Source organism: Mycobacterium sp. 94-17, from assembly GCF_035617725.1.
Taxonomy (GTDB): Bacteria; Actinomycetota; Actinomycetes; order Mycobacteriales; family Mycobacteriaceae; genus Mycobacterium.
On the sequence record NZ_JAPIYN010000006.1, the window covers coordinates 1 to 57,671 of the forward strand.

Consider the following 57,671-nt stretch of genomic DNA (forward strand, 5'->3'; position numbering starts at 1 on the left):
TCCCGGACCTACTACAACCGCAAGAGAACCGAAGGCAAAACCCACACCCAAGCCATCCTCGCCCTGGCCCGCCGACGCCTCAACGTCCTGTGGGCCGTGCTCCGCGACCACGCCGTCTACCAACCCGGGACCAAACCCGCGGCCGCTTGACAACGTCATTGAGAATCCTCCTCATCATCTGCAAACGCGCTCGAGACAGTCTCGCAAATACTTCGCTCTGATAGTTGAACAGCTAATCCAATGGCGAGCAATCACGACGGCCGCGCGCCGGCGAGTCAGCTGCGGCCCACATACGCCGCTCATCACCGCATCCTTCGCGTCACGTCGCTTTGGGCTGACTCCCACGCCGGATCGTCGCTTCCCGTCGCCAAACCTACGGTCGCGAGGTTTGCGCGGTCATTCCATCTGTCTCAGTCTGCGCAGCACATGCGGTGAGTTTGTATGCGACACAAAGCTTTTGGTGGCCTACAGACACTTCGGCGGCCTACAGACACTTCGGCGGCGCTGTAGGTGAGCTCCCTACTCGCGCCCACGTGATCGCCGGCCACATCCGTGACGGTTGCCCTACCGGCGGTCCAACTGCGGCCCCGCACCCGGATATGAAGGTGGGTCCTGCATCACGGGCGTTCGTTACACATCCCGCGTGGAAGGACCGGCACTCGGTCGCAGCGCTTCCAGTTCGGTGGCGTTGTCGTTGTCCATGTTGGTGAACCCGGTGGCCGCATGGTGTGCTTTGGTGCCGACGCCCGTGAGCGCTTCACTGTGATCCCGCAGGGTTTGCACGTGCTGCCCGTGCGCCGTCGACACCGCACCGTGAAAGGCGTCGGCCGCAGCGAAGTCTCCGAACATCCCCGAGGCCACGGTCCCTCCCGCGAGGTGATCAGCCCCCTCCTGGGCGTGTCCGCCCGCGCGGTGGGACTGGTTTCCGCCGGAGTGCAATAGCCCGGTGTCGACGAACATCAGCGCTCCTTTCGAGCGTCAACCAATGCTGAGCAGGCTAAATGCCGACCCGCGACGCGGTCAATTCACCCCAGCCCGCGCCTCAAAACCCATGGCCATCGGTGATCGAACGCGCCGGGCGATCCCATTCCGGATCGACGGTGACGGGCAGCTGGACGCCGATTTGCGGCAACGAGACCGTCCCCCATGGGGTGCGCAACTGGAGAGGCAGGGCGATGCGCGCGGCGGCGCGGTCGGGGGCCAGCATGCCTTCTCCGGCCAGACGATCACCATGCCCGGTGACGATCTCGGTCATGTTGTGTAGCGATTCGCTGCCCACGTCGTAGTAGTGCGAGTGGTCGGTGAACCACGGCATGACGCTGTGCGAACCGGCGACTTCGGCGTGGAACCGCAGCGCGCCAAAGCCCGCGTGGGCGGGATCGCTGCCCAGCCCGGCCACTGGACCCAGCGGTTGGTCCAGTGCCGCGTTCAGGCCGTTCGGGAGGACGCTGCCCGAGTCCCCGATCCAGCTGATCGCATCGGTTGAAGCCGCACCCACATACAGCCTGCCGCCGTCGAGATGGAAGTCTGCGGCGCTGCACGCCAAGTCGGTTCCCGGGCAACCGGTTAGCACGGCATCGTTGGCGCGCATGCCACTGTTGGCGAAGGCGTCGGCGACGGTCGTGGACCCATAGGAATGCCCGAGGACGGTCACGTGCATCTGCATCGACGGATCATGTGTGGCGCCAAGGCCGTTGACGTCGGCGGCCAGCAGCGCACCGGCCTGTCGCGCCCGCCAGGGGGTGCCGACCTGTTCCAGCGTGGCCGGGTCGGTGACAGCCTGCTGCCAGTGCGGGGAATCGAATTCGGGCGCGTCATAACCCATCCAGGCCACCACCGAGGTCGAGTGGCGGGGGTCGGCCTTCATCGCCTGCCCGTAGAGGTTGATCGCATCGTCCGGCCCGTCGGACATCCACCCGCCCCGCACACTGCTGTTGGTGCCGGGCACGATGACCGCCGTGTTGCGGGATCTGTCCGGATTGCCGATCGCGATGGCTGCCCTGCCTTTGCCGTTGAAGGCCAACGGTTCGTAGGCCCACAGCATGACGGGGAGCCCGTCGGATACGTCGGGCCCTTTGTCGCGCTCGAGGAAGTCGTTGGTCTTCACCGCGTTCTGGTATCGAACGATGTCGGTGGCGCACAGCCCGTAATCGCCCGGGTTGGTGAACACATCCGCATCTCGATTGTTGAAGGCGCTTTGCCGAAGCGCCGCGGGATCCAGCCCGCGCCGGCGGGCGGCATCCTCGACCCTGCGCAGGTCGGATTTCATCGCTGCCTGATTCACCGAATCACGCGTGTCGGCCGGTACGCCGTTGAGGTTGCCCAACTCGTTTGGGTGCTGGTCGATCAGCATACGTTTTTGGTTGGTGCCCAACGAATCCCACCACCGCTTGACGTCTCGTGGGCCGCTGTCATCCCGCGGAATCGACAACTCGTCGACGCCTTGGATCTCCGCCGGGTCCGCCCCATCCACGCGCAGGTTCCCTGACGCGGCCGCAAGCATCGCCGAATAACGGTCGCGGATCTGTCGCACTACGAAGACGATTGCGTTCGTTTCGCTAACCGCGTCCCCGCGCAGATCGGCGATCGCGCAGGGGTCGTTATCGGCAAGGGCATCGCAAAGCTCGTCGTCAATATCCTCGAGGTCGTACTCCAGCGCGGACAGATACCAGGCGGAGGCCCGTTGTGCCTCGGCCAACGCGGCGGCGATGTTCTCCAAATCGATTGCGATCTTGGGCAATTGCTCGGCCTGCAGGCCCAGCGACAAGGTCACGCGCCGCACCTCGCCGGCGTCGTTGATCGGATGTTCGCCGTGCTGGTGATTCCACGAGGCCTCGAACCGGCGGCGGGCAGCTTCGAACGCGACGCCGGCCTCCAGCGTGCTCGCCCCGGCATCACGAAAGGCCTGCGCCAGAGCTGAGATCTGCGCCGGGCGACCCGCTTGCAGGCTGGCGTCGGCCGCCCAGGGATCACCACCGGCCTCGGCGACGAGGAACGGAATGCTCAGATGGCGCAGTTGCATCGCGTCGCGTCCGCGGCCCAATGCGCGTTACGTCAGCGGGCCCTCGTCACAGCGCGCTCGCGCCATCGGCGAGACCGTCGCCGTCGGAGTCGCTCAGCCGGACGTTCCACTTGCCGTCACCGTCGGTGTCGACGTAACCGGTTACGCCGTTGTCGTCAGATCGCACGACGCGGTCGGCCAGCCCGTTGCCATCGGTATCGACGAGGCGGGCGTCGGCGCGCCCGTGACCGTCGAAGTCGACCAGCGGGCCGCCGGTGTGCTCGACACCATCGAGACCGAACCAACGCAGTTGACCACCGCGATCCATCGCCACCGCCCACGTCCCGGATCCGTCGTCGGTGAAGTACGCCTCGGGGTGGCCGTCGTTGTCGAGGTCAAGCACGGCGTGATCGACGAGGCCATCGCCGTCTAAGTCCGCGAGCGCGTCGTCACGCAAACCGTCGTGGTCGAAATCCAGCCCGATCGATTCGAAGCGACCGTCGCCGTCCAAGTCGAGGTCGGGTTGCCCGTGCCAAAAGGCGGTCGCGCCGTCATCGCCGGCCATGCAGTAGTCCATGCGTATTCGGACGCGTGGACACCGCTAGCCGTTCCCCCGAGATTGCCACCACGCCAACAGTTCCGCGGTCGCCTCGTCATCGCTGAGCGGTCCGCGCTCCAGCCGCAGCTCCTTCAAAAACCGCCACGCCTCGCCCACTTGCGGGCCGGCCGGAATGCCAAGCAACTCCATGATCTGGTTGCCGTCCAAATCGGGTCGCACCCGTGCCAAATCCTCTTGGGCGGCCAGCTCGGCGATCCGCGTCTCGAGCCGGTCATAACTGGCCTGCAATCGCGCGGCCCGGCGCTTGTTGCGCGTCGTGCAGTCGGCCCGCACCAGTTTGTGCAACCTGGGCAGCAGCGGGCCGGCGTCGGTGACGTAACGGCGCACCGCCGAATCGGTCCATTTACCGTCGCCGTAGCCGTGAAAGCGTAGATGCAGAAACACCAATTGCGAGATGTCCTCAACCATCTGCTTGGAATACTTCAGCGCCCGCAACCGCTTTCGCACCATCTTGGCACCGACGACCTCGTGGTGGTGAAAACTCACACCGCCGTTGGCCTCGTGGCGCCGAGTCGCGGGCTTGCCGATGTCATGCAGCAGTGCGGCCCAACGCAACACCAGGTCCGGGCTGTTGTCCTCCAAGGCGATCGCCTGGCGCAGCACGGTCAGTGAGTGCTGGTAGACGTCCTTGTGTTGGTGGTGTTCGTCGATGGCCATCTGCATGCCACCGATCTCGGGCAGCACCACCTCGCCCATGCCGGTCTGCACCAGCAGATCGATGCCTGCGGTCGGGTCGTCGCCGAGCACGAGCTTGTCCAGTTCGGCGGCCACCCGTTCGGCGCTGATCCGAGACAGCTGCGGCGCCATCTGCGCTATCGCCTCCCGCACGCGCGGCGCGACGGTGAAACCCAGTTGGGAGACGAACCTCGCCGCGCGCAGCATCCGCAATGGATCGTCTCCGAACGAAACCTCTGGCGCGGCAGGGGTGTCCAACACGCAATCACGCAGCGCCGCCAAACCGCCCAGCGGATCGAGAAATTCGCCCGGCCCCTCCGAGGTGATGCGGACGGCCATCGCGTTGACCGTGAAATCGCGCCGCACCAGATCGTCCTCCAGGCGATCGCCGAAGCGCACCTCCGGATTTCGTGACACCTGGTCATAGCTGTCGGCGCGAAAAGTGGTGATCTCCAGACGATGTTCGCCCTTGCCGATGCCGACGGTCCCGAATGCGATCCCGGTGTCCCACAGGTTGTCTGCCCACCGCCGCAGGATTTGCTGAACCTGCTCGGGGCGTGCGTCGGTGGTGAAATCCAGGTCGGGACTCAACCTGCCCAACGACGCATCCCGGACCGACCCGCCGACGAGGTACAACTCGTGGCCCGCGGCGTCGAACGCGGAGCCCAGTTCGGCCAGCATGGGCGCATGCCGATTCAGAGCGACCGCGGCGGCGGTCAGCAGGTCGGCATCCTGGGCGGCATCGGGCACGTTCGATCAGCCTAGTCGGCCGAGGTCGAAAAGCCCGTGTGAGGAGGCTCGCACGTCATCCAAGGTGAATTGACCGCGGGCCACACGCCAGTAGCGTTGCGCGCGACAGGGAGGGTGAACGGCCGGGTGCAGCTCCAATACATCAGCAAGGCGGCGCTGATCATGCTCGCGGGTGGCGACCCGTGGAAGATCAACGACACCGTGCAGCGTGGCTGCCCTGCCCAGATCTCGAACCTCGCGAAAGCGTTTCATGACGCGGGACGCTCTACGGGGGAAGCGGAAGCCGCTTTCACCCGGGCACGGATCCGCTTCGAGAAGGCCTGGGCCCATGAGGACAGCGACAATCCGATCAACGACTCGGCCGAGGTGCGGCGGGCCACCACCTCGCTCGGTGTGCAAGCCGCACAGTTGCCCAAGATCGGGGCCGACCTGGAGACCATCGCGGCGGCACTGGCCGAGGCGCGGCGCTTCGGCAGAGGCGAGATCGCCAAGCTGGAGGGACAGCTGCAAGCCCTCGACGATCAAATCGGTGAGGCCGTCAAGCTGGAGAAAGACCCTCAGCTCACCGCGTTGGAACGGCTGCTGCTCGACCAGTACATCGACGGGCTCGAGAAGCATGCGCTCGATGACACCAAGGCGTCGGTCAAAACGCTGGACCGAATTCGTGATCTGTACTCAAGGCAGCTGCAAGCTTCGATGGCTAACCTGCGCAAGGAGGACGGGTACGCACCCGCAATCCAAGCCTTCGAGGGCGACCTTCCAGAAGCTCGCCTGCCGAGCGATGAGCAGCGCCTGCACAACCAGATCGAGGTATTCAGACAGGCCTTCGGTCGCGAACCGACGTCTGCAGCCGATTGGGACACTGCGGCAGCTCTGGATCCACAGACCTACGACCCCAAGTTCAACGGCGCCAAATCGCAGGTCCGAGTCGTAAATATTCGTCCAGTGCCCGGGCAGGGAGTGGTCCGCGTCTCGCAGTGGATCGAACAACGTGATGTGACCAGCTTCCCACCCTGGAAGCGAGACCTCGGGAACAACCGGACAGCCAATCTCAATTTCGACCCGGAAGACACCAAGGTCACCACGTACATCGACTACGAAAATGGAATCGTCATCTTAAGGCAGAATCCTTCTGTCGAGGAGAACTCGAGAGGCGGACCAGGCCAGGTGAAGGTAGGAATTCCTAAGGGCAACGTCACTCAACTTGCCGACGGATCGGTCCGGATCAAGTACGACGCCGGCAATCCTTTCGCACCAGGCATAACGGGCGATCCCCATGGCCCGTTTTCAGGTCATACAGTGACGGTCAATGGCGACCTTGTTTTCACGCCCGGGCAAGGAGGTGTGCAAGTTAACGGAACGCGCACCGACTACCCGTCCTTGGAGGTGTATCAGGATTTGCCAAACGGCAGCACTCGCACAGTGCTCATCGACCCCGCCCAGTCGGGTCGATCTTGGGGGCCAGCATTCAACTTGCCCGGCCACCATGATGTAGGTCCCCTGGGGGGCAGAGGCTTCGCGCCGTTTGACACGGGTGGGTGGAGCCCTAAGTACGACGTGCCGGTTCCTCTGCCCGCCACCGACTTTGGCCCCGTTACCGCGATGCCTACCGTGCCCTCCTTGCCCACGAGTAGTGCAGTTCCAGCATGATGCCGAACAATCGAGAGCGGCGGCAGATGCGGGCATATCTTCGGTTTCCTAACTTGGACGAACGCGCTTGGCGCACCGCGACGTGGTCCGCGCCGTTCGTCGTGCAGATTGTCCTTGGGTTGCTGCTCATTACGATGTGGCTGCTGGGCAAGGCCTTCACGACGGAGAGCGGGTCCTCAGAACGCACCTGGATGCTCACCGCCACTGCAATCACCACGCTGGTGTCTCTTACGTTCGGCGCCGAACTTATGCAGTCACCGTCGCCGCGCAATCGCGGTCTGGGCCTGAGCGTCGCGGCATCATCCGCTGTCGTCCTCGCCGGCGCCGGCATTTTCGCCTACCTGAATTTGCGCTGAAAGGTCTTGTGGTGACTGGCGAACCAACGCTCAACGGATCAAAACCCCTCTACGGCCCGATCACTTTTCTGGTCGCCGTACTGCATCTATTCGTCGTTGAGGTCGCCACATGGCTCCTCATGCCGTACTCGATCGTGGTTGTGCTTCCGGTAGTCCTCGTCTACATGGCGATCTCGGCGCTTGTTCTACGGGCTCCGGGCAGATGGGGCCAGGTCGGGCGCGGAATGATGATCGGCAGCCTGTCCGGGCCGCTCTCTTTCCTGATCTTCATTCCCGCTTTTATCGTCGCCCAGGCCATCGGCCCCATCTGACGGTGCGCATTCCTGCGTGACGTTGCGGGCTCACCCGGCGGCGAGCATCTCTAGGAGAACAAGCGGTGCCAGCTACTATCGCTTGGGTGTCGGACGGCGAACAAGGCAAACCACGTCGGCGCCGGGGCCGGCGCCGGGGCCGGGGCGCCGCGAAGTCGTCCGAGAAACAGGCCACACACCAACCGACCGGCGACTCGAAAGCCACCAGATCGCGCCGATCGGGTGCGTCTCGCCACGAGTCTGATCAGCTGCGGACTGTCCACGAAACCTCGGCCGGCGGGCTGGTCATCGACGGTCTCGACGGGCCACGCGAGTCGCAGGTCGCCGCGTTGATCGGGCGCACCGACCGCCGCGGCCGCATGTTGTGGTCGCTGCCCAAGGGACACATCGAACTGGGTGAGACCGCCGAGCAGACCGCTATTAGAGAGGTGGCCGAGGAGACCGGCGTCCGCGGCAGTGTGCTGGCCGCGCTGGGCCGCATCGACTATTGGTTCGTCACCGACGGCCGGCGCGTGCACAAGACCGTGCACCACTATCTAATGCGTTTCTCCGGCGGCGAGTTGTCCGACGAGGATCTCGAAGTCACTGAGGTGGCCTGGGTGCCGATGGGCGAATTGCCGTCCCGGCTGGCCTACGCCGACGAACGCCGGCTGGCCCGCGTGGCCGACGAGCTGATCGACAGGCTGCAGAGCGACGGCCCGGCCTCGCTTCCCCCGCTGCCGCCCAGTTCGCCGCGGCGCCGTCCGCAGACCCATTCGCGGACCCGACATGCTGAGAAACCGGCCACCGGTCGGAAGAACGGCCACGGACCGGGGCCGTGACAGCCGTGCGTGTGCGTCGGGCCGGCCTGGTGCGTGTCGCCGCCGTGCTCGCCATCGTGGCCGGACTCGCGCTGCTCACCGGCCCGGTGATGCCGCGCGCGGCGGCGGGCGAGCCCGGGGTGACGCCGTTTGTCCGGGTCCGCATCGATCAAGTCACTCCGGACGTGGTCACCACGACCAGTCCGCCCGTCGTGACCGTCAGCGGCATGGTGAGCAACATCGGCGACCGTCCGGTCCGCGACGTCATGGTCCGCCTCGAGCACGCCGGCGCGGTCATCGCTTCCGCGGGTTTGCGCACCACCCTCGACGGCGACACCGATGGTTATCAGGCCGCCGCGGATTTCCTCACGGTGGCGCCCGAACTGCAGCGGGGACAAGAAGTCAGCTTCACGCTGTCGGCCCCACTGCGCGCATTGACCAAGCCGTCGCTGGGAGTGGAGAAGCCCGGCATCTACCCCGTCCTGGTCAACGTCAACGGCACACCGGACTACGGCGCACCCGCCCGGCTGGACAACGCGCGGTTCCTGCTGCCTGTGGTGGGCGTGCCGCCCGACCGCGCCGACGACATCGGATCCACCGTCGCACCCGACACCTCCAAACCGGTGTCGATCACCATGCTCTGGCCCCTGGCCGACCGGCCCAGGCTGGCGCCCGGCGTGCCGGGGGGAACCATCCCGGTGCGCCTGGTCGACGACGACCTGGCAACCTCCTTGGCCGGCGGCGGCCGGCTCGACATCCTGCTGGCCTCGGCCGAAGTCGCCACCAGTCACGACGTCGACCCCGACGGCGCCATCAGCCGCGCGCTCTGTCTGGCGATCGACCCGGACCTCCTGGTCACCGTCAACGCGATGACCGCCGGTTACGTCGTGTCCAACTCGCCCGACGGCCCCGCGCAACTGCCCGGCACCCCCACCCACCCCGGCGGCGGACAGGCCGCCGCGACCGGGTGGCTGAACCGTCTGCGCGCCCTGGCGCACCGCACCTGCGTAGCCCCCCTCCCTTACGCCCAAGCCGACCTCGATGCGGTGCAGCGCGTCAACGATCCCGGCCTGAGCGCCATCGCCACCACGAGCGCCAACGGGATCATCGACAAGATCCTGGACGTCTCCTCCGTCCGCGGCGCCACGCTGCTGCCCGACGGTCCGCTGACCGACCGCACGGTCAAGCTGCTCAGCGCGAACGACAACACGGTCGCGGTCGCCGCCGCCGACCTCTCGGCCGGCGAGGCGCAGGGATCCTCCGAGGCCGGGGTCGACACCGCCCCCCGGCGGCTGTCGCCCCAGGTCATGGTCGCGCCCTTCGATCCCGCCGTCGGCGCCGCGCTGGCCGGAGCCGGTGCCTCCCCCGAGGCGCCGACGTACCTGGACCCCTCCCTGACGGTCCGGCTGGGACACGATTCGGTGACCGCGCGCCGGCAGGACGCCCTGGGCTCGATCTTCTGGCATGCGCTCCGCACCGACGAGCCACGCACCCAGATCCTCGTCCCGCCGTCGACGTGGGACCTGCAGGCCGACGACGCCCAAGTCATCCTGACCGCGCTGAGCACCACCATCCGCTCGGGTCTGGCGGTGCCGCGCCCGCTGCCGGTCGTGGTCGCCGACGCCAACCAGGCCGGACAGGCCCGCACCGAACCGGCGGAAGAGGTCGGCGACTACAGCTCCGCACGCGGCCAGTTCAGCGACGACGTCGCCGCCGGCATCGCCGGGCAGGTCGGCCGGCTGTGGGGGCTGACGTCGTCGCTGATGACCGACGACCGCACCGGGCTGACCGGCGTCCAGTACACCGCCCCCCTGCGCGAGGACATGCTGCGCGCGCTGAGCCAGTCCGAACCGCCCGACACCCGCAACGGGCTGGCCCAGCTGCGCCTGGCGGTGGTCGGCAAGACGGTCAACGATTTGTTCGGCGCCGTGACGATCGTCAACCCGGGCGGCTCTTACACGCTGGCCACCGAGCACAGCCCGCTGCCGCTGGCCCTGCACAACGGCCTGTCCGTGCCGATTCGCGTGCGGCTGCATTTCGACGCCCCGCCCGGGATGAATGTCACCGACATCGGTCAGATCGAACTGCCGCCGGGCTACCTGCCGCTGCGCATCCCGGTCGAAGTGAACTTCACCCAGCGCGTCGCCGTCGACGCGACGCTGCGGACCCCGGACGGTCTGCGGCTGGGCGACCCGGTGCGGTTATCGGTGCATTCCAACGCCTACGGCAAGGTCCTGTTCGCCATCACGCTGTCCGCCGCGGCGGTCCTGTTCCTGCTGGCGGGCCGGCGGCTGTGGCACCGGTTCCGAGGCCAGCCCGACCGCGCCGACCTGGACCGCCCCGACCCACCCGGCGCCCGGCACACCGTCGATGCCGATGACCGGGTCGAACAAAAGCACGTCGAGCAAAAGCACCGAGTATGAGCCCCGCCTACCGGCAGGCCCAACCACACCACCGCCTGCCCGAGCCGCGGCAGTCACAGGCGCCCGGCTCACCGCCGACCGGCCCGCTGCCGCCCGTGGCCGCCGAGATCGATCGCCGGCGCCCCGAGCTGTCCGACTCCGCGCTGGTATCGCGGTCGTGGGCGATGGCCTTCGCCACGTTGGTCAGCCGCCTCACCGGCTTCGCCCGGATCGTGCTGCTCGCCGCGATTTTGGGCGCCGCGCTGTCCAGCGCGTTCTCGGTGGCCAACCAGCTGCCCAACCTGGTGGCCGCGCTGGTGCTGGAGGCGACGTTCACCGCGATCTTCGTGCCGGTGCTGGCGCGCGCCGAGCAGAGTGACCCCGACGGCGGCACGGCCTTCGTGCGGCGCCTGGTCACGCTGACCACCGCACTGTTGATCGTCGCCACCGTGCTGTCGGTCGCGGCCGCCCCGCTGCTGGTGCGCCTGATGCTGGGCCGCAGCCCGCAAGTCAACGAGCCGTTGACCATCGCCTTCGCCTACCTGCTACTCCCCCAGGTCCTGGCCTACGGCCTGACGTCGGTGTTCATGGCGATCCTGAACACCCGCAACGTGTTCGGGCCCACGGCGTGGGCGCCGGTGGTCAACAACGTCGTCGCGCTCGTCACGCTGGCGGTCTACGCGCTGGTGCCCGGCGAGCTGTCGGTCGATCCGGTCCGGATGGGCAACGCCAAGCTGCTGGTACTCGCCGTCGGCACCACGCTGGGCGTGTTCGCCCAGACCGGGCTGCTGCTGGTGGCATTGCGTCGCCAGCACGTCGACCTGCGCCCCCTATGGGGAATCGACCAGCGCCTCAAGCGCTTCGGCACCATGGCCGCCGCCATGGTGCTCTACGTGCTGATCAGCCAGCTCGGCCTGGTGGTCGGCAACCAGATCGCCAGCACCGCGGCGGCGTCGGGCCCAGCGATCTACAACTACACCTGGCTGGTCCTGATGCTGCCGTTCGGCATGATCGGCGTGACCGTGCTGACCGTGGTGATGCCCCGCCTGAGCCGCAACGCGGCCGCCGACGACACCGCGGCCGTGCTCGGGGACCTGTCGCTGGCCACCCGGCTGACGTTGATCACGCTGATCCCGATCGTGGCGTTCATGACCGTCGGCGGTCCCGCGATGGGCAGCGCCCTGTTCGCCTACGGCCATTTCGGAAACGTCGACGCCGGATACCTCGGCGCCGCGATCACCCTGTCGGCCTTCACGCTGATCCCCTACGGGCTGGTGCTCTTGCAACTGCGGGTGTTCTACGCACGCGAACAGCCGTGGACGCCGATCGTCATCATCCTGGTGATCACCGCGGTCAAGATCCTCGGCTCCGTGCTGGCGCCACACCTGACCGACGACCCCAAGCTGGTGGCGGGCTTTCTGGGGCTCGCGAACGGCGTGGGCTTTCTCGCTGGCGCCGTCATCGGCTACGTCCTGCTGCGCCGCACGCTGCTGCCGGCCGGCGGCCACCTGATCGGCGTCGGCGAGGTCCGCACGATCCTGGTGACGCTCACCGCATCCATGCTGGCCGGATTGATCGCCCACGTGGCCGACCGGCTGCTCGGGCTGGACGGGCTTACCGAGCACGGCGCGCCCGGTTCGCTGCTCCGCCTGCTCGTGTTGGGGCTGATCATGCTGCCGATCACGGCCGCGGTCATGCTGCGCGCGCAGGTCCCCGAGGCGCGCGCGGCGCTGGAGGCCCTCCGGTACCGCGTCACAGGTCGCGGACCGCGTCCGCGCAAACCGAGTCCACCCGATCGATCGTCTCGGCGGCACCCGTTCACGTACCCTGAGCAGAGGAATTCGGCCCCGCCTGGGGTAAATGCGGTCCAGGAGCCGATCCGGCGCAAGCCACCGGAGCGGGCAAACCGAGCCCGGCTAGTGAAAGGACCGGAGGTGACCGACCGCCCCATGGAGAGCCCAGCCCCCAGCGCTGGGCCTGGCGCGGGCTCCGATGCTGCGCGGCCGGTCGCCGACGACTTTCAGCCTGACATCCCCGCCGAGGAACCGAAGCGCCCCGCCCAGCATGCGTCCGACCAGGCGAATGGCGATGTCCGCGGCGATTCCCGGCACGCTCACACCCCGTTCGACGCGCCGCGCGACCGGTCGGCGAATGCCGCCGGAGACGACGTGCACCTTGTCCCCGGCGCGCGCATCGCCGGCGGCCGGTACCGCCTGCTGGTGTTCCACGGCGGCGCTCCGCCCCTGCAGTTCTGGCAGGCGCTGGACACCGCCCTGGACCGGCAGGTGGCGCTGACCTTCGTCGACCCGGACGGCGCCCTGCCCGACGAGGTCCTCCAGGAGATTCTGTCCCGCACCCTGCGGCTCAGCCGCATCGACAAACCCGGCATCGCCCGGGTGCTCGACGTGGTGCACACCGGCTCCGGCGGCCTGGTGGTCTCGGAGTGGATCCGCGGCGGCTCGCTGCAGGAGGTGGCCGACACCGCACCCTCACCGGTGGGCGCCGTGCGGGCCATGCAGTCGCTGGCTGCCGCCGCCGACGCGGCCCACCGCGCCGGCGTCGCCCTGTCGATCGACCACCCCAGCCGGGTGCGGGTCAGCATCGAGGGTGACGTCGTGCTGGCCTACCCGGCGACCATGCCCGACGCCGGCCCGCACGACGACATCCGCGGCATCGGCGCCGCGCTCTACGCCTTGCTGGTCAACCGGTGGCCCATCGTGGAGAGCGGGGTGCGCAGCGGGCTCGCGCCGGCCGAACGCGACTCCGCGGGCAACCCCGTCGAACCCATGTCCGTCGACCGCGACATCCCCTTCCAGATCTCCGCGGTTGCCGTCCGAGCGGTCCAGGATGACGGCGGAATACGCAGTGCCTCAACGCTTTTGAACCTGCTCCAGCAGGCTACCGCGGTCGCCGACCGCACCGAGGTGCTCGGCCCGATCGACGATTCACCCGCCCGATCGACTGCCCTGATCTCGCCCGGGCAGGAGCAGGCGGCCTTCGCCCGGCGCCGACGCAACGTGCTGATCGGGGTGGGCGCCGGCCTCGCCGTCATCGTGGTGGCACTGCTGGTGCTGGCGTCGATCGTCAGCAAGATCTTCGGCGACGTCGGCGGGGGCCTCAACAAGGACGAGCTCGGACTGAACGGCCCCTCCTCGTCGTCGTCCGCGTCGGCGGCATCCAGCGCCCCACCCACGGCCGCGGGCAGCGTGGTCAAACCCACCAAGGCGACGGTCTTCTCCCCCGACGGCGACGCCGACAACCCGGGCACGGCGGGGCAGGCCATCGACGGCGATCCCTCGACGGCCTGGGCGACCGAGGTCTACACCGACGCCGTCCCCTTCCCCAGTTTCAAGCAGGGCGAGGGGCTGATCCTGCAGCTGCCGAGCCCCACCGTAGTCGGCCAAGTCGCCATCGACACCCCGAGCAGCGACACCAAAGTCGAGATCCGCGCGGCCTCCTCGGCGACGCCGTCCAGCCTCAGCGACACCACCGTGCTGGCCCCGGCTTTCACGCTGAAGCCCGGCCACAACGTGATCCCGGTCCGGTCCGGCGCGCCGACCTCGAATCTGCTGGTGTGGATCTCCACCTTGGGAACCACCAACGGCAAGAGCCAGGCCGGCTTCTCGGAGATCACGATCCAGGCCGCGTCCTGATCGCGGCCGATTTCGCGCACTCACACACCGCGTCCCAAGTGAAGTGCCGCGGCATACGCGATTGGTTAATGTCCCGGCCGTGGGCTTCGGGAGAAACGCCAGGCACGAGCGCAGCGACGCCGAGCTGCTGGCAGCCCACGTCGCCGGCGACCGGCATGCCTTCGGCGAGCTGTTCGGTCGTCACCGGCGGCACCTGCACCGGCTCGCCCGACTCACCACCCGCACCCCCGAGGATGCCGAAGACGCGCTGCAGGACGCCATGCTCTCCGCGCACCGCGGCGCCGGCGCGTTCCGGCACGACGCCGCCGTCGGCAGCTGGCTGCACCGCATCGTCGTCAACGCCTGCCTGGACCGCCTGCGCCGCACCAAAGCTCACCCGACGGTGCCGCTGGAAGACATCTATCCGGTGGCCGATCGCACGGCTCAGGTCGAGACCGCGTTGGCGGTGCAGCGCGCCCTGATGCGGCTTCCCGTCGAGCAGCGCGCCGCCGTGGTTGCCGTCGACATGCAGGGTTACTCAGTGGCCGACACCGCCCGACTTCTCGGCGTCGCCGAGGGGACGGTCAAGAGCCGCTGTGCGCGGGGCCGGGTCCGGCTCGCCCAGCTGCTGGGCTACCTCAACACCGGCGCGCACGCGCTGCCCGACGCCGCCGCCGGCCAGGCCTGACCCACCGACGCTCGGCCGCCCCACCGCGCCGTGCGTGGCCATCGGCGCGCGCATGACGGACACTGGGTCCGATGAATGCAGCGGACGACGACGCGGCGGGTGACCGCGGCGCGGGATCTGATCCGCCGCTGACCGTCGAACTGCTCGCGGACCTGCAGGCCGGCATCCTCGACGACGAGGCCGCCGCCCGCCTCCGCAGCCGAGTCCGCGGCGACCCGCAGGCTGCCGCCGTGCTGGGCGCGTTGAACCGGGTTCGCCGCGACGTCGCCGCCTCCGGCGCCGATCCGGACACCGCACCCGAACCGCCGTCTCAGGTGACGAACCGGATTTCCGCGGCGCTGCGCTCGGCGGACGCGGCCCCCGGCGATGGGGGCGGGCCGGCCGGGCACTCCGCCCGCCCGCGCATCGGCCGGGCCCGGGTCGTCGCGGCGGCCGCCGGCCTGTGCGCCGTGGTCTCCGCGATCGGTTTCGGCACCGTCGCGCTGTTGCACGCTCCCGAGCCCGTCCCGGACACCCCCGGCGACATCCAGCACATCACGGTGTCGACACCGCCGATGGAGATCCCGCTGTCGCCGCGCGAGATCCTCCGCCTGCTCGAGCGCAGCCCCGACTACGGGTCGCTGAGCGACCCCGGGCGGCGCGCCTCCTGCCTCACCGGGCTCGGCTACGCGGCGTCCACGCCGGTCCTGGGGGCGCGCCCGGTCGACATCAACGCCCGCCCCGGGATCGTTGTGGTGCTTCCCGGCGATGGTCCGCACACGCTGGCCGTCTACGCCGTCTCGCCGAATTGCTCGGCCGCCGATACCGGGTTGCTGGCCAACACGCAGGTCCCCCGCCCCTAATGTGGTGCCATGGGTGGTGCGACACACCCGGGAACAGCCATGCCTACGCTGGCGTTTACACAGATCCAGACGAATCGCTTGAAAGGTTTTCATGACCGCCCACACTGTGCATGACGTGATCGTTATCGGCTCGGGTCCTGCCGGGTATACCGCGGCGTTGTATGCGGCGCGGGCGCAGTTGGCGCCGGTGGTGTTTGAGGGGACGTCGTTTGGTGGGGCGTTGATGACGACGACCGAGGTGGAGAATTTCCCGGGCTTTCGTGACGGGATCACGGGTCCGGAGTTGATGGACGAGATGCGTGAGCAGGCCTTGCGCTTTGGTGCCGATCTGCGGATGGAGGATGTGGAGTCGGTGTCGCTGCAGGGTCGGGTCAAGACCGTGACCACGGCTGAAGGGCAGACGCTTTCCGCGCGCGCGGTGATCTTGGCGATGGGCGCTGCGGCGCGGTATCTGGGAGTGCCCGGCGAGCAGGAGTTGCTCGGTCGCGGGGTGTCGTCGTGTGCGACCTGTGACGGCTTCTTTTTCAAGGACCAGGACATCGCGGTGATCGGCGGTGGCGACTCGGCGATGGAGGAGGCCACGTTTTTGACGCGGTTCGCGCGCAGCGTGACCCTGGTGCATCGCCGGGCGGAGTTTCGCGCCTCGCGGATCATGCTGGACCGCGCCCGCGCCAACGACAAGATCACCATCCTGACCAACAAGGCTGTCGAGGCGGTCGAGGGTGAGGCCACGGTGACGGGGCTGCGGCTGCGCGACACGCGCAGCGGTCAGGTGACCACACTGCCGGTCACGGGGGTATTCGTGGCCATCGGCCATGACCCGCGCTCGGAGTTGGTGCGTGAGGTCCTCGACACCGATGCCGCGGGGTATGTCCTGGTGCGCGGGCGCACCACGGCCACCTCGATCGATGGGGTCTTCGCCGCCGGGGACTTGGTGGACCGCACCTATCGTCAGGCCATCACCGCCGCGGGCAGCGGCTGCTCGGCCGCCATCGACGCCGAACGCTGGCTCGCCGACCACGAGGAGTCCAGCACGGCCGCACAAGGCGACGCCACCGAATTTCCGGGCAGTAACGACACATTGATTGGAGCGCCAAAATGACCGACGCCGAAAAAGCCGGTGCCACAATAGAAGTCTCCGACGCGTCATTTTCCACCGACGTGCTGTCCAGCAATAAGCCTGTCCTGGTTGACTTTTGGGCTACCTGGTGCGGCCCCTGCAAGATGGTGGCGCCGGTGCTCGAGGAGATCGCCAGCGAGCGGGGCGAACAGCTGACGGTCGCCAAGCTCGACGTGGACGCCAACCCCGAAACCGCGCAGAACTTCCAGGTGGTCTCCATTCCCACCCTGATCCTGTTCAAAGACGGGCAGCCGGTGAAGCGCATCGTCGGCGCGAAGGGTAAGGCATCGTTGCTGCGTGAGCTCTCGGACGCCGTTCCGGGGCTTGGCTGATCCTCATTTGATTCGTCGCACCACGCCCCGCGCATAGCCTGGGGTTTTCCGGAATTTGCGAACCGTCTGCGACAATACGGTGAGCTGTTGCCCGATCTGAGCGTGTTAATTAGTCCCGGAGGGCCCTTGGTATGTCGAGTCCGCGCCGTGAATACGGCGACGCGCTGCGCTGTGGTGACCGCAGCGCAGCCGTGACCGAGATCCGGGCGACGCTGGCCACCCTGGGCCTGCTGGACAGCTCCGAGGACGATCTCAACACCGGGCAGCACGTCGCCCCCGATTTCTTCGATGCCGAACTCGACCAAGCGGTCCGCGCCTTTCAACAGCATCGCGGCTTGCTGGTGGACGGCATCGTCGGCGAGGCGACCTACCGGGCGCTCAAGGAGGCGTCGTACCGGCTCGGCGCCCGCACGCTCTATCACCAATTCGGGGCCCCGCTGTTCGGCGACGACGTCGCGACGCTGCAGGCCCGGCTGCAGGATCTCGGCTTCTATACCGGACTGGTCGACGGGTATTTCGGGTTGCAGACCCACAACGCGTTGATGTCGTACCAGCGCGAGTATGGGCTCTCCGCCGACGGTATCTGCGGCCCGGAAACGTTGCGCTCCTTCCATTTCCTGAGCTCACGGGTCAGCGGTGGATCGCCCCACGCGATCCGCGAGGAGGAGCTGGTCCGCTCGTCCGGTCCCAAATTGTCGGGCAAGCGGATCATCATCGATCCGGGCCGCGGCGGCGCGGACCACGGCGCGATCATGCAGGGCCCGTCGGGACCCGTCAGTGAAGCAGATGTGTTGTGGGACTTGGCCAGCCGCTTGGAAGGCCGGATGGCCGCGATCGGCATGGAGACCTTTCTGTCGCGACCGGTCAACCGCAGTCCGCTCGATGCCGAGCGCGCCGCCACAGCGAACAACGTCGGCGCCGACCTGATGATCAGCCTGCGCTGCGAGAGTCAGGTCAGTGCCGCCGCCAGCGGGGTGGCGTCCTTTCACTTCGGCAACTCGCACGGTTCGGTCTCCACCATCGGGCGCAATCTGGCCGACTTCATCCAGCGAGAAGTGGTGGCCCGCACCGGTTTACGGGATTGCCGCACACATGGACGGACGTGGGATCTGCTGCGCCTGACCCGGATGCCGACGGTCCAGGTGGACGTCGGCTACATCACCAACCCGCGGGACCGCTCGCTGCTGGTCTCGACGCAGACCCGCGACGCCGTCGCCGAAGGAATCCTCGCCGCGGTCAAGCGGCTTTATCTGTTGGGCAAGAACGACCGCCCAACGGGCACATTCACTTTCGCCGAGTTGCTGGCCCACGAACTGTCGGTGGAGCGCGCGAGCCACCTCGGCGGTCCCTAGCCGCCGCTAATCGCCCGGGGTGGTTGCCGGCACGTTCGCTGTCGTGGACCCGGCGCCCGCGGCCGTGGAGCCGGCGCCCACCGGCTGCTCCAGGTGTGCGTTCTCCAGCAGGCGCTCCAGCGCCGCCTCCACTTCCGCCTTCCACCCGAGGCCCTTGTCCAGTTCGAGCCGCAGCCTCGGGAAGTACGTATGTGGCGCTACCACAACGAATCCCGCGTCCTTCAAGAATTCGGCGTCCATGACACAGTGGTCCACCGAGCAGTCGCCGATGGCTTCCAGCACCGGTCGCACGTCCGGGCCGACCAGGCGCGGATCCTGCAATTCCGACGCCGCCGGGGTGCGGCCGAACGCTTCGAGCGCGCGCACACCGCGGCGCACCAGCTCGTCGATGACCCGGCCGATCAAGCCGCGGGGCAGGTCGTCGGCGGCCGGCCCGGGTTCGATGCCCATCGACGTCAGCAGCACCGCGTCCGCGGACACCGGACCAGTCGGGAACCGCTGCGCGCGCGGCACCGCCCGCGGCGGGGCATAGAACACGTAGCCCAGGCACGGGGGTTCGGCCTGGCTCCGCTCATCCGGGATCGCGGTCGCGACTTGCCCGCACGATCCCCACTCCAGCATCACCATCGACAGCCACGCCTCTTTTTCGAACTCGGGGTCGGCGAGGTGGTCCTGATTACCCAGGGTCGCCGGGTCGACCTCCCAGAAGACGCACCGGCGTGCGTGCTTGGGAAGCTGCTCGAATGCCTCGAGCCGTAGCGGCATGATTCGAGCGGACACTAGCCTCCTGGCTCCTGTGCGGTACTGCAGCCATCTGGACCGGCAACCCCTCCAGGATAGGAGAGGTGGTCGTGATCGGGCCAGCTTTGGCCGGGCCACGGCGATTGGCGCGCCCCTCCGGCCGGCGTCGTGCGGCCGGAGCCCGCGGCTTGGTGAAAGTTGTTGATGCGCATGCTCTTTCGGGTGCCGGGGGATTCGCTCATGCGGACTTGCCGTAAAAATCGGCCCCGGCGTCACAGTGACGTAATTACACGGTGTCCCTGTTCATGCCTTGGGCGGGGACATGACGTCGATGATCCGCTGTAAATCGTCCACCGAGCCGAACTCGACCACGATCTTGCCCTTGCGCTTGCCCAGGCTGACCGTGACACGGGTGTCGAAGGCGGTCGAGAGGCGGTCGGCCACGTCTTGCAGGCCCGGCATCTGGATCGGCTTGCGCCGCGGTGCGGTCGGGGTGGCCGCATCGCTCCGGTTGGCCAGCGTGACGGCTTCCTCGGTCGCCCGCACCGAGAGTCCCTCCGCGACGATCCGGGTTGCCAGCTCCTCCTGGGCCTCCGGGCCGGCCTCCAGCGACAGCAGGGCGCGGGCGTGGCCCGCGGAGAGCACTCCGGCGGCCACCCGCCGCTGCACTGCGATCGGCAGCTTGAGCAACCGGATCATGTTGGTGATCAACGGCCGCGACCGGCCGATGCGCGCCGCCAGTTCATCGTGGGTGACGCCGAACTCGTCGAGCAGCTGTTGGTAGGCGGCCGCTTCTTCCAACGGGTTCAGCTGCACCCGGTGGATGTTTTCCAACAGAGCGTCGCGCAGCAGGTCGTCGTCGCCGGTCTCGCGGACGATGGCCGGGATCGTCGCCAGTCCCGCCTCTTGAGCCGCGCGCCAGCGCCGCTCCCCCATCACGATTTGGTAGCGGGCGCCGCTGGTCGAATCCTTGACGGCGCGCACCACGATCGGCTGCAAGAGGCCGAACTCGCGGATGGAGTGCACCAGCTCCGACAGGGCTTCCTCGTCGAAGACCTGCCGGGGCTGGCGCGGGTTGCGTTCGATGTCGGCCGGCGCGATCTCGCGATAGACGGCTCCCATCGCGGCGGCGTCCTGTGGGGCGGGTCCTCCGATCAGGACGTCGGCGGCGGCGTCGCCCATCCGCGGGCCCAGCGTCGCAGGACCGGAGTCGCCCTCGGCGGGACCGGTCGGAATCAGGGAAGCCAGGCCCCGGCCGAGGCCACCCTTCTTACGTAACGGCTGCGTCATGGTCGTCCCTTCGCGGATGGTGGTCAATCGCGCTCGGCGAGTTCTCGGCTCGCGTCGAGATAGCTCATCGCCCCTCGTGACCCGGGGTCGTAATCGATGATGGTCATGCTGTAGCCCGGCGCCTCGGACACCTTGACGCTGCGCGGGATCACCGTGCGCAACACCTTGCTTCCGAAGTATCGGCGCACCTCTTCGGCGACCTGGTCCGCGAGTTTGGTGCGGCCGTCGTACATGGTCAGCACCACGGTCGTCACCTCGAGCTTCGGATTGAGGTGGGCCTTCACCATCTCGATGTTGCGCATCAGTTGCGACACACCCTCGAGGGCGTAGTACTCGCACTGGATCGGGATCATCACCTCCGGTGCGGCGACGAGCGCGTTGATGGTCAGCAGGCCGAGCGAGGGCGGGCAGTCGATGAAGACGCAGTCGAAGTCGAGGTTGTCGAGGTCGGCCAGCGCGGTGCGCAGCCGGTTCTCGCGCGCCACCATGCTGACCAATTCGATCTCGGCGCCCGCCAGGTCGATGGTCGCCGGGATGCAGAACAGGCGCTGGTTGTGTGGGCTCTGGCGGAGCGCGTCGTGCACGGCTACCTCGCCGAGCAGGACCTCGTACGACGAGGGTGTCCCCGACTGCCTGTCGGTGATCCCGAGCGCCGTGCTCGCATTGCCCTGCGGGTCGAGATCGATGACGAGCGTCCTGAGTCCCTGTAGCGCGAGGGCGGCCGCGAGGTTGACGGCGGTGGTTGTCTTGCCGACCCCACCCTTCTGGTTGGCGACGGTGAAGACCCGGCGATGGGACGGCCGGCGCAGCGGCGGGTAGGTCGTGTGCAGTACCCGCATCGCGCGTTCGGCCGCGGCGCCGATCGGGGTGTCGAATTCGTCCGTTGTTTCACGTGAAACATTCGCCGATGGACTCGACTCACCCGGCGCCGGGGCGACCGGCGGGGGCGCCGAACCGTCCCGATTTCCCGGAGCGGCGGCGGCCGCGCCGACCTGGTGGACGTCTGCCGGCGCTTGCGGAGCTACCGGCGAATCGCCTGAAGAAGTCATCGGGTTCCGGCCTTCCCGCTCCGTGCCTGCTTGTGGTGCGGCGAGTTTCCGCGTCGCGCTGAAACTACGGTTGCGGGGGGACGCAAATAGTTCGCGCCACATGTCACCACCCTGACATCAGCGGCGCCGGATGCTGCCATCACACGCCGGTATCGGTCAACTTCATCGGAGGCCCGCTCCCCCTTGATGGCGAGCATCCGCCCGGCGGGCCGCAGCAACGGCAAGCTCCACTTCGTCAGCTTGTCCAACGACGCAACCGCTCGCGACACCGCAGCATCCCTCTCCCCGAACCGGTTGCGCACCCCGGGTTCCTCCGCCCGGCCACGGACCACCTCGACGGCTAACCCTAGTTCGTTCACGACCTCGTTGAGAAATTCGCTGCGCCGCAACAGCGGCTCGAGCAGAACGACCTCGAGATCCGGCCGCGCGATCGCCAGCGGGATCCCGGGCAGGCCTGCTCCGCTGCCGATGTCGACGATGCGTTCGCCACGGTCGAGCAGTTCGGCCAGCGCCGCGCTATTGAGTATGTGACGGTTCCAGATGCGGTCCACCTCCCGCGGGCCGAGCAGTCCGCGCTCCACGCCGGCGGTCGCGAGAATTTGGGCATACCGCTCTGCCGCTTCGCGTCGATCGCCGAAGATGGCGACCACGGCCTCCACCGCACTATCGCCACCGGCGCCCTCTCTCGATGGACCCGGCGCGGCACCGGCGGGACCGACATGTTTCACGTGAAACATTCGCGGGTGGGAGCGCGCACTTTCAACCTTCGGGGGCCGGGAGGACGGGAACTACACCGCTGTAACTCGGTCAGTCGCGCAGGACAACGACGCGGCGCGCGGGCTCGACGCCCTCGCTCTCGCTGTGCACCCCGGGCACCGCGGCGACGGCATCGTGCACGATCTTGCGCTCGAACGGCGTCATCGGGGACAGCTCTTCGCGTTCACCGGATTCGAGCACCCGGCGCGCGACCTTGTCGCCCAGCGCCGCCAGCTCCTCCCGGCGCCGCCGGCGCCAGCTCGCGATGTCTAGCATCAACCGGCTACGCACCCCGGTCTTCTGGTGCACCGCGAGCCGGGTGAGTTCCTGCAGCGCGTCGAGCACCTCGCCGCCGCGTCCCACCAACTTGTTCAAGTCGTCGCTGCCATCGATGCTCACGATGGCGCGGCTGCCCTCGACGTCCAGGTCGATGTCACCGTCAAAGTCCAACAGGTCCAACAACTCTTCGAGGTAATCGCCGGCTATCTCGCCCTCGGCGACCAACCGGTCCTCCAGGTCATCGGTTTCCTCCGCACCGGATTCCGCACCGGATTCCGTGGCGTCCGATCGTGTGTCGAGCTCCGCGTCAACGTCGCGCTCGGTGGTCTCGGCGTCTGTCATGTCTTCTCTCCCTCGTTCCATGGGCCCCGGCCCAGTTGGGGTCGCCGTGTTGGGGGCGGCCCCCGATAGCTCTTGTGCCCGTATCAGCGCTTGCGCTTTTTCGGTCGCGCCCCGGGCCGCGGTGTGCGGTTCGTCGGGCCGTCGCCCGCCTCAGCCGCGGGGGCATCGTCAGCGCCGGAATCCGTCTCCGTATCGGAGGCATCCCCGTCCGGCGTCTCCGAACCGTTACTACCCGACGACGCCTTGGGGTTGCGCTTCGGCTTGGCTCCCGGCGCCGGCGCGTTCGCCGCCCGGCGCTGGATCGCTTCCTGCTTCTTGGCTTCGTCCTCTTTCTCGATCATCCCGAAGACGTAGTGCTGCTGCCCGAACGTCCAGATGTTGTTCGCGAACCAGTACAGGATGATCGCCAGCGGAAGGAACGGGCCCCCGACCACCACGCCGAGCGGGAACACGTAGAGCGCAAGCTTGTTCATCATCGCGGTCTGCGGGTTGGCCGCCGCCTCGGGGCTCTGTCGCGCCACCGATGCCCGGCTGTTGAAGTAGGTCGCGACGCCGGCCAGGACCATTACCGGCAACCCCACCGCAACCACCGCCGGGCGGCTGAAGAAGGTGAACGCATCCAACCCGGTGCGCTGCGTCATGAACGCGCCGATCGGCGCCCCGAACAGGTTCGCGTCGAGGAAGTGTCCGACGTCGGTCGGGGTGAAGATGTAGTTCCCGGTCAGGCGGTTCTGTGCCACCGACAAGTGCGGCTGCCCGAAGCCTCCGGTGGTCCGGTTGAACGAGCGCAGCACGTGATAGAGGCCGAGGAACACCGGGATCTGCGCCAGCATCGGCAGGCAGCCCAGGATCGGGTTGAAGCCGTGTTCGCGCTGCAGCTTCTGCATCTCGAGCGCCATGCGTTGGCGGTCCTTGCCGTACTTCTTCTGCAGCGCCTTGATCTGCGGCTGCAGTTCCTGCATCTGGCGCGTGGTACGGATCTGGCGCACGAAGGGCTTGTAGAGCAGCGCGCGCAGGCTGAAGACCAGGAACATCACCGACAGCGCCCAGGCGAAGAAATTCGACGGCCCCAGCAGGGAGGCGAACAGCTTGTACCAAACCCACATGATCCACGACACCGGGTAGTAGACGAAGTCGAGGCTGAAGAAATCAAACAAAAGATCCACTCTCCCCTCGCGCCGCTCGGACCTCCCGAGCGTCGCTCGCATCTTGGCAATTCACGTGGCTTTCCCGGCGGTCCGGGATCGGATCCCATCCGCCGTCATGCCATGGTCCGCACTTGGCCAGTCTGGCCGCCGCCAGCCAGCTCCCCCGAATCAGGCCGTACTCGTCGAGCGCGTCGACCGCGTACTGGCTGCAGGTCGGCACGAAGCGACACGTCGCCGGCCGGAGCGGCGACACCATGTGCCGGTACAGCTGGATCAGAGAAATCAGTCCGCGCGCGGCGGTCTTTCCGCCCGTACGGGTGGCCGCGCTCACCCGTGCCGCCGCTGTCACTCGGTCCTCCCCGCCGCCGACACGCGGCGCAAGCACCGGCGCAATTCCTGCTCGAGGCGGGCCGACGACGCGCCCCGGCTGCCGGGCAGCGCGCGGATCACCAGTTGATCGGAGTGGCCGAGATCGTCCAGCAGGGTGCGGGCCACATGGCGTAGCCGGCGGGCGACTTGGTGGCGGTCCACGGCGGATCCGACGGCCTTGCCCACCACCAGTCCGACGCGTGGCGCCCGGATCTCGTCGCCCTTCTCGCCACGGCGGAAGTGGACGACGAGATCGGGCTGCGCCATCCGGATCCCGTGCTTCACCGTCGCGTCAAAGTCAATTGAGCGCGTCATGCGGTTGCGCGCGGAAAGCACCGCCGAAAGACCTGACGTGGCGATCAGGCAGAGAGTGCGCGGCGGCCCTTGCGGCGCCGACCGGACACGATCGCGCGCCCGGCACGGGTGCGCATCCGCAGCCGGAAGCCATGAACTCGGGCTCGGCGCCGGTTATTCGGCTGGAAGGTCCGCTTGCCCTTGGCCACGACGTTCTCCTCGTTGTGTTGCCATCCGGCCGCTCAGACGTTGCGCATCGGACTCGTCCGCGGTTCGACCGGAGGTGGTCTTGGTGCTGCTGGCCGGCGCGGTCCCCGAGTGGTTCGGGTCGCAGCCGCATCGCCGACTTTCGGGCGACTGTTTGAGGGTACTGACGAGGCTTCGCCTGGTCAAACCTGGCTTCCCACAACGAAGCCGCGCCGCGGCGTCGCACAGATTCTGTGGTTCGATCACACTCACCGCGGACATGGCTGGCATAACGAGCCGAAGCAAGCCTCACGCACCCTAAACCGCCGGGTTGGAATGCAGCAGAACTGTTGGCAGCCGAACGGAAAACTGTTAGCTTCTGCGAAGTCGCTTTAGACTAAGCAGCGCTCGACAACGAAGCGAGGATGGTAGATCGACTAGCTGCCTAGACAACCTCTCGAGGTTCTCTACCAGCGCGGAGATCGCGAGCCGTCGCCGGTAGGTTGTGGCTCACCTACGATCATCCTGTCCACACCTGTGCATAACTATGTGGACAGTTGCTTTGTCGTCAAGCGGGTGTGGCTCGGGGCGGGATGTTCGAGAACCAGGGAGATGTGTCGTTGTCCGATGACCCCGGTTCCAGTTTCACCACCGTGTGGAATGCGGTCGTTTCCGAACTCAACGGGGAACACGCCGACGGCATGGCCGCCAACCGCACGGCTCTTGTCACACCGCTGACCCCACAGCAGCGAGCGTGGCTGAATCTGGTCCGGCCGCTGACCATCGTCGAGGGCTTCGCCTTGCTGTCGGTGCCGAGCAGTTTCGTCCAGAACGAAATCGAGCGCCACCTCCGGGCCCCCATCACCGACGCGCTCAGCCGCCGGCTCGGCCAGCAGATCCAGCTGGGGGTCCGCATCGCTCCCCCACCCGACGACGTCGATGACCCGCTGATCCCGTCGGCGGAATCGTTCCCAGGATCCGACCCCGGTCTCCCCGCCGACGATGCCGTCGTCGACATCGAGGAAGTTCTCGACAGCAACGGAACGGGCAACGACAACCAGCCGGACTGGCCCAACTACTTCACCGAGCGGCCGCACACGATCGACCCGGCCGTGGCCGCCGGCACAAGCCTCAACCGCCGCTACACGTTCGACACCTTCGTCATCGGCGCCTCCAACCGCTTCGCGCACGCGGCCGCGCTGGCAATCGCCGAAGCCCCGGCCCGGGCATACAACCCGTTGTTCATCTGGGGTGAGTCCGGGCTCGGCAAGACCCACCTGTTGCACGCCGCGGGGAACTACGCGCAGCGGCTCTTTCCGGGGATGCGGGTCAAGTACGTCTCCACCGAGGAATTCACCAACGACTTCATCAACTCGCTGCGCGACGACCGCAAGGTCGCGTTCAAGCGCAGCTACCGCGACGTCGACGTGCTGCTGGTCGACGACATCCAGTTCATCGAGGGCAAGGAAGGCATCCAGGAGGAGTTCTTCCACACCTTCAACACGCTGCACAACGCCAACAAGCAGATCGTCATCTCGTCGGACCGGCCGCCCAAACAGCTGGCCACCCTGGAAGACCGGCTCAGAACGCGGTTCGAGTGGGGCCTGATCACCGACGTGCAGCCCCCGGAGCTGGAAACCCGCATCGCCATCTTGCGTAAGAAGGCTCAGATGGACCGGCTGGCCGTGCCCGACGACGTGTTGGAACTCATCGCCAGCAGCATCGAACGCAACATCCGCGAGCTTGAGGGCGCGCTGATCCGGGTGACGGCGTTCGCCTCACTGAACAAGACGCCGATCGACAAGGCGCTCGCCGAGATCGTGTTGCGCGATCTGATCGCCGACGCCAGCACCATGCAGATCAGCGCGGCCACCATCATGGCCGCCACCGCGGAATACTTCGACACCACCGTGGAGGAACTCCGCGGTCCCGGCAAGACCCGGGCCCTGGCCCAGTCGCGCCAGATCGCGATGTACCTGTGCCGGGAACTCACCGATCTCTCACTGCCCAAGATCGGGCAGGCATTCGGCCGCGACCACACCACCGTCATGTATGCGCAACGCAAGATCTTGTCCGAGATGGCCGAGCGGCGTGAGGTTTTTGATCACGTCAAGGAGCTCACCACGCGCATCCGTCAGCGCTCCAAGCGCTGAATTCCGCTCTCCCCCAACGCCGCAAACCACGATTTCTGCCCTTTTGCCGGCCCCTGCCCGAAATTTTTTCGAGAAACTTGCTGCTCGTCCGTCACACCCGCCCCACCGAGGACATGTGTGCGGGGCTGTGCACAGCGCGCTGAGAACGCGGTGTATTGCCAGGGCTCGCGTGCACAACCGTGATCGGTCCCCACCCGCCCAACATGTCACCCACAGGCGTTCACACCCTGATGCACAACCCGATCGCGGCCCTAGCTGCGCCGAGACGGTGCTGTCCCCAGAATGCACAGGCCTTACTACTGTTACTGATATCCCTTCATCTCTTGATCTTTGAAATACAGGCTTGGGGAAGCACGGTGCACTCGGCCCGTCGTGGCCGTCATCGGCCCGGGTTGTCGGCCTTTGCGATTAGCTTTCAAGATGGCGTCGGAGGATCTACGGTTGTTCTTCGACTGCCATTGCGGTCGGCGGTGGTGTGACATGCCATCGGCGTTCGTGACGGAGCCCCGTGCTAGCGGGGGAGGCTAGCCAATGGATTCGACAACGCTGGGTAGGTGAAGGGACGCTATGGACGCGGCGACGACGACGGCTGGCCTCAGCGACTTGAAGTTTCGCTTGGTACGGGAGTCATTCGCGGACGCGGTGTCATGGGTGGCGAAGAACCTGCCGTCCAGACCCGCGGTGCCGGTGCTCTCCGGTGTGCTGCTGTCGGGCACCGACGAGGGCCTGACGATCTCCGGATTCGACTACGAGGTTTCCGCCGAGGCTCAGGTCGCGGCCGAAATAGCTTCTCCGGGAAGCGTTTTGGTATCCGGGCGGTTGCTCTCCGACATCGTCCGGGCATTGCCCAACAAGCCGATCGACTTCTACGTCGACGGCAACCGGGTGGCGCTGCACTGCGGAAACGCCAGGTTCTCGTTGCCGACGATGGCGGTGGAGGACTACCCGACGTTGCCTGCGCTGCCGGAAGAGACTGGGGCGCTGCCCGCCGATCTGTTCGCCGAGGCGATCGGCCAGGTGGCCATCGCCGCCGGCCGCGACGATACGTTGCCGATGCTGACCGGAATCAGGGTGGAGATTTCGGGTGACACGGTGGTATTGGCGGCCACCGACAGGTTCCGCCTCGCGGTACGCGAGCTGACCTGGTCGTCGGCCTCGCCTGATATCGAAGCCGCGGTCCTGGTGCCGGCCAAGACCCTGGCCGAAGCCGCCCGGACGGGCGCCGACGGCTCGGAGGTCCGGCTGTCCTTGGGGGCGGGGCCCGGCGTCGGCAAAGACGGGTTGCTCGGCATCAGCGGCAACGGAAAGCGGAGCACCACGCGCCTGCTCGATGCGGAATTCCCGAAATTCCGCCAGCTGCTGCCAGCCGAGCACACGGCGGTCGCGACCATCGACGTGGCGGAGCTGACCGAGGCCATCAAGCTGGTGGCGTTGGTGGCCGACCGGGGCGCGCAGGTGCGGATGGAATTCAGCGAAGGGTCCCTGCGGCTGTCCGCGGGCGCCGACGACGTCGGCCGGGCCGAGGAAGACTTGGCCGTTGATTTTGTCGGGGAGCCGTTGACCATCGCCTTCAACCCGACATATCTGACCGACGGGTTGGGGTCGGTCCATTCCGAACGGGTGTCGTTCGGTTTCACCACCCCGGGCAAGCCGGCGTTGCTGCGCCCGGCACTCAGTGATGACAGCCACCCGACCGGGTCGGGCCCGTACGGCGCGCTACCCACCGATTACGTCTACCTGTTGATGCCTGTCCGGTTGCCTGGCTAGGTGTACGTCCGGCATTTGGGACTGCGTGACTTCCGGTCCTGGGCACACGCTGACCTCGACTTGCAGCCTGGTCGGACGGTTTTCATCGGATCGAACGGGTTTGGGAAGACGAATCTTCTTGAGGCGCTGTGGTATTCGAGTACCTTGGGGTCGCACCGGGTGGGAACCGATGCGCCGCTGATCCGTGCCGGCGCCGAGCGCGCGGTGGTCTCCACGATCGTGGTCAACGAGGGCAGGGAGTGCGCGGTCGATGTGGAGATCGCATCCGGCCGGGCCAACAAGGCGCGATTCAATCGTTCACCCGTACGGAGCACGCGCGAGGTCATCGGGGTGTTGCGCGCGGTGTTGTTCGCGCCCGAAGACCTGTCGCTGGTCCGGGGCGACCCATCCGACCGCAGGCGCTACCTCGATGATTTGGCGACGGTGCGCCGCCCCGCGGTGGCCGCGGTGCGCGCCGACTACGACAAGGTCTTGCGGCAGCGCACGGCGCTGTTGAAGTCCCTTTCCGGTGCCCGTTATCGCGGTGATACGAGCGCATTGGACACCCTCGACGTCTGGGACAGCCGGCTCGCCGAGCACGGTGCCCAATTGATGGCCGCGCGTATCGATCTGGCGAACCAGTTGGCCCCGGAAGTCGAGAAGGCTTATCAGCTGTTGGCGCCCGGATCGCGGGCGGCCTCCATCGGCTATCGATCCAGCCTGGGAGCCGAAGCAGCCGCTGAGCTCGCCGGAGCCGACCGCGAATTCCTGGAAGCCGCCCTACTGGCCGCGCTCTCGGCGCGCCGCAATACGGAGCTGGAACGCGGCATGTGTCTGGTCGGTCCCCACCGCGACGACCTGGAATTGTGGCTCGGTGAGCAGCCCGCGAAAGGCTTTGCCAGCCATGGGGAATCGTGGTCGTTGGCGTTATCGCTGCGGCTGGCCGCTTACGAATTGCTGCGGGCCGAAGAAAGTGAACCCGTGTTGTTGCTCGACGACGTGTTCGCCGAGCTGGACGCGGCCCGGCGGCGGGCGCTGGCCGCGGTGGCCGAGTCGGCCGAACAGGTGTTGGTCACCGCGGCGGTGCCGGAAGACATTCCGGCAGGCTGGGAAGCCCGGCAGATCTATGTCGAGTTGCGTGACGGCGACGCCGGCCGGGTCTCGGAGATGCGTCCGTGACGGGCACGGATGACTTCCGTCCCGCCGAGCCGTCGGAGGCCCTCAGTGGCATCGACCTGGTCCGCCGCACCCTGGAAGAGGCCCGGGCCGCCGCTCGTGCTCAGGGCAAAGACGCCGGGCGCGGGCGGGCGGCGACGCCGCCGCGCCGGGTGGCCGGGCGGCGCCGCAGTTGGTCGGGACCCGGGCCCGATGCCCGCGATCCCCAGCCGCTGGGCCGTCTGACGCGTGATCTGGCGAAGAAGCGGGGGTGGTCCGCGCAGGTTGCCGAGGGCACGGTGCTGGGCAATTGGGCAGCCGTCGTCGGCCACCAGATCGCCGATCACGCGGCGCCGACCGCCCTGAACGACGGGGTGCTCAGCGTCGCCGCCGAGTCCACGGCCTGGGCCACCCAGTTGCGGATGATCCAGGCGCAGTTACTGGCCAAGATCGCCGCCGCCGTCGGCAACGGTGTGGTGACGTCGCTAAAGATCACCGGGCCGGCCGCGCCGTCCTGGCGCAAGGGGCCGCGTCATATCGCCGGACGGGGCCCGCGCGACACCTACGGCTAGCAAGCCTTGACGGCGGCCGCGGATCCCCAGACCGGAGTTCATCCACAGCCCCTGAAATCCGCCAGAAGCACCCGGAACCCCTCAACGCACGTCGGGACGCGGCGGGAATAAAGAAATCGTGCGCACGGCGCAGTTAGCTAGGTAGAAACGCGCCCAGAAAATCGGTGCGGACGGCCGATCAGGCTAGACTGGCATGGTGCGACTGTCGCGGTCATGAGGAACCGCCCGCATGAAACCCCAAGGAGAGCATTCCGACCGTGGCTGCCCAGAAGAAAAAGGCGCAAGACGAATACGGCGCTTCAGCGATCACTGTGCTCGAAGGTCTCGAGGCCGTCCGCAAACGCCCCGGTATGTATATCGGGTCCACCGGTGAGCGTGGTCTGCACCACCTCATCTGGGAGGTGGTCGACAACTCGGTCGACGAGGCGATGGCCGGCTACGCCGACAGGGTCGACGTCCGCATTCTCGACGACGCCAGCGTCGAGGTTTCGGACAACGGCCGCGGCATCCCGGTGGCCATGCACGCCACCGGCGCCCCCACCGTCGACGTCGTGATGACGCAACTGCACGCCGGCGGCAAGTTCGGCGGCGAGAACAGTGGCTACAACGTCAGCGGTGGCCTGCACGGCGTCGGCGTGTCGGTGGTCAACGCGCTCTCTACCCGCCTCGAGGTGGACATCGCCCGCGACGGGCACGAGTGGTCGCAGTACTACGACCGTGCCGTGCCCGGAACCCTCAAGCAGGGCGAGGCCACCAAGCGCACCGGCACCACGATCAGGTTCTGGGCCGATCGCGAGATCTTCGAGACCACCAACTACGACTTCGAGACCGTCGCGCGCCGGCTGCAGGAAATGGCGTTCCTCAACAAGGGTTTGACGATCAACCTCACCGACGAGCGGGTCGAGCAGGACGAGGTCGTCGACGAAGTGGTCAGCGACACCGCCGAAGCGCCCAAGTCGGCGCAGGAAAAGGCCGCGGAATCCACTGCGCCGCACAAGGTCAAGCACCGCACCTTCCACTACCCCGGCGGGCTCGTCGACTTCGTCAAGCACATCAACCGCACCAAGAGCCCCATCCAGCAGAGCATCATCGACTTCGACGGCAAGGGACCGGGCCACGAGGTCGAAATCGCGATGCAGTGGAACGGGGGCTACTCCGAGTCGGTGCACACCTTCGCCAACACCATCAACACCCACGAGGGCGGCACCCACGAAGAGGGCTTCCGCAGCGCGCTGACGACGGTGGTCAACAAGTACGCCAAAGACAAGAAGCTGCTCAAGGACAAGGACCCGAACCTCACCGGCGACGACATCCGCGAGGGCCTGGCCGCGGTGATCTCGGTCAAGGTCAGCGAACCGCAGTTCGAGGGCCAGACCAAGACCAAGCTGGGCAACACCGAGGTCAAGTCGTTTGTGCAGAAGGTCTGTAACGAACAGTTGACGCACTGGTTCGAGGCCAACCCGTCGGAGGCCAAAACCGTTGTCAACAAGGCGGTCTCGTCGGCGCAGGCCCGCATCGCCGCGCGTAAGGCGCGGGAGTTGGTGCGACGCAAGAGCGCGACCGACCTGGGCGGGCTGCCCGGCAAGCTCGCCGACTGCCGTTCCACGGATCCGCGCAAGTCGGAACTCTATGTGGTGGAGGGTGATTCGGCGGGTGGTTCGGCTAAGAGCGGCCGCGACTCGATGTTCCAGGCGATCCTGCCGTTGCGCGGCAAGATCATCAACGTTGAGAAGGCACGCATCGACCGGGTTTTGAAGAACACCGAAGTCCAGGCGATCATCACCGCGCTGGGCACCGGGATCCACGACGAGTTCGACATCGCCAAGCTGCGCTATCACAAGATCGTGTTGATGGCCGACGCAGACGTCGACGGCCAGCATATCTCGACGCTGTTGCTGACCCTGTTGTTCCGGTTCATGCGGCCGCTGATCGAGCACGGGCACGTGTTCCTCGCCCAGCCGCCGCTGTACAAGCTGAAGTGGCAGCGCAGCGACCCCGAGTTCGCCTACTCCGATCGCGAGCGCGACGGCCTGCTGGAGGCCGGCCAGAAGGCGGGCAAGAAGATCAACAAGGACGATGGCATCCAGCGCTACAAAGGTCTCGGTGAGATGGACGCGAAGGAATTGTGGGAAACCACAATGGATCCCACCGTCCGGGTGCTGCGCCAAGTCACGCTCGACGACGCCGCCGCCGCCGACGAACTGTTCTCCATCCTGATGGGCGAGGACGTCGACGCGCGCCGCAGCTTCATCACCCGTAATGCCAAGGACGTCCGCTTCCTGGACGTCTGACGGCGTCCGCCTGATTCCGCCAACCCGAGGAATACATGACTGACACCACGCTGCCGCCAGGCGACGACTCCGTCGACCGGATCCAGCCGGTCGACATTCAGCAGGAGATGCAGCGCAGCTACATCGATTACGCGATGAGCGTGATCGTCGGACGCGCGCTGCCCGAGGTGCGCGACGGCCTCAAGCCGGTGCACCGCCGGGTGCTCTATGCGATGTATGACTCCGGGTTCCGGCCGGACCGCAGCCACGCCAAGTCGGCGCGTTCGGTCGCCGAGACGATGGGCAACTACCACCCGCACGGTGATGCGTCGATCTACGACACGCTGGTCCGAATGGCCCAGCCGTGGTCGCTGCGCTATCCGCTGGTCGACGGCCAGGGCAACTTCGGTTCGCCGGGTAACGACCCGCCGGCCGCGATGCGCTACACCGAAGCACGGCTGACTCCGTTGGCGATGGAGATGCTGCGTGAAATCGACGAGGAGACAGTCGATTTCATTCCCAACTATGACGGCCGGGTGCAAGAGCCCACCGTGCTGCCCAGCCGGTTCCCCAACCTGCTGGCCAACGGGTCCGGCGGCATCGCGGTCGGCATGGCGACCAATATCCCGCCGCACAACCTGCGCGAGCTGGCCGAGGCCGTCTACTGGTGCCTGGACAACCACGAGGCCGACGAGGAGGCCACGCTGGCCGCGGTCTGCGAGCGGGTCAAGGGCCCGGACTTCCCCACCCACGGCCTGATCGTCGGATCGCAGGGCATCCACGACGCCTACACCACCGGCCGCGGATCGATCCGGATGCGCGGAGTCGTTGAGGTGGAAGAGGATTCGCGGGGCCGCACGTCGCTGGTGATCACCGAGCTGCCGTATCAGGTGAACCACGACAACTTCATCACCTCGATCGCCGAGCAGGTCCGCGACGGCAAGCTGGCCGGCATCTCCAACATCGAGGACCAGTCCAGCGACCGGGTGGGCCTGCGCATCGTCGTCGAGATCAAGCGCGACGCAGTGGCCAAGGTGGTGCTGAACAACCTCTACAAGCACACCCAGCTGCAGACGAGTTTCGGCGCCAACATGCTGTCCATCGTCGACGGGGTGCCCCGCACCCTGCGCCTGGACCAGATGATCCGCTACTACGTCGACCACCAGCTCGACGTGATCATCCGGCGCACCACCTACCGGCTGCGCAAGGCCAACGAGCGCGCGCACATCTTGCGCGGTTTGGTGAAAGCCCTTGACGCGCTTGACGAAGTGATCGCGTTGATCCGCGCGTCGGAGACCGTGGAGATCGCGCGGGCCGGCCTGATCGAGCTGCTGGACATCGACGAGATCCAGGCCCAGGCCATCCTGGACATGCAGTTGCGCCGGCTGGCCGCCCTGGAGCGCCAGCGCATCATCGACGACCTGGCCAAGATCGAGGCCGAGATCGCCGACCTGGAGGACATCCTGGCCAAGCCGGAGCGGCAGCGGCGGATCGTGCACGACGAGCTCGCCGAGATCGTCGACAAGCACGGCGACGACCGTCGCACCCGGATCATCGCGGCCGACGGCGACGTCAACGACGAAGACCTGATCGCCCGCGAGGACGTCGTCGTCACCATCACCGAGACCGGCTACGCGAAGCGCACCAAGACCGACCTGTACCGCAGCCAGAAGCGCGGCGGCAAGGGCGTGCAGGGCGCCGGGCTGAAGCAGGACGACATCGTGCGGCACTTCTTCGTATGCTCCACGCACGACTGGATCCTGTTCTTCACCACGCAGGGCCGGGTGTATCGGGCCAAGGCATACGAACTGCCCGAGGCCTCGCGGACCGCTCGCGGTCAGCACGTCGCCAACCTGCTGGCGTTCCAGCCCGAGGAACGCATCGCGCAGGTCATTCAGATCCGGGGCTACGAGGACGCCCCCTACCTGGTGCTGGCGACCCGCAACGGTCTGGTGAAGAAGACCAAGCTGACCGACTTCGACTCCAACCGATCGGGTGGGATCGTCGCGATCAACTTGCGCGGCGAAGACGAACTGGTCGGCGCGGTGCTGTGCTCCGCCGAGGACGATCTGCTGCTGGTCTCGGCCAACGGCCAGTCCATCCGCTTCTCGGCGACCGACGAAGCGTTGCGCCCGATGGGCCGCGCCACCTCCGGCGTGCAGGGCATGCGGTTCAACGCCGACGACAACCTGTTGTCGCTGAACGTCGTTCGCGAAGGCACCTACCTGCTGGTGGCGACGTCGGGCGGGTACGCCAAGCGCACGGCGATCGAGGAGTATCCGGTGCAGGGCCGCGGCGGCAAGGGAGTCCTGACGGTGATGTACGACCGCCGGCGTGGCAGGCTGGTGGGTGCGTTGATTGTCGATGACGACAGCGAGCTCTACGCCATCACCTCGGGAGGCGGCGTCATCCGCACTGCGGCAGGCCAGGTCCGCAAGGCGGGGCGGCAGACCAAGGGCGTGCGCCTGATGAACCTGGGCGAAGAGAACACGCTGTTGGCCATCGCCCGCAACGCCGAAGAAAACGCGGACGAAGTCGTCGAGGAAAGCCAGGGGTCCGCGGAGTCGGCCGGTTAGCCGATAATCGGGCAATTAGACTCGGCGCGACCAGACATAATGCGACTGCCACCGCGTGCGCGGCCAGGGTAGGAGACCTAAGGAGTCGGGGTGACCTCACCGAACGAGCCGGGCACCCCCAACACGGGGGATGGCCCCGGCGGGGATGGTTCGGCCGAGCGCGCGGGTGTGCGCCGCACGACGCCGCCCGCACAGGGCGGGCGCACCCAGGAGGGCGGAGAGGGACCACCGTGGCAGCGCGGTGGCGCCCGGCCCCAGGAGTCCGCGTCACGGCAGAGCGAGCCCTTCACCGAGAAGCGATCATCGGGCCAGGCCGGCGGCGTCGAGGCCCGGCTGAACCGCTTCATCTCCGGCACTTCGGCACCGGGGACCGGTGCTCCGGCCCACGCCAAGCAACCGGAGTCCGCATCGACCCGCAGTGAGAGCTCGCCGAGTGAGGCCTACGCCAGCGAGCTACCGGATCTGTCCGGCCCGGTGCCGCGCGGCCCGCAACGCAAGCCGGCCGCCGAGCGGCCCGCGGAGGCGCCGAGCGGATCGCGAGGCGCACGTCCGGCCACCGCCGACAGCCGGGAAGTCCGGGAGAACCGCGACAACCGGGTGCAGGTGTCGCGCCGGACGCGAGGCCCGGTGCGCGCCAGCATGCAGATCCGCCGCATCGATCCGTGGAGCACGCTGAAGGTGTCACTGCTGCTCTCGGTGGCGCTGTTCTTCGTCTGGATGATCGCCGTCGCGTTTCTCTACCTGGTGCTCGGCGGCATGGGCGTGTGGTCGAAGTTGAACAGCAATGTCGGCGACCTGCTCAACAACACCAGCGGCAGCAGCGGCGAACTGGTGTCCAGCGGCACGATTTTCGGCGGCGCCGTCCTGATCGGCCTGGTGAATGTCGTGCTGCTGACCGCGATGGCCACCATCGCCGCGTTCGTCTACAACTTGACGACCGATCTGATCGGCGGCGTCGAGGTCACGCTGGCGGACCGCGACTAGCGTGGGTGCTGCGCTTTTGGGAGTCGGGCGCGGATTGCGGTAATCTCGTCGCTCGGCCGTACGCGTGTACGGGCCTATAGCTCAGGCGGTTAGAGCGCTTCGCTGATAACGAAGAGGTCGGAGGTTCGAGTCCTCCTAGGCCCACAACCATGTGCCCGTCAAGACGTTGCGTAAGGCTCGCACTGCCGCTGGGACTCATCGCCGTATCGGCAGCGGTGGCGTGGTCACGACGTGGAGTCGAGGTCTGGCACGTGGCGGTGGATGACCAGGGTCAGCCACGCAGTCACGATCCGGGGCCTTAGCTCAGTTGGTAGAGCACCGCCTTTGCAAGGCGGGTGTCAGGGGTTCGATTCCCCTAGGCTCCACCCTTTTCCGGAAGCCCGTACGCCGAGTTGACTCGGGCACCATCCACTTTTTGCTCGCGGAAGCCGACGCGGCCCGACGGTGTCCGCTACCATCTGTTGCCTAAGCGCGTAACCTTCGAGCCACCACCGCTGCGAGGCGACTGACCTGCAGAAAGCTTCATCCTGACCACACACTCCCCAGATTGGCGCCGCAACATGCGGCCCGACGACCGGGAGGTTGCTACCCGGCGATAGGAGCGCCCACTGCGCATTTCCACCTTTGCTATCAGGAGGAAGCGGATTTGTCGGGGCTAGTCCGCAACGGGGTGGGGATTCGGGATCGGCGATGTCGACGGCCCGGGTAGACGCAGCGTCTCCCGGCCCCGTCGCCGTTATCGGCATGGCGTGCCGGTTACCCGGCGGCATCGTCTCTCCCGAACAGTTGTGGGAGGCGTTGCTGCGCGGCGACGACCTGGTCACCGAGATTCCGCCGGACCGGTGGGACGCCGACGAGTACTACGACCCGCAGGCCGGTGTGCCGGGACGCTCGGTGTGCAAGTGGGGCGCGTTCCTCGACGACATCGCGGGCTTTGATGCCGAGTTCTTCGGCATCACCGAAACAGAGGCCACCGCGATGGATCCGCAGCATCGCCTGCTGCTGGAAACCTCCTGGGAGGCTATCGAGCACGGCGGCCTGACCCCGCAGGCGCTGGCCGGATCGCAGACCGGCGTGTTCATGGGGTTGATGCATGGCGACTACCAACTCATGCATGCCGAGGCCGACGCGCTGGAGGGCCCCTACGGATACCTGGGCAACAGCTTCGCCATGGGTTCGGGGCGGATCGCCTACGCACTGGGACTGCGCGGCCCGGCGATGACGGTGGACACCGCATGCTCGTCCGGGCTCGCCGCGGTCCACATGGCCCTCCGAAGCCTGCGCGACGGCGAAAGCGACATCGCGTTGGCGGGGGGCGCATCGGTGTCGCTGGAACCCCGCAAATCGTGTTCGGGTTCTGCCATCGGCATGCTGTCGCCGACCGGACGCTGCCACGCGTTCGACGTCGCCGCCGACGGGTTCGTGGTGGGCGAGGGCTGCGTCGTCTTCTTGCTCAAGCGGTTACCCGACGCGATCGCCGCGGGCGATCGGATCCTGGCCGTGGTGCGCGGCAGCGCCGCCAATCAAGACGGCCACACCGTGAACATCGTGACGCCGTCGCGGGCGGCGCAAGTCGAGGCCTATCGAGCGGCACTGGCCGCGGCGGGCGTCGACGCGTCCACCGTCGGCATGGTGGAGGCACACGGTCCCGGCACCCCCGTCGGCGATCCCATCGAATACGCCGGCCTGGCCGAGGTCTATGGCCTCGACGGGCCCTGCGCGTTGGCATCGGTGAAGACCAATTTCGGTCACACCCAGTCGGCCGCGGGAGCGCTGGGCCTGATGAAGGCGATCCTCGCCGTGCGGCACGGCGTGATACCGCGCAACCTGCATTTCGCCCGCCTGCCCGACGAGATGGCCGAAATCGACACCAAACTCTTTGTGCCGCAAGCGACTATGCAATGGCCCGACGATGCGGACCGGGGTCCGCGGCGGGCGGCGGTGTCGTCGTACGGGTTCTCGGGCACCAACGTGCACGCGATCGTCGAGCAGGCTCCCGAGGCGACCGCACCGGGCGACGCGATCACGCCGGGGCACGCCGGCACGCGACTGTTTGCGCTGTCGGCGACGTCGGCGGACGGGCTGCGGCACACCGCCGGACGGCTCGCCGATTGGCTCGACGCACGCGAACAACGCGTTGCGGCGAGCGATCTCGCCTACACCCTGGCTCGTCGCCGCGCCCACCGCCCGGTGCGCACCGCCGTCATCGCGGACGGCCTGACCGACCTCACCGCCCGCCTGCGCGCGGTCGCCGCCGACGAATTTCCCTTTTTACCCGCGGCCGGCCAGGACGACCGGGGTCCGGTCTGGCTGTTCTCCGGGCAGGGCTCGCAGTGGGCCGCGATGGGAGCCGAACTCCTCGCCACCGAACCGGTGGTGGCCGCGACCATCGGCAAGCTGGAGCCGCTGATCGCCGCCGAGTCAGGTTTCTCTGTCACACAAGCGATTTCGATGCCGGATACGGTGACCGGGATCGATCGGATCCAGCCCTCGCTGTTCGCCATGCAGGTCGCGCTGGCGGACGCGATGAGGGCGTACGGGGTGCAGCCGGGGGCGGTGATCGGCCACTCGATGGGCGAGGCCGCGGCCGCGGTGGTCGCTGGGGCGCTCTCGCTCGAAGACGGGGTGCGGGTGATCTGCCGCCGCTCGCGACTGATGTCGACGATCGCCGGTTCCGGAGCGATGGCCTCGGTGGACCTGCCTGCCGAGCAAGTGCTGCTGGAACTGATGGCCCGCGGCGTCGATGACGTCGCGCTGGCGGTGGTGGCCTCACCCCATTCCACGGTGATCGGCGGTGCCGCGCAGCCGGTGCGCGACCTGGTGACCGCGTGGGAGCAGCGCGACGTGCTGGCCCGCGAGATCGCCGTCGACGTCGCCTCGCACTCCCCCCAGGTCGATCCGATCCTCGACGAGCTGTGCGATGCCCTGGCGGGGCTGGCACCCATGACTCCGCGGGTGCCCTTCTACACCGCGACCGCTTTCGATCCCCGCGAGCAGCCCGTGTGCGACGCCTGGTACTGGTCGGACAATCTGCGGCACATGGTGCGTTTCGCCGCGGCGGTGGAGGCCGCGCTGGAGGACGGCCACCGGGTCTTCGCCGAGTTGGCCCCGCACCCCCTGCTCACCCACGCCGTCGAGCAGACCGCAGGCAGCGCCGGCATGCCGGTGGCCGCGCTCGCCGCCATGCGCCGCGAGCAGGCGCTGCCGCACGGATTGCGCGGCTTTTTGGCCGACCTGTTCAGCGCCGGTGCGGCGATGGACTTTTCGGCGATCCACCCGGCCGGCCGGCTGGTGGACGCCCCACTGCCCACCTGGACCCACCGCCCGTTGCTGCTGACCCGCAAGGCTCCGGATCCGCGGGCACGCATCGGTTCGGTGCCGGCGCACCCGCTGCTGGGGGCGCACGTGCGATTGCACGAGGAGCCCGAGCGCCATGTCTGGCAGGGCGAGGCCGGTACGGCGGCACACCCGTGGCTGGGCGACCACCGGGTACACCTGGTGGCCGCCCTGCCGGGCGCGGCCTACTGCGAGATGGCGATGGCCGCGGCCCGCACGATTTTCGGCGAGAGCTCCGAAGCCCGCGACGTCCGCTTCGAGACGATGCTGTTGCTCGACGACGAGACGCCTGTCTCGGCGGTTGCCTCGGTGACCGCAACGGGCGCAGTCGATTTCGCGGTGCAGACCGTCCAGGACGGCGCGCAGACCCGCCGGGCGACCGCGGCGCTGCACCCGGTGGCGGACGAGGACCGCCCACCGGCATACGACATGCCCGCCCTCTTCGCGGCCTACCCGTGCCGGCTGGAAGGGACCGAGCTGCGCACGCAGTTCGACGGGCACGGCTTGCAGTACGGCCCGGCCTTCGCCGGACTGGCCGCGGTGCACCACGCAGACGAGGCGGTCGACACGGTGCTGGCCGAGGTGGGCCTGCCCGGTCCGCTGCGCTCGCAGCACCACGCCTACGGGGTGCATCCCGCCCTGCTGGACGCGTGTTTCCAGTCGGTGGCGGCCCACTTCAGCATCCGGGGCGCGCGCTACGCCGGGCTGCTGCTGCCGCTGGGCCTGCGCCGGATCCGGGCCTACGGTCCCGCCCGCACCGCGCGTTACTGCCATACGACGCTGACGCGGGCCGACGGGGCCGCCCTGGAGGCGGACCTCGATGTGCTCGACGAGGACGGGACAGTCCTGCTGGCCGTGCGCGGATTGCAGCTCGGGACCGGAACTTCCGAGAGCGCAAACCGCGAGCGCGTACTGAACGAACGGCTGCTGGCCATCGAGTGGAAGCAGCGCGACCTGCCCGAGGTGGATCACGCCGGCCCGCGAAAGTGCCTGCTGATCAGTACTTCCGCCACCGCCGATCTGATGGCGACCGGGCTGGCCGATGCGCTGAAAATCGAGGGCGCCGGGTGCGCGACCATGACGTGGCCGCAGCACGTCGATCACCAGGCCAACACGGACTCCCTCGGCTCCCATCTTGCCGACGGGGTCGGCGGGATCGTCATACTCACCGGCTCCGACAACGGCGACCCGGAGGTCGCGGGGGGCCCGCCCGGCGCGGACCAGGTGCGTCACCTGGCGCGAATTACCCGGGAAATCACCAAGATCGGCGGAGACCCGCCGCGGCTCTACGTCGTCACCCGCAACGCCCAGAGCGTGTTGCCCGGCGACGTGGCGAACCTCGAGCAGGCCGGGCTGCGCGGCCTGGTGCGGGCGATCAACACCGAGTATCCGCATCTGCGCGCCACGCAGCTCGACCTGGACGAGCACGGCGAGGCCGAGCAACTGGCCCGACAGCTGCTGGGCGACTCGGAGGAGGACGAGACAGCCTGGCGAGGCGGCCAGTGGTACGTGGCGCGCCTGGGGCCCGCACCGCTACGCCCCGAGGAACGGCGGACCGCCGTGCTGGACCCCCGGCACGACGGCATGCGCGTGCAGATCCGGACGCCCGGGGACGCGCAGACGATGGAACTGGCCGCGTGTCAACGCGTTCCACCGGGGCCCGGCGAGATCGAGGTCAGGGTGGGCGCCGCCGGTGTCAACTTCGCGGATGTCTTGTTGGCCTGTGCGGGGCATCCCGATATGGACGGCGACCGACGGCAGCTCGGTATGGATTTTGCCGGCGTCGTGACCGCGGTGGGTTCCGACGTGACGGACCACCGGGTGGGGGACCGCGTCGGCGGTTTTTCCGAAAGCGGTTGCTGGGCCACCTTCGTCACCTGTGACGCCCGCCTGGCCGTGACGCTGCCGCCGGGTCTCACCGAGGCCCGGGCGGCGGCGGTGACCACCCCGCACGCCGTCGCGTGGTATGCCCTGCACGATCAGGCCAGGGTGACCGGTAGCGACCGGGTGTTGATCCACTCCGCGACCGGCAGCGTGGGGCGCGCGGCGATCGCGATCGCGCGGGCCGCCGGAGCCGAGATCTTCGCCACCGCAGGCACCCCGGAGCGTCGGGAACTGCTGCACGACTTGGGGATCGGGCACGTCTACGACTCCCACGGCACCGACTTCGCTGAGCGGATCGGCCGCGAAACCGACGGGGAAGGCGTCGACATCGTGCTCAACCCCCTGCCCGGCGCGGCGCAGCGCGCCGGACTGGACGTGCTGCGTGCCGGGGGTCGATTTGTGGAGATCGGTCAGCACGGCGTCCGCGCCGGCACCCGGCTGGACCTCGCTGTGTTCCAGCGCAATCTCACGTTCCACTACGTCGACCTGGCGCTGATGTCGCAGTGCCATCCCAACCGCATCGGCGACCTGCTGCGCACGGTGTACCGGCTCGCCGCGGAAGGCGCGCTGCCGCCGCCCCAGAGCACGCACTACCCCCTCGGCGATGCGGCCGCGGCCATCCGCGCAATCGACGCGGCAGCGCTGACGGGCAAGGCCGTCCTCGACGTCGCCCGGTCCGGGCCGGCCCGCGTCGTCGTCCCGCCAGGGCAGGCCCGGCCCTTCCGGCAGGACGGCTCCTACATCGTCACCGGCGGGCTGGGCGGCATCGGGCTCTTTCTCGCCGAGAAGATGGCCGCGGGCGGCTGCGGTCGCATCGTGCTCAGCTCACGCTCCGAACCCAGTCCCAAGACGTTGGAAACGATCGAACTGATCCGGGCCATGGGCACCGACATCGCGGTGGAATGCGGCGACATCACCGACGCCGATACGGCGACGCGGTTGGTGAGCGCCGCGACCGCCACCGGCCGCCCGTTGCGCGGGGTGCTACACGCCGCCGCGGTCTTCGAAAACGCGATGCTGGCCGACATGACCGACGAACTCATCGACCGCAACTGGGCGCCAAAGGTGCACGGCGCGTGGAACTTACATCGGGCCACGGCCACCCTCGCCCTGGACTGGTTCTGCTTGTTCTCCTCGGCGGTCGGCCTGGTGGGCTCCCCCGGGCAGGGGGCGTACGCCGCCGCCAACGGCTGGCTGGACTCCTTCGCGCGGCGCCGCCGGGCTCGGGGACTGCCCGCCACCGCGATCGGGTGGGGGCTGTGGGCCGAGGTAGGTCGCGCCGCCGAGCTGCGCGCCGGCGACGGGCTCACACCCGGCCACGACGGCGAGGGCACCGCCATCGCGCACTGGCGTGACACCGCCTTCACGGCCGACGACGGTGCCGAGGCGTTCGCGGCCCTGCTGCGCCACGACCGCGCGTACTCCGGGTATGCGGACCTGGCCGGAACCCCGTGGTTCGCGGCCTACGCGCAACGCAGCCGGTTCGCCGAAGCGTTCCGCTCCAACGACCAAACCCATTCGGACGCCGGAACATTGCTGAACGAGCTGCACGCGCTGCCGGCGCAGGAGTGGCCCGTGCGGCTGCGCCGCATGATCTCCGACGCGGTGAGCCTGATTCTGCGCCGCACCATCGACCCGGATCATCCCCTTTCCGAATACGGGCTCGACTCCATGGGCAACCTGGAGCTGCGCACCCGCATCGAGGCGGAGACGGGCATCCGCGTCACCACCAACGACATCACCACCATTCAGGGCCTGGCCGAATTGCTCCGCGAAAAGCTCCGCGAGAGGCTGGATCCCGCATCGTCCGGGCCGCAGGTGGACCAAAGGAGCGAAGGGTGTTCATAGGTGCAGGGCCGTCGCGCGGACTGTTCGTCGGAACGGTCCACGACTGGGTGCCGGAGGCGGGCAGGATCGTGTCCTGGCACCCGTCGCCCACCTCGCTGGCTAAAGCCTGGCAAGCTCCGATCAGCGAGGTACCGCTGAGCGCAATGCAAGACGCGCACCTGCGCGGCTTTTCCCGATATGCGGCACGGGGGCTCGACTATGCCCGCCTGGTGATCGGCTGCGGAGACGAACCCGGTCGATGCGACGTCCGCGCCATGAGTTACGTGATCAACTCGCACCTGCGCCGGCACAAGACGTACCACAGTTGGTTCGAGTACGACGACGCGGAAAGCTGCGGTGACGCGAAAAGCATCGTGCGGCACACCATCGCCGACCCCGCCGACATCGAGTTCATCCCGGTCCGCCAGGACAACCTGACGCCAAACGAGTGGCAGCAGTACGTAATGTCCACTCCGGACCCGCTGCACTGGGATTGCTTCAGGTTCGGCATCATTCAGCGTGGCGACCACTTCACCATCTTCGCGATCGTCGACCACCTGCACTGCGACCCGACCATCATCTCGGGCTTATACACCGAAATCGTGATGAATTACCGTGTGCTGGTGGCGGGCCGGGCGCTCGTGCAGGCGCCGCTTCCGTCCAGTCATGACGACTTCTGCATCCGCGAGCAGCAGCACGTGGCGACCCTGACCCTGGATTCCACCGAGGTCCGCGCGTGGATCGAATTCGCCGAAAACAACGGCGGAACCCTGCCGGACTTCCCGCTGCCACTCGGTGACCTGTCGCGGCCCGCGGGCGGCGACGTGGTGGTCGATCGGCTGATGGATCAGCAACAGACGGCCGAATTCGAATCCCGCTGCATCGCGGCGGGGGCACGCGTCAGCGGCGGACTGTTTGCTTGTATAGCCCTCGCGCAGTATGAGCTGACCGGCGCCACAACATATTACGGCCTGGCGCCGACCGACAAGCGCCGGTCGCTGGCGGAGTTCGCGACGATGGGCTGGTTCACCGGCGTCGTCCCGTTCACCGTGCCGGTGAACCCGGCGTCCTTCGACGAGACCGCCCGTGCCGCGCAGGCGTCCTTCGACTCGAACATGGACCTCGCCAACGTATCGTTCAACGAAATCTTGAGGCTGGCACCCTGGCTCAGGCCATGGGGCCCCAACTGCACGATGGTCAACTACATGGACGCGGGCCTGCCGCCCTTCTCCGCCACCGTCACCTCCCACATGAAAGATGCGAATGTCAGCATCTACTGCGACCCCAGAGATCCGGCGCACCTGTACTTCTCGATCATCCGGCTCTTCGACGAGGTATCGATGTGGGTGAACCTCCCGAAGAATCCGATCGCGAAGGAATCGGTGATCCGGTACGTGAGTGCGATGAAGTCCGTGTTGCACCGAGTCGTGGACAGGCGCTATACGGGCGCCGCGGTACAGGTTTCCTGACAACGGAATGCCAGGGAGGGGCCGGGTTTCGCCGATGAAGATCGTCTTGGCCGCACATGGGACTCGCGGTGACGTCGAGCCCTGCGCCGCAGTCGGTTTGGAGCTGCTGAGCAGGGGACACGACGTACGCGTGGCGGTCCCGCCGGACCTGGTCGGGTTCGTCGAGTCGGCCGGCCTCAGCGCTTCCGCGTACGGCCCGGATTCCCGCGCGCAGTCCAGCGCGCTCGCCGACTTCGTTCACCACGCCTTCACGCCGCAGAACCCCGTCAACCTGGTGCGCGCCGGCCAGGATCTCTTCGTCGAGGGCTGGGCGCAGATGGGCCGGACGCTGACCTCGCTGGCGGGCGGCGCCGACCTGCTGGCGACCGGCCAGACATACCACGGCGTGGTCGCCAATGTCGCCGAGTACTACGACATTCCGCTGGCGGCGATCCACCACATGCCGATCTGCGTCAACGGGCAGCTTGCCCTGCCGGCGATACCGTCTCCGGCGCCCCTGGTCCGCTCCACGTTGCGGGCGGCCTGGTGGCTCTATGCGCGCATCACCAAGGACGCCGACGACACGCAACGTCGTGAACTCGGCCTACCGCGGGCGGTGGGCCCCGCGGCGAGGCGGATGGCGGAACGCGGGACGCTCGAAATCCAGGCCTACGACGCGGCGTGCTTTCCGGGCCTCGCGGCCGAATGGCAGGGGCGGCGGCCCTTCGTCGGTGCGCTGACGCTCCGGCTGCCGACCGATGCCGACGGCGAGGTCGCGACATGGATCGGCGCGGCATCCCCGCCCATCTACTTCGGCTTCGGCAGCACAGGGGTCCAATCTCCGGCCGACACGATCGCCACGATCGTCGCCGCCTGCGCGGAGCTCGGCGAACGGGCCCTGATCTATTGCGATGCGGGCGAGTCCACCATGGTCGGGGATGCCGGCGACGTGAAATTGGTGGGCCCGGTGAACTACGCGACAATCTTTCCGCTCTGCCGCGCGGCCGTCCACCACGGCGGCGCGGGCACCACGGCGGCCGCCCTGCGGGCCGGAATCCCGATGCTGATCCTGTGGGATGTGGCCGATCAGCCCATGTGGGCGGCACAGGCGGTGCGCATGAAAGTCGGTCGTGCGCAACGCCTGTCGTCCGTCACCCGCAGGGCGCTCGTCACACAGCTGCGCCGCGTTCTCGCGCCGCAATATGCGGCCCGCGCCGGGGCGATGGCCACCCGAATGACCGACCCGGCCGAAAGCGTCGCCGCGGCAGCCGATCTCCTGGAGGGCGTCGCGGTCCGTAAGGGTGTGGCCTGATGTGGGCCACTGTGCTGGTACTCGCACTCTGGGTGGCCACAGACCCGACGCGCCTGGTCATCGTGGCGCTCTTGATGTCGCGCCTGCGGCCCAGGCGCAACCTGGTCGCGTACTGGCTGGGCGGCCTGGCGGCCGGTATCGGCCCGGCGGCCGGGATTTTCGGCCTGATGCTGGCGACGCGTAGCTCCGTGCCGCCGGTCATGGCCGACATGAGGTCCGCGGCTTCCCGATTCACCGGCGGGTATTTCCAGATCGTCGTCGGCGTGATCGGGTTACTGATCGCGGCTGCGGTGGCGGCGAGGTTCCGGCCGCGCCGGCACGTCGAAGTGCCGACGTACGGCGGGTTTCCGTCGGCTGCGGACCGCCAGCCCCTCACCTCGACCGCAATCGCCCGGATGAGGGCCCGCGCCGGCCGCGCGTTGCAGGGCGGCAACCCGTGGCTCGCGTTCGGGATCGGCCTGGTGTCGACGATGCCGCCCATCGACTATCTGGTCGTGCTCGTCGTCATCGTCTCGTCGGGAGCCGCACTCGGCACGCAGCTGGGCGCAGTCGTGATATTCACGCTCGTGGTGCTCGTCTGCGTGGAGGTCCCCCTGGTGAGCTACCTCGTCATGCCCGTGCAAACCCATGCGCTCGTGCAGCGGTTGCGGCGGTTTGCCGTCGCGCAACGGCGGCGGATTCTGATCGCCGCACCCGCCGTGGCAGGGGTGCTGCTGATCGCCGCGGGCCTGGGCAGCGTCTGAGTCCTATCTGGCGGCGGGCGGGACACGACTCCCGCGGACGAGCCTGTCGGCGTTCGATTGGATGAGGCGATAGGGATAGGCGGTGTGTTGCTCGACGACGTCGCGCAGGCGCGTGACGGACCCGTGCAATCGCTTGTCGCGCACCACCTTCGCCTTCAGGAAGGGGAATCGGAAATCCTCGATGAGGCCGTCCCAGAAGTAGAGGGTGCCGTTGTTCCACCCGGTCCGGGTGCTGCGCCACAGCCGCGCCGGGCGGCCCCGGGCGGTCCTGATCGCGTCGGCGGAGACGAACGGTTTGACATCGAGCCCGGCCCCTCGCGCCCGCCGGGACAGGCCGACCTCGTACCGCCAGAGCAGGGCGCCCCGGTGGGTGATGTAGTCGAAGTCGTCCCAAAGTTCGTTGAGGAAGGCGCGGGTGCGGGAATTGAGGTCCCAGGCCAGGAAAAAGGACTGCAGGTGGGAGGCCATCTGGGTGTTCTCGATGGCGCCGTACATGTCCGCGCCGTGGAACGAGCCCCACATCTCTTCGAGCGGAAAGAGCGGACCGAAGACGCTGTCGTTGGCGAGGACCAGGCGATCGAACTGATCCAGCGACCAGCCGCGCCGCGTGAGGATGCACCACGCGAGGTGCCACGAGCCGAAGTCGAAAGCAAGCGTGCGGCGGGTGTAGATACCCGCGCACAGGGGATGGATGGGCGCGACCGACCCCGGCGAGAGCGAGGCCGAACCGGAAACGAAGACGATGGTCGCCCCGAGTCGGTGCAGCGCCTCCAGGTAATAGGTGACATAAGGATCGACGATGCCCTGCTGGTCGAAGTGCGCGAACAGCACGAGGGTGCGGCGGCCGCTCGGCGGTTGCGGCGGAAGCTCCAGGTGACTCTCGCAAACGAATCGTAAAGCGTTGCCGCCCAGCCGGTATCGCAGCGACGCCAAGGTGCGCTCGGACTCCGTTCGCAACGCGTCCGAGAGTTTCACGCAGCACCGGTTTTCACGGCGAGTGCGAAAAAGTCGGTACGCGTGGACGTCACATCCACGATCCGCAATCCACCGTGGTGCAGCATCGCTTCGATCAGCGCGACATCGAACACATGGTGGTGCAGGGTTCGGTTCTGAAAGTTCCGCCGGCTTCGTTCCCTGAACCGCCGGCGGCCGCCGGCCGGCCAGTCCCGGCGCAGGTCGTGGAGTGCCAGGATCTCGTCGAGATGGGTCAAATCGTCCTCGCCGACGTCCAGGGTGAAGTCGTCGAGCAGGTGCCCGAAGGTCGTGACCGCACGCCGGCGGTCGAAGTTGTTCTCTTTGTTGGGCACGACGAGTATCAAGGCCCCGCCGACCTTGAGGACCCTCGTCCATTCCACCAGCGCCTTCAACGGGTTCGCGATGTGCTCTAGGCAATTGGAGGACAGCAGGAAGTCGTACTGAGCAGTTGCGAAATCGGGCAGCGCGGTCGCGTCGGCGACGAATTGGCGACCGGGCTTGGCGCGGTAGTACCGGTAACCCGCGCCGGCTTCGATCCGTCCCTCCCAGAGGGTCTGCGTGGCGAAGTTGACGCCGTCCAAACCCCGGACCCTGGGATAGAGCGGCAGCACCGTTTTGAAAAGCACACTCGGACCGCCGATCTCGACACCGTACTTGTCTTCGACGCATGACTGATAGCGATGACGAGCCGGTAGGCGCCAGTGCGCATGCCGGGGGCCCAACGCGAACCTCGGCCCGTTCTCCCGCAACGAATAGTGTGACCAGTACGCGAACTCCGCGACCGCCCGTGGCCCCGGCACTACGCGTCCAGGCGGGCGAACTGATTCTGGCGGTAGCGCTCGACGCACGCCGCCCTTCTGACCTTGCCGCTAGTGGTAATCGGGATCGAACCAGGAGCCACCACAACGAGATCCGCGATGCTGAGGCCGTGCGCGTCGGAAATCGCAGAGGCGACTTTGCGTTTGACCACGTCGAAACCGGCGACGCCCGTGGCGTCCGACCGGTTCTTGAGCTCGACAATGGCGACCAGTTTCTCGGTCCCGTTGTCCGGCACCGCGATCGCCGCGCACCGCCCCGGGGCGACGCTCTGGATCGTCCCCTCCAGGTCGTCGGGCGAGTGATTGCGCCCGTACACGATCAATAGATCCTTGGTGCGTCCGATCATGAACAGCTCTCCGTCATAGACGAAGCCCAGGTCCCCGGTTCTCAGCCACGGCCCTTCGGGGGTTGCGGCCGACGGCGCGACCAGCGTCGCGCCGAACGTCTGCTCGGACTCGCCCGGCTTCTGCCAATACCCGGTGGCGACATTGTCTCCGTGCACCCAGATCTCACCGGTCATTCCCGGCGGACATTCAGTACCGGTCTCGGGATTGACGATTCGCACCATCGGCGACCGCGGCACGCCGTAGCTGACAAGCGCCGTACCGCCCTCATCCGCCCGCCGCTTGGCGCGGCCGGTGGTCAGCTCTTCGGAGTCGAAATGAACGATTTGCGGCGCATGACCGGCTTCGCGGGTCGAGACATACAAGGTCGCTTCGGCCAAGCCATACGATGGCCGTAACACCTTGTCCCGCAGGTTGAACCGGGCGAACCGCTCGGCGAAGCGCCGCAGTGTCGCCGGCTGTACCCGCTCGCCGCCGTTGAAGATGCACGACACATCCCCAAGGTCGAGACCGGCGAGGTCATCATCCGACGTTTTCCGGGCGGCCAGGTCGAAGGCGAAGTTGGGGGCCGCCGAATGTGCGCGACTGTGCTGTGCCAGCAATTGCATCCATCGGGCCGGCCGCTGCAGAAAGGAAACCGGGCTCGTGAGTACACTGCGAAACCCGCTGAGAACCGAAAAGATGATTCCCAGCTGCAAACCCATGTCGTGGTAGAGCGGCAACCAGGAGACCATCGTGCTGTCCGGTGGTGCGATTCCGCCGTAATCCCCGAAGAAGCCGGCATTCATATGCTCGAAGTTGGCCAGAATATTCTTGTGCGAAACCATGACCCCGGCGGGGGTACGGGTCGATCCCGAGGTGTATTGCAGATACACGGTGTCCGTTGAGTTTTCGAGCCGCCCGGCGGGCGCCGTCTTCGCGTCGAGGTCCAGCAGATCGACTTCGATGAGCGACGGAGCGGGTGCGCCGGACGTCGGCCCCAGGCAGCCGGCGATGTCGCTCGCGGCGGGCGATGTCGTGAGGACCGCGGCCGGCGACGCGTCGCGCAGAACCGAGCTGACGCGTTCGTCGCTGCCGGTACCCAGCGGAACCGCGATGAAGCCGGCCTGAAGCGCGCCGAGAAAGGCGGTGATGTAGTCGAGCCCCTGGGGGGCCACTATCAGGGCGCGGTCGCCGGTCGATCCGCATGCCCGAAGCTCGCGTGCGAGGTTGCACACCCGGCGATACAGTTGCGACCATGTCAAATCCTCGGCAATTCCGTCCGGGTTCTGCTCGTAATTCATAAACGTGAACGCCGTCCGATTCGGCTGCAGGCTGGCGCGTTCGCGCAGCAGGGCAGGAATGGGAGACTTGAGCATGGGCGTCAGGCTACCCCGGCCGTTATTGCCACGGCGGCTTTGCAATAAAGACGATGGTCTGCTGAAACGCACGCCGATGGAAAGCGTGATCGACCGGCTGAATCGCAACCGGGTCTTGCTGAAGCTGTCGAATTTGCGTTTTACGTACGGCTACCGGTTTTTGAGCCGCCTGCTGATTAAAGACGACGTGTTGTTCCTGAATTACGGGTACGAAGAAGACCCGCCGATGGCTTTGGCGCTGGAGGCGTTGGACGAGGCCGACCGGTTCCCGATCCAGCTCTACCACCGCACCGCCACGCAGGTGGACCTCGCGGGCAAGGATGTGCTGGAAGTGAGTTGTGGCCATGGCGGCGGGGCCGCGTATCTGATGCGGACCTTGCGCCCGGCGTCCTATGTGGGCCTGGACCTGAACACGGTCGGCATCGAGTTCTGCCGAAAGAGGCACCACGTACCCGGACTGAGCTTCGTGCAGGGCAACTCCGAAAGCCTTCCCTTCCCCGATCGGTCCTTCGACGCGGTGATCAACGTCGAAGCCGCGATCAACTACCACGACGTTCCCCGGTTCTTCGCCCAGGTGCGGCGCGTGCTGCGCCCGGGCGGGCGGTTCTTGTACGCCGATATGCGCTACGCCGACGAAATCGCCGCCTGGGAGGCGGACCTGGCCCACATCCCCCTGCGGCTGGTGTCGGAACGGGTCATCAACGCTGAGGTGATGCGCGGGCTGGAGGGAAACCGGTTCGCCGACCAGATCACACGTCGTCTGCCGAACATCGCGCCGTTGCGCGGCATCGTCAACGACTACGCGGGCGGGCCGGGCTCGTTGATCTACCGGCGCCTGGGCAGCGGCGAGGCCTCGTACCGGCTGTTTTGCTTTGCCAACGATTGAGGCATGGTGTGTTAAAACTTCGTGCCGACGTCACCCAGAGTGACACTAACGCTCCCGCGGGGAGGGCCCGACGGCCTATTCTTTGGGCACCCAGCAAACCTCGGGGGTCGGGATTGGCGGAGGTCGGATGACGGCCGGAGCGGCGTGCCAGGCGTGCGGCACCGAACTCTTCGAGAATGCGCGGTTCTGTCACGAATGCGGGGCGCCGGCCGCCCGGCCCGCCGCACATGCGGAGTACAAGCAAGTATCGGTGCTGTTCGCGGATGTGGTGCATTCCATGGACATCGCCGCGGCCGTCGGTCCGGAGCGATTGCGCGAGATCATGGCCGACCTGGTCGACCGTTGCAGCGAGGTGGTGCATCGCTATGGGGGCACGGTGGACAAGTTCACCGGCGACGGGATCATGGCGGTTTTCGGCGCCCCGGTAGCAATGGAAGACCACGCATTTCGCGCCTGTCTCACGGCCTTGGGCGTCCAGGACGAGATCAAGGACCTCGCCGCCGACGTGCGGCAGCGCGACGGCGTGGACCTGCAACTGCGGGTAGGGATCAACTCCGGTCAGGTGATCGCGGGCGAAGTCGGTTCGGGGCCGCTGGGTTACACCGCGATCGGCGACCAGGTCGGCATGGCGCAACGGATGGAATCCGTGGCGCCCCCGGGTGGGGTGATGCTCAGCGAGTCCACCGCCCGGCTCGTTCAACAGGTCGCCGTGCTGGGCGACGCCGAGCAGGTGCGCATCAAGGGCAGCGCCTTCCCGGTGCTGGCCCGCCGTCTGCTCAGCCTGGCGTCCGGCCCGCAACGGCGCGACGACCTGCAAGGCGCGTTGGTCGGACGAGAGCTGGAAGTGACGACGCTTGCCGGCCTCCTGGATCGGTCGATGAGCGGGCGGGGGTGTTTGGTCTGCGTCGTCGGGCCGCCGGGCATCGGCAAGACGCGCCTGACCGGCGAGGCGACCGCGATGGCCGATCGTCGCGGCCTGGTGGTGTCTTCGGTTTTCTGCGAGTCGCACGCCAGCGACGTCCCCTTCTTCGTGGTGGCGGGGCTGCTGCGCGATGTCGCCCGAATAGTCGGACTCGACGACGAGGCGGCGCGCGCGCAGGTGCGCGCCGGCGTCCCCGACGCCTCCGATGAGGACATGTTGCTGCTCTATGACCTGATGGGCATTCGTGACCCCGACACGCCGCCTCCCACAATCCATCCCGACGCGCGGCGACGGCGGTTGAGTGCACTGGTCAACTCGTTGTCGCTGAACCGCACCCAACCCGTTCTCTACGTCATCGAGGATGCGCACTGGATCGATGAGGTGAGCGAATCGATGCTGGCCGAATTCCTCAGCGTCATACCCCAAACGCCGTCGATGGTGCTGATCACCTACCGCCCCGAATACCATGGCTCATTGACGGAAGTGCCTGGTACACAGACGATCTCGCTGACGCCACTGAGTGATTCGGAAGTCGCGGCGTTGCTTGACGAATTGCTCGGCACCGAGCCGTCGGTCTCCGGGATCAAGACCCTGGTCGCCGAACGGGCCGGCGGGAATCCGTTTTTCGCCCAAGAAGTGGTACGTGAGCTCGCGGAGCGCGGTGTGCTCACCGGTGACCGCGGTGGTTTCACCTGCGCCACAGACCCTGCCGAGGTCACCGTACCGGCCACCCTGCAGGCCACCATCGCCGCGCGGATCGACCGGTTGCCGCCCGAGGCCAAGCGCACGCTGAACGCCGCGGCGGTGATCGGGTCGCGCTTCACCCCCGAGCTTCTCGAAGCGGTGGGCAACGACCCCGCTCTCGACGCCCTGCTGAAAGCCGCGCTGATCGATCAGGTCCGATTCACCCCGGGCGCCGAGTTCGCCTTCCGCCACCCGCTGATCCGGGCCGTGGCCTACGAATCACAGCTGAAATCCGATCGCGCCCAGATGCACCGCCGGCTGGCGGTCGCCATCGAGGGGCACGAACCGGACTCGGCCGACCAGAACGCCGCGCTGATCGCCGAACATCTCGAAGCGGCGAGTGACTTGCGGGATGCCTACGGCTGGCACATGCGCGCGGCGACGTGGGCGCGATACCGCGACATCGTCGCGGCGCGGCTGGGCTGGGAGAGTGCGACGAGGATCGCCGACGCGCTGCCCGTCGATGACCCGGACCGGGCGGCCATGTGCATCGCCCCGCGCACCATGTTGTGCGGGATCGCCTGGCGGGTGCATGTGAACAACATCGGGGACCGTTTCGACGAGTTGCGGAAGTTGTGCAGCGCGGCAGGGGACAAGGCGTCACTGGCCATCGCGATGGCGGGGCTGGTGATGGATCACGCGTTCCAGGACAGGGTGCGCCAGGCGTCCCGACTGGCCTCCGAGGCCATCGCTCTCATCGAGTCCATCGGCGATCCTGCGCTGACGGTGGGACTGTCCTTCACGCCGATCCGCGCCAAGATAGCGACGGGCGAGTGGGATGAGATGCATCGCCTGTCGCAGCGGGTCATCGACCTCGCCGACGGTGACCCCACAATGGGCAACTTCCTTTTCGGGTCTCCCCTGGCGCTCGCCTTCGCCCAGCGGGGTACCGCCCGGTGGGCCCTGGGCCGTCCCGGATGGCGAGACGACTTGCGGCGCGGCGTGGCCACGGCGCACGGCGCCGACTCCCTGACCTACGTCACGGTCGTCAGCTACGTGTACACCACGGGGATACCGGCCGGCGCGCTGCGGCCCGACGATGCCGCGGTACGCGAGATCGAGGATGCGCTGGTGATCGCCCAACCGTCCGGCGACAACCTCCAATTAGGTGTCGCCTGGCTGACTTTGGGGCTTGCGCTGGTGCACCGTCACACGGATGCCGAGCGTGAGCGCGGACGGCAGCTGCTGGCCGAGGTCCGCGAAGTGTTCGTGCGAGGGGGCCATTTCCTGTGCGATCTACCGATGATCGACGTGTACCTGGCCCGCGAGCAGGCGCGCGGTGGCGATCGCGACGAGGCGATACCGCTGATGCGCGCCGCGGTCGACCATCTCATGCTTGAGGGACAAGGGCTTTCGTGGGGCGTGCTGACGACGGGCGTCCTGGTGGACACGCTGCTCGACCGCGGGACCGAGAGCGACATCACCGAAGCCGAGGCCGCGATCGAGCGGTTGGCGAACGTGCCTGCGGAGGGGCGGCTGGCGATGCGTGAGACATGGTTGCAGCGGATGCGGGCCCTGCTGGCGCGCGCCCAAGGCGATGCCGAGGGTTACGTGCGCTTCAGAGATCGCTACTGCGACATGGCGAAAATGCTTGGCCTGGAAGGGCATATCGACCGGGCCGAGGAGATGCCCTAGGTCCGCGTTCGGGTGTAGGACGAACCGAAGAAGGGGTGCACCGGCTCGCGTTCGGCGGCAACGTCTCTGAGCGGCCGGCACCACGGCGCCAGGAAGACCTGGATAGCCACTGCGCCGCGAACGGTTGCGGTTGGTGGTGCGGTGAACTCAGGGGCGCGGCTGCACGTCGACGCTGGGCGGACGCGACTGGGGGTCCTGAGGCTTCTCCAGCACGGAGCGCCGGACGATGCTGAACGCCGCGGCGCCGCCCGCCAGCAACGCGACGGCGACTCCGGCAAAGACCAACGGGCGCTTGCCGCGACGCTGCGCGCGGCGCGCGTCCTGCAGCGCCTGGGGCAGGCCGCTGACCACTTCCTGCGCCGCGGCCAGCTCCTGGGCCAGGGTTTCCTGGGCCGCGGCGAGCTCGCGGGCCAGCCGCCCCTCCTGGTAGCGCCGCCGCAGCTGCGCGGCGGCCGACTGCGCGGACTGCACGCTGAGACCGACCACGCCCCGGGTGACGTCCACCGGTCCCTGCGCCGAATTGCTCAGGCCGCGGGTCAGTCGCTGCCGCGGGGTCAGCCGGGAATCCGTCTTCGCGCTCATCTGTCGCCTTTCTGTCCCGCCAAAAGTCCGTTACCTGAACAGACTGCCAGCATAGAGACGCCGGCCTCCGCGGTACCCGCGCGCCGCGTCTCGCTTTGGGTGACACCGCGTGCGCCAACGCCCGCCCGTAGTGGCAGACTCTCATGCCGTGACCAACAGCCCCATTCAGACCGCTACCGCCACGCTCCACACCAACCGCGGCGACATCAAGGTCGCCCTCTTCGGAAACCACGCGCCCAAGACCGTCGCCAACTTCGTCGGCCTGGCGCAGGGCACCAAGGAATACTCGACGCAGAATGCGTCGGGAGGCTCGTCGGGCCCCTTCTACGACGGCGCGGTCTTCCACCGGGTGATCCGGGGCTTCATGATCCAGGGTGGCGATCCGACGGGCACCGGTCGCGGCGGCCCGGGCTACAAGTTCGCCGACGAATTCCACCCCGAGCTGCAGTTCGACAAGCCCTACCTGCTGGCGATGGCGAACGCGGGCCCGGGCACCAACGGCTCGCAGTTCTTCATCACGGTGGGTCAGACCCCGCACCTGAATCGGCGCCACACGATCTTCGGCGAAGTGACCGACCCCGAGTCGCAGCAGGTCGTCGATGCGATCGCGGCGACGGGCACCGACGGCAACGACCGCCCCACCGAGCCGGTCGTCATCGAGTCGATCACCACTTCCTAACGCGCCGGGCCGGCTGGGTCAGCCCTGCTGAGGGCCGGCGTATCCCGCCGCGGTGAGTGCGTCGAGCACGTCCACCGGGTCGGTCCCGAGGTCCCAGCGGGAGAACAGCACCAAGTCTTCGCCGACCGTTTCCACCTCGAGTAATCGCGTCTTGCGCCCAAAGCGGCGGAACTCGATGATGCGGATGATCTTGATGTCGGGATGGCGCAATAACTGCGTCCTGAACCAGCCGCGCAGCAGCAGGCCTTCGGGCGTGATTGCCAGCTTGGGACGTGCGTACCAGGACACGCCGGCAAACATGATCAGCCCCGCTGCGGCAACCCCGGCCAGAACGCGCCCGGGCGGGTCTGTGACCACGGTCACAGCGGAGATAGCCATCAAAATCCCCGCGACTCCACAACCAGCGATTCCGGCCGTGTGGGGCTGCCATTGTGTTTGCTGCATGTGCTCCTTAACCCCTCCCACCACCGGCGATGCAGTTATCCACATCAGCTATCAACAGTGGGGATAAATCACACGCGTGTGATTGGGTGCCGTAAAGGTTGCTGACGCGGTGCCAAATAAGGCCGGAAATGAATTCATCACGCCGGCCGTCCCGCTCAGTGCCAGCGCATCGTGAGCAACAGGCCGGTGATCATGAAGGCGAACGCGATGGCGTAGTTCCACGGACCCAGTTGCGCCATCCAGTTCAGCGCGGCCGGTGCCTGACTCCCCACCGCGGCCAGCTGGAACACCATCAGCCAGACCAGGCCGATCAGCATCAGACCGATGAACAGCGCGACGAACCACACACTCGACGGCCCGACCTTGACTTTCACCGGGGTGCGGCTGACCGCGCTGACGGTGAAGTCGTTCTTCTTGCGGACCTTGGACTTGGGCATGATTACCTCGCGGATTACCTCAACGACACGGTGAGCGGGACGGGGTGCAACGATAAACCCTGCAACTGCACCCATAGCTTGGCTACGAGACTAACTCACCTGGGACGGTGACCAGGAATGGAGAGGCGATGATCCAGCCGCGCCGTTCGCCATGGCGCTGGGGCGTCCCGGTCGTCTGCCTGCTGGCCGGATTGCTGCTCGCCGCCACCCACGGAGTCTCTGGCGGCGCCGAAATCCGCCGCAGCGACGCCCCACGGCTGGTGGACCTGGTCCGCGAGGCGCAGTCCTCGGTGAACCGTCTCAGCGCCGAGCGCGAGGCGCTGGCGGGCAAGATCGACGCCTCGCACGGGCGCTCGTCGGATGCGGCGCTGGCGGCCATGCTGCGACGGTCCAACCAGCTCGCCGGCGAGGCGGGGATGACTCCGGTACACGGGCCCGGTCTGGTGGTCACCCTCGCGGACGCACAGCGCGATGCCAACGGCCGTTTCCCCCGCGATGCCTCCCCCGACGACCTGGTGGTGCACCAGCAAGACATCGAGGCCGTACTCAACGCGGTGTGGAGCGCCGGCGCCGAGGCGATCCAGATGCAGGATCAGCGGATCATCGCGACGTCGGTGCCGCGCTGCGTCGGCAACACCCTGCTGCTCAACGGGCGTACCTACAGCCCGCCGTACACGATCACCGCGATCGGCAACCCGACGGCTATGCAGGCCGCCCTTGCCGCCGCCCCCCTGGTGGTTCTGTACAAGCAGTACGTCGTGCGCTTCGGCCTCGGCTACCAGGAAGAGGTCAAGTCCGACGTGCAGGTCGTCGGCCACTTCGAGCCCGAACGGCTGCATTCCGCGCAGCCCGACGG

General features: G+C 67.6%; 45 protein-coding genes, 2 tRNA genes and 1 pseudogene (1 of these 48 running past the window's edge). 29 read left to right on the forward strand and 19 right to left on the reverse strand.

The genetic code is table 11. The annotated features are described in order from the left end of the window. Positions 1-150: pseudogene (locus tag OQ789_RS08995) on the forward strand (IS110 family transposase); the annotation flags it as partial. A 480-nt stretch (positions 151-630) separates the two neighbouring features. Here OQ789_RS08995 and OQ789_RS09000 read toward each other — a convergent pair. The 4 genes from OQ789_RS09000 to OQ789_RS09015 form a co-directional block, all read right to left on the reverse strand. After that, complete coding sequence (locus OQ789_RS09000; protein WP_324685093.1) at positions 631-960, reverse strand: DUF2563 family protein; 330 nt, start codon at positions 958-960, stop codon at positions 631-633. Between the two features lie 82 nt (positions 961-1,042). After that, on the reverse strand, positions 1,043-3,022 hold the full coding sequence (locus OQ789_RS09005; RefSeq protein ID WP_324685094.1) for an alpha/beta hydrolase: 1,980 nt from the start codon (positions 3,020-3,022) through the stop codon (positions 1,043-1,045). Positions 3,023-3,068: 46 nt separating this feature from the next. Then, positions 3,069-3,578, reverse strand: coding sequence for a pullulanase (locus tag OQ789_RS09010; protein ID WP_324685096.1), 510 nt, complete (start codon positions 3,576-3,578; stop codon positions 3,069-3,071). Between the two features lie 24 nt (positions 3,579-3,602). Next, on the reverse strand, positions 3,603-5,045 hold the full coding sequence (locus OQ789_RS09015; protein ID WP_324685097.1) for a CCA tRNA nucleotidyltransferase: 1,443 nt from the start codon (positions 5,043-5,045) through the stop codon (positions 3,603-3,605). Positions 5,046-5,171: 126 nt separating this feature from the next. Here OQ789_RS09015 and OQ789_RS09020 point away from each other — a divergent pair, with 126 nt between their 5' ends. The 11 genes from OQ789_RS09020 to OQ789_RS09070 all read left to right on the forward strand — a co-directional run bounded on the left by OQ789_RS09020 (position 5,172) and on the right by OQ789_RS09070 (position 18,530). Then, complete coding sequence (locus tag OQ789_RS09020) at positions 5,172-6,695, forward strand: hypothetical protein (RefSeq protein ID WP_324685099.1); 1,524 nt, start codon at positions 5,172-5,174, stop codon at positions 6,693-6,695. Then, positions 6,692-7,051 (forward strand): hypothetical protein, encoded by a 360-nt coding sequence (locus OQ789_RS09025; protein ID WP_324685101.1) that lies wholly within the window; start codon positions 6,692-6,694, stop codon positions 7,049-7,051. The genes OQ789_RS09020 and OQ789_RS09025 overlap by 4 nt, the downstream gene beginning before the upstream one ends. A gap of 119 nt (positions 7,052-7,170) precedes the next feature. Next, positions 7,171-7,362 (forward strand): hypothetical protein, encoded by a 192-nt coding sequence (locus OQ789_RS09030; RefSeq protein ID WP_324685430.1) that lies wholly within the window; start codon positions 7,171-7,173, stop codon positions 7,360-7,362. An 86-nt stretch (positions 7,363-7,448) separates the two neighbouring features. Beyond that, positions 7,449-8,183: an NUDIX hydrolase gene (locus OQ789_RS09035; protein ID WP_324685102.1), complete on the forward strand. Its 735-nt coding sequence runs from the start codon at positions 7,449-7,451 to the stop codon at positions 8,181-8,183. Beyond that, positions 8,180-10,585: a hypothetical protein gene (locus OQ789_RS09040; protein ID WP_324685104.1), complete on the forward strand. Its 2,406-nt coding sequence runs from the start codon at positions 8,180-8,182 to the stop codon at positions 10,583-10,585. Before OQ789_RS09035 ends, OQ789_RS09040 begins: the two co-directional genes overlap by 4 nt. Continuing rightward, positions 10,582-14,217, forward strand: a complete 3,636-nt coding sequence (locus tag OQ789_RS09045; protein WP_324685105.1) for a lipid II flippase MurJ — start codon at positions 10,582-10,584, stop codon at positions 14,215-14,217. The genes OQ789_RS09040 and OQ789_RS09045 overlap by 4 nt, the downstream gene beginning before the upstream one ends. Before the next feature lie 79 nt (positions 14,218-14,296). Next, on the forward strand, positions 14,297-14,884 hold the full coding sequence (gene sigM, locus OQ789_RS09050) for an RNA polymerase sigma factor SigM (protein WP_324685106.1): 588 nt from the start codon (positions 14,297-14,299) through the stop codon (positions 14,882-14,884). Between the two features lie 71 nt (positions 14,885-14,955). Further along, positions 14,956-15,726, forward strand: a complete 771-nt coding sequence (locus tag OQ789_RS09055) for a hypothetical protein (RefSeq protein WP_324685108.1) — start codon at positions 14,956-14,958, stop codon at positions 15,724-15,726. Positions 15,727-15,817: 91 nt separating this feature from the next. Beyond that, positions 15,818-16,828: a thioredoxin-disulfide reductase gene (gene trxB, locus OQ789_RS09060; RefSeq protein ID WP_324685109.1), complete on the forward strand. Its 1,011-nt coding sequence runs from the start codon at positions 15,818-15,820 to the stop codon at positions 16,826-16,828. Next, the gene (trxA, locus tag OQ789_RS09065; RefSeq protein ID WP_324685110.1) at positions 16,825-17,178 is read left to right on the forward strand and encodes a thioredoxin; all 354 of its coding nucleotides are present in this window, start codon (positions 16,825-16,827) and stop codon (positions 17,176-17,178) included. Before trxB ends, trxA begins: the two co-directional genes overlap by 4 nt. A gap of 131 nt (positions 17,179-17,309) precedes the next feature. After that, the gene (locus OQ789_RS09070; RefSeq protein WP_324685112.1) at positions 17,310-18,530 is read left to right on the forward strand and encodes an N-acetylmuramoyl-L-alanine amidase; all 1,221 of its coding nucleotides are present in this window, start codon (positions 17,310-17,312) and stop codon (positions 18,528-18,530) included. A 6-nt stretch (positions 18,531-18,536) separates the two neighbouring features. On the opposite strand, the gene OQ789_RS09075 is transcribed toward OQ789_RS09070, so the two are convergent. The 9 genes from OQ789_RS09075 to rpmH all read right to left on the reverse strand — a co-directional run bounded on the left by OQ789_RS09075 (position 18,537) and on the right by rpmH (position 25,007). After that, positions 18,537-19,310, reverse strand: a complete 774-nt coding sequence (locus tag OQ789_RS09075; RefSeq protein WP_324685113.1) for an acetyltransferase — start codon at positions 19,308-19,310, stop codon at positions 18,537-18,539. 264 nt (positions 19,311-19,574) lie between these two features. Further along, complete coding sequence (locus tag OQ789_RS09080) at positions 19,575-20,561, reverse strand: ParB/RepB/Spo0J family partition protein (RefSeq protein ID WP_324685115.1); 987 nt, start codon at positions 20,559-20,561, stop codon at positions 19,575-19,577. Between the two features lie 23 nt (positions 20,562-20,584). Then, a complete protein-coding gene (locus OQ789_RS09085) occupies positions 20,585-21,610 on the reverse strand; it encodes a ParA family protein (RefSeq protein WP_324685117.1) in 1,026 nt (341 codons plus the stop codon). Next, positions 21,607-22,347 (reverse strand): 16S rRNA (guanine(527)-N(7))-methyltransferase RsmG, encoded by a 741-nt coding sequence (gene rsmG, locus OQ789_RS09090; protein ID WP_324685119.1) that lies wholly within the window; start codon positions 22,345-22,347, stop codon positions 21,607-21,609. The genes OQ789_RS09085 and rsmG overlap by 4 nt, the downstream gene beginning before the upstream one ends. A gap of 70 nt (positions 22,348-22,417) precedes the next feature. Beyond that, complete coding sequence (locus tag OQ789_RS09095) at positions 22,418-22,987, reverse strand: protein jag (protein ID WP_324685121.1); 570 nt, start codon at positions 22,985-22,987, stop codon at positions 22,418-22,420. An 83-nt stretch (positions 22,988-23,070) separates the two neighbouring features. Further along, positions 23,071-24,153, reverse strand: coding sequence for a membrane protein insertase YidC (gene yidC / locus OQ789_RS09100; protein WP_324685123.1), 1,083 nt, complete (start codon positions 24,151-24,153; stop codon positions 23,071-23,073). Then, on the reverse strand, positions 24,137-24,484 hold the full coding sequence (gene yidD / locus OQ789_RS09105; protein WP_324685125.1) for a membrane protein insertion efficiency factor YidD: 348 nt from the start codon (positions 24,482-24,484) through the stop codon (positions 24,137-24,139). The genes yidC and yidD overlap by 17 nt, the downstream gene beginning before the upstream one ends. Next, positions 24,481-24,840, reverse strand: coding sequence for a ribonuclease P protein component (gene rnpA, locus OQ789_RS09110; RefSeq protein ID WP_324685127.1), 360 nt, complete (start codon positions 24,838-24,840; stop codon positions 24,481-24,483). Before rnpA ends, yidD begins: the two co-directional genes overlap by 4 nt. A 23-nt stretch (positions 24,841-24,863) precedes the next feature. After that, on the reverse strand, positions 24,864-25,007 hold the full coding sequence (gene rpmH, locus OQ789_RS09115; RefSeq protein ID WP_003874369.1) for a 50S ribosomal protein L34: 144 nt from the start codon (positions 25,005-25,007) through the stop codon (positions 24,864-24,866). Between the two features lie 597 nt (positions 25,008-25,604). Here rpmH and dnaA point away from each other — a divergent pair. The 13 genes from dnaA to OQ789_RS09180 all read left to right on the forward strand — a co-directional run bounded on the left by dnaA (position 25,605) and on the right by OQ789_RS09180 (position 46,990). After that, positions 25,605-27,137, forward strand: coding sequence for a chromosomal replication initiator protein DnaA (dnaA, locus tag OQ789_RS09120; RefSeq protein WP_324685129.1), 1,533 nt, complete (start codon positions 25,605-25,607; stop codon positions 27,135-27,137). A 567-nt stretch (positions 27,138-27,704) separates the two neighbouring features. Beyond that, complete coding sequence (gene dnaN, locus OQ789_RS09125; RefSeq protein ID WP_324685131.1) at positions 27,705-28,904, forward strand: DNA polymerase III subunit beta; 1,200 nt, start codon at positions 27,705-27,707, stop codon at positions 28,902-28,904. Beyond that, positions 28,905-30,062: a DNA replication/repair protein RecF gene (gene recF, locus OQ789_RS09130; RefSeq protein WP_324685132.1), complete on the forward strand. Its 1,158-nt coding sequence runs from the start codon at positions 28,905-28,907 to the stop codon at positions 30,060-30,062. It abuts the gene before it with no gap. Further along, positions 30,059-30,610, forward strand: a complete 552-nt coding sequence (locus tag OQ789_RS09135) for a DUF721 family protein (protein WP_324685133.1) — start codon at positions 30,059-30,061, stop codon at positions 30,608-30,610. The genes recF and OQ789_RS09135 overlap by 4 nt, the downstream gene beginning before the upstream one ends. A 257-nt stretch (positions 30,611-30,867) precedes the next feature. After that, positions 30,868-32,901: a DNA topoisomerase (ATP-hydrolyzing) subunit B gene (gyrB, locus tag OQ789_RS09140; protein WP_324685135.1), complete on the forward strand. Its 2,034-nt coding sequence runs from the start codon at positions 30,868-30,870 to the stop codon at positions 32,899-32,901. Between the two features lie 35 nt (positions 32,902-32,936). Next, on the forward strand, positions 32,937-35,456 hold the full coding sequence (gyrA, locus tag OQ789_RS09145) for a DNA gyrase subunit A (protein WP_324685137.1): 2,520 nt from the start codon (positions 32,937-32,939) through the stop codon (positions 35,454-35,456). 90 nt (positions 35,457-35,546) lie between these two features. Then, positions 35,547-36,440, forward strand: a complete 894-nt coding sequence (locus tag OQ789_RS09150; RefSeq protein ID WP_324685139.1) for a DUF3566 domain-containing protein — start codon at positions 35,547-35,549, stop codon at positions 36,438-36,440. Between the two features lie 70 nt (positions 36,441-36,510). Continuing rightward, positions 36,511-36,584 (forward strand) — tRNA-Ile (locus OQ789_RS09155). 148 nt (positions 36,585-36,732) lie between these two features. Continuing rightward, positions 36,733-36,805, forward strand: a tRNA-Ala gene (locus tag OQ789_RS09160). Between the two features lie 325 nt (positions 36,806-37,130). Next, positions 37,131-43,508, forward strand: coding sequence for a sulfolipid-1 biosynthesis phthioceranic/hydroxyphthioceranic acid synthase (gene pks2, locus OQ789_RS09165; protein ID WP_324685140.1), 6,378 nt, complete (start codon positions 37,131-37,133; stop codon positions 43,506-43,508). Next, positions 43,499-44,956 (forward strand): acyltransferase, encoded by a 1,458-nt coding sequence (locus OQ789_RS09170; RefSeq protein ID WP_324685141.1) that lies wholly within the window; start codon positions 43,499-43,501, stop codon positions 44,954-44,956. The genes pks2 and OQ789_RS09170 overlap by 10 nt, the downstream gene beginning before the upstream one ends. Before the next feature lie 34 nt (positions 44,957-44,990). Beyond that, positions 44,991-46,247 carry a glycosyltransferase gene (locus OQ789_RS09175; protein ID WP_324685142.1) on the forward strand — a complete coding sequence of 419 codons (1,257 nt, stop codon included), beginning with the start codon at positions 44,991-44,993 and terminating at the stop codon, positions 46,245-46,247. After that, the gene (locus OQ789_RS09180) at positions 46,247-46,990 is read left to right on the forward strand and encodes a GAP family protein (protein ID WP_324685143.1); all 744 of its coding nucleotides are present in this window, start codon (positions 46,247-46,249) and stop codon (positions 46,988-46,990) included. The genes OQ789_RS09175 and OQ789_RS09180 overlap by 1 nt, the downstream gene beginning before the upstream one ends. A 3-nt stretch (positions 46,991-46,993) precedes the next feature. On the opposite strand, the gene OQ789_RS09185 is transcribed toward OQ789_RS09180, so the two are convergent. The 3 genes from OQ789_RS09185 to OQ789_RS09195 form a co-directional block, all read right to left on the reverse strand. Beyond that, complete coding sequence (locus OQ789_RS09185) at positions 46,994-47,965, reverse strand: rhamnan synthesis F family protein (RefSeq protein WP_324685145.1); 972 nt, start codon at positions 47,963-47,965, stop codon at positions 46,994-46,996. Beyond that, entirely contained in the window at positions 47,962-48,687 is a 726-nt protein-coding gene (locus tag OQ789_RS09190) for a class I SAM-dependent methyltransferase (protein WP_324685146.1), read from the reverse strand. Before OQ789_RS09190 ends, OQ789_RS09185 begins: the two co-directional genes overlap by 4 nt. A 77-nt stretch (positions 48,688-48,764) precedes the next feature. Beyond that, positions 48,765-50,486, reverse strand: a complete 1,722-nt coding sequence (locus tag OQ789_RS09195; protein ID WP_324685432.1) for an AMP-binding protein — start codon at positions 50,484-50,486, stop codon at positions 48,765-48,767. Positions 50,487-50,562: 76 nt separating this feature from the next. Here OQ789_RS09195 and OQ789_RS09200 point away from each other — a divergent pair, with 76 nt between their 5' ends. After that, positions 50,563-51,372, forward strand: coding sequence for a phthiotriol/phenolphthiotriol dimycocerosates methyltransferase (locus tag OQ789_RS09200; RefSeq protein WP_324685148.1), 810 nt, complete (start codon positions 50,563-50,565; stop codon positions 51,370-51,372). 127 nt (positions 51,373-51,499) lie between these two features. After that, a complete protein-coding gene (locus OQ789_RS09205; protein WP_324685150.1) occupies positions 51,500-54,673 on the forward strand; it encodes an AAA family ATPase in 3,174 nt (1,057 codons plus the stop codon). Between the two features lie 147 nt (positions 54,674-54,820). On the opposite strand, the gene cwsA is transcribed toward OQ789_RS09205, so the two are convergent. Further along, positions 54,821-55,255 carry a cell wall synthesis protein CwsA gene (cwsA, locus tag OQ789_RS09210; protein ID WP_324685151.1) on the reverse strand — a complete coding sequence of 145 codons (435 nt, stop codon included), beginning with the start codon at positions 55,253-55,255 and terminating at the stop codon, positions 54,821-54,823. Positions 55,256-55,385: 130 nt separating this feature from the next. On the opposite strand from cwsA, the gene OQ789_RS09215 reads away from it, so the two are divergent. Further along, complete coding sequence (locus tag OQ789_RS09215) at positions 55,386-55,934, forward strand: peptidylprolyl isomerase (RefSeq protein ID WP_324685152.1); 549 nt, start codon at positions 55,386-55,388, stop codon at positions 55,932-55,934. Positions 55,935-55,952: 18 nt separating this feature from the next. On the opposite strand, the gene OQ789_RS09220 is transcribed toward OQ789_RS09215, so the two are convergent. Next, positions 55,953-56,378: a PH domain-containing protein gene (locus OQ789_RS09220; protein ID WP_324685154.1), complete on the reverse strand. Its 426-nt coding sequence runs from the start codon at positions 56,376-56,378 to the stop codon at positions 55,953-55,955. A gap of 155 nt (positions 56,379-56,533) precedes the next feature. Then, positions 56,534-56,815 (reverse strand): cell division protein CrgA, encoded by a 282-nt coding sequence (gene crgA, locus OQ789_RS09225; RefSeq protein WP_083064827.1) that lies wholly within the window; start codon positions 56,813-56,815, stop codon positions 56,534-56,536. 128 nt (positions 56,816-56,943) lie between these two features. Here crgA and OQ789_RS09230 point away from each other — a divergent pair, with 128 nt between their 5' ends. Then, on the forward strand, positions 56,944-57,671 hold the 5' portion of the coding sequence (locus OQ789_RS09230) for a DUF881 domain-containing protein (protein WP_324685434.1). It continues 16 nt past the right edge of the window; 728 of the gene's 744 nt are visible here — the first part of the coding sequence; its start codon is at positions 56,944-56,946; the stop codon falls past the right edge of the window.

What these genes read in the sequence shown, in the direction of transcription:
- trxB (WP_324685109.1), top strand. Translation starts at nt 15,818, where the DNA reads ATGACCGCCCACACTGTGCATGACGTGATCGTTATCGGCTCGGGTCCT.
- OQ789_RS09055 (WP_324685108.1), top strand. Translation starts at nt 14,956, where the DNA reads ATGAATGCAGCGGACGACGACGCGGCGGGTGACCGCGGCGCGGGATCT.
- OQ789_RS09045 (WP_324685105.1), top strand. Translation starts at nt 10,582, where the DNA reads ATGAGCCCCGCCTACCGGCAGGCCCAACCACACCACCGCCTGCCCGAG.
- OQ789_RS09180 (WP_324685143.1), top strand. Translation starts at nt 46,247, where the DNA reads ATGTGGGCCACTGTGCTGGTACTCGCACTCTGGGTGGCCACAGACCCG.
- OQ789_RS09010 (WP_324685096.1), bottom strand. Translation starts at nt 3,578, where the DNA reads ATGGACTACTGCATGGCCGGCGATGACGGCGCGACCGCCTTTTGGCAC.
- OQ789_RS09005 (WP_324685094.1), bottom strand. Translation starts at nt 3,022, where the DNA reads ATGCAACTGCGCCATCTGAGCATTCCGTTCCTCGTCGCCGAGGCCGGT.
- OQ789_RS09080 (WP_324685115.1), bottom strand. Translation starts at nt 20,561, where the DNA reads ATGACGCAGCCGTTACGTAAGAAGGGTGGCCTCGGCCGGGGCCTGGCT.
- OQ789_RS09030 (WP_324685430.1), top strand. Translation starts at nt 7,171, where the DNA reads ATGCCGTACTCGATCGTGGTTGTGCTTCCGGTAGTCCTCGTCTACATG.
- OQ789_RS09205 (WP_324685150.1), top strand. Translation starts at nt 51,500, where the DNA reads ATGACGGCCGGAGCGGCGTGCCAGGCGTGCGGCACCGAACTCTTCGAG.
- OQ789_RS09095 (WP_324685121.1), bottom strand. Translation starts at nt 22,987, where the DNA reads ATGACAGACGCCGAGACCACCGAGCGCGACGTTGACGCGGAGCTCGAC.
- dnaN (WP_324685131.1), top strand. Translation starts at nt 27,705, where the DNA reads ATGGACGCGGCGACGACGACGGCTGGCCTCAGCGACTTGAAGTTTCGC.
- OQ789_RS09025 (WP_324685101.1), top strand. Translation starts at nt 6,692, where the DNA reads ATGATGCCGAACAATCGAGAGCGGCGGCAGATGCGGGCATATCTTCGG.
- crgA (WP_083064827.1), bottom strand. Translation starts at nt 56,815, where the DNA reads ATGCCCAAGTCCAAGGTCCGCAAGAAGAACGACTTCACCGTCAGCGCG.
- pks2 (WP_324685140.1), top strand. Translation starts at nt 37,131, where the DNA reads ATGTCGACGGCCCGGGTAGACGCAGCGTCTCCCGGCCCCGTCGCCGTT.
- gyrA (WP_324685137.1), top strand. Translation starts at nt 32,937, where the DNA reads ATGACTGACACCACGCTGCCGCCAGGCGACGACTCCGTCGACCGGATC.
- OQ789_RS09070 (WP_324685112.1), top strand. Translation starts at nt 17,310, where the DNA reads ATGTCGAGTCCGCGCCGTGAATACGGCGACGCGCTGCGCTGTGGTGAC.
- rsmG (WP_324685119.1), bottom strand. Translation starts at nt 22,347, where the DNA reads ATGTTTCACGTGAAACATGTCGGTCCCGCCGGTGCCGCGCCGGGTCCA.
- OQ789_RS09085 (WP_324685117.1), bottom strand. Translation starts at nt 21,610, where the DNA reads ATGACTTCTTCAGGCGATTCGCCGGTAGCTCCGCAAGCGCCGGCAGAC.
- OQ789_RS09220 (WP_324685154.1), bottom strand. Translation starts at nt 56,378, where the DNA reads ATGCAGCAAACACAATGGCAGCCCCACACGGCCGGAATCGCTGGTTGT.
- cwsA (WP_324685151.1), bottom strand. Translation starts at nt 55,255, where the DNA reads ATGAGCGCGAAGACGGATTCCCGGCTGACCCCGCGGCAGCGACTGACC.
- trxA (WP_324685110.1), top strand. Translation starts at nt 16,825, where the DNA reads ATGACCGACGCCGAAAAAGCCGGTGCCACAATAGAAGTCTCCGACGCG.
- OQ789_RS09000 (WP_324685093.1), bottom strand. Translation starts at nt 960, where the DNA reads ATGTTCGTCGACACCGGGCTATTGCACTCCGGCGGAAACCAGTCCCAC.
- OQ789_RS09175 (WP_324685142.1), top strand. Translation starts at nt 44,991, where the DNA reads ATGAAGATCGTCTTGGCCGCACATGGGACTCGCGGTGACGTCGAGCCC.
- OQ789_RS09200 (WP_324685148.1), top strand. Translation starts at nt 50,563, where the DNA reads ATGGAAAGCGTGATCGACCGGCTGAATCGCAACCGGGTCTTGCTGAAG.
- OQ789_RS09195 (WP_324685432.1), bottom strand. Translation starts at nt 50,486, where the DNA reads ATGCTCAAGTCTCCCATTCCTGCCCTGCTGCGCGAACGCGCCAGCCTG.